This is a genomic window from Luteibacter pinisoli, assembly GCF_006385595.1.
GTDB classification, from domain to species: domain Bacteria; phylum Pseudomonadota; class Gammaproteobacteria; order Xanthomonadales; family Rhodanobacteraceae; genus Luteibacter; species Luteibacter pinisoli.
The window spans coordinates 3,757,737-3,815,127 of sequence record NZ_CP041046.1 but is presented as its reverse complement, the minus strand read 5'-3'; the positions used below and the strand labels follow the sequence as shown (position 1 = coordinate 3,815,127).

Genomic DNA, 57,391 nt, shown 5'->3' with positions numbered 1-57,391 from the left:
AGCAGGGCGACCTGTTCGTCGCGCTGCCGGGCGAGCATGTCGATGGGCATGACTACGTCGCCGCCGCCGCGGAAAAGGGCGCTGTCGCCGCGCTGGTCACCCACCCGGTGGCCGTGGATATCCCGCAGGTGATCGTCAATGACACGCAGCTGGCGCTGGGCGACCTCGCCAGTTCCGTGCGGGCACAGAACAACAAGGTGCGGGTGATCGGCATCACCGGCTCGAACGGCAAGACCACGGTGAAAACGCTCACCACGTCCATCCTGTCGCGCCACGGCCGCACGCACGTCAACGCCGGTAACTACAACAACGAGATCGGCATGCCGCTCACGCTGCTGGCCATGCCGGAAGACACCGAGTACGCCGTGCTCGAGATGGGCGCGGGCAAGCCGGGCGACATCGATTACCTGGCCGCCATCGCACGGCCCGATATTGGCCTCGTCAATTCCATCGCCGCCGCGCATCTTGAGCGCATGGGCACGATCGAAGGCGTCGCTGAAACCAAGGGCGCGCTGTACACCTCGCTGCCCGCGGACGGCGTGGCCATCATCAACGTGGACGACCAGCGTTTTGCCATGTTCTTCGCCGGGCTGGCCGGTACCCGCCGCGTGCTGAGCTACGGCCTGGAGCATCGCGCGGACATCGGCGCGGACATCATCGAAGAGCGCATCGACGGCACGCACTTCGTGCTGAGCACGCCGCACGGCGACGGCGACGTGCAGTTGCCGCTGGCCGGCCGCCACAACGTGGCCAACGCCCTGGCGGCCGCCGCGATCGCGGTGGCGCTGGACGTGCCGGTGGAAACCATCGTCGATGGCCTGTCGAACGTGCCGCACGTGCCGGGCCGCCTGAACCTGGAGCCGATGCCGGGCGGCTGGACCCTGATCGACGACAGCTACAACGCCAACCCGGGTTCCGCGGCCGCCGCCATCGACACGCTGGCCCTGGCCCGCGGCGAGCGCTGGCTGGTGATGGGTGACATGGCCGAACTGGGCGCGGACACGCTGGCACTGCACGCCAGCATCGGTGCGCTTGCGCACAAGCGCGGCATCGAGCGCCTGCTCGCCGTCGGCGTGAAGAGCGCCGCCGCCGTCGACGCCTATGGCGCCGGCGCGCAACATTTCGCCACGCAGGAAGCCCTCATCGAGGCCGCGTGTGCGCAGATCCACGAGGGCGTCACGGTCCTGGTGAAAGGGTCGCGATCGTCTGGCATGGAGCGGGTGGTCGCGGCGATGAAGTCGTACGCTGAAGGAGCATCCCATGCTGCTTGAACTGGCGGAATGGATGGCTCGGCACTTCACGTCGCTGCATCTTTTCCAATACATCACCTTCCGCGCGATCATGGCGGCGCTCACCGCGCTGTCCGTGTCGCTGCTGCTGGGCCCGGCCATGATCCGCAAGCTGGCGGCGCTGAAGGCCGGCCAGGTGGTGCGCAGCGATGGCCCGCAGACTCACCTTTCCAAGGCCGGCACGCCGACCATGGGCGGCACGCTGATCCTGTTCGCCATCGGCATTTCCACCCTGCTGTGGGCCGACCTCGGCAACCGCTACGTGTGGGTGGTGCTGGTGGTGACGCTGGCCTTCGGCGCGATCGGCTTCTACGACGATTACCGCAAGCTGGTGCTGAAGGACAGCCGTGGCCTCGCCAGCCGCTGGAAGTACTTCTGGCAGTCCGTGTTCGGCCTGGGCGCTGCGCTGTTCCTGTACTACACGCACCAGCTGCCGGCCGAGACCGCGCTGTACGTGCCGCTGTTCAAGCAGGTGGCGCTGCCGCTGGGCCTGATGTTCGTGGTGATCGGCTACTTCATCATCGTCGGCTTCTCCAACGCAGTGAACCTCACCGACGGCCTGGACGGCCTGGCGATCATGCCGAGCGTGCTGGTGTCCGGCGCGCTGGGCATCTTTGCCTACCTGGCCGGCAACAAGCTGTTCTCCGAATACCTCGGCATCCCGTCGATCCCCGGTGCGGGCGAGCTGGCGATCTTCTGCAGCGCGCTGGCCGGTGCCGGCCTCGGCTTCCTCTGGTTCAACACGTACCCGGCCCAGGTGTTCATGGGTGATGTGGGCGCGCTGGCCATCGGCGCCGCGCTCGGCTGCGTGGCCCTCATCGTGCGCCAGGAAATCGTGCTGCTGGTGATGGGCGGCGTGTTCGTGATGGAAACCGCCTCGGTGATGTTGCAGGTGGGCAGCTTCAAGCTGCGCGGCAAGCGGATTTTCCGCATGGCCCCCATCCACCACCACTTCGAACTGAAAGGCTGGCCCGAACCGCGGGTCATCGTGCGTTTCTGGATCATCAGCGTCGTGCTGGTGCTTATTGGCCTCGCTACCCTGAAGGTGCGCTAAGACATCATGTTTGGCTTCGGCAACAAGCAGGCACAGCGCCGCCAGGGCCCGCGGGGGAGTTTCGACCTCCCGCTGCTCGTGGCCGCGCTCGCGCTCGCCGCGATCGGCGTGGTGATGGTCACCTCCAGCTCGATCGCCGTGGCCGATGGCTCGCACGTGGGCGCCTTCTATTACCTGAAGCGCCACATCGGCTTCCTCTTCGGCGGCTGCATCCTCGCCGGCGTGGCCATGCGCACCGAACTGAAGCTGATCGAAAAGCACAGCACGCTGCTGCTCCTGCTCGGCGTGGTCGGCCTGCTGCTGGTGTTCGTGCCGGGCTTCGGCATGCGCATCAACGGTGCGCGCCGCTGGATCAACCTGTTCGTCACCAGCTTCCAGCCCGTCGAGGCGATGAAGCTGATCCTCGTCGCTTACCTGTCCAGCTACCTGGTTCGCCACCGCGAAGGCGTGGAATACGAACTGTTCGGCGTGGTGAAGCCGATCGCCGTGGCCGGTTTCATCGTGCTGTTGCTGCTGGCCCAGCCCGACTTCGGTTCGGCCGCCCTCGTGGTGGCCACCACCGTTGGCATGGTCTGGCTGGCCGGCGCGCGCATGCGCAACCTGCTCCTGCTGGCGCTGCCGCTGGTGCCGCTGCTGATCTACGCGGCGACGGCCGAGGATTACCGCATCAAGCGCCTCACCTCGTTCCTGGATCCGTGGAAGGATCCGTTCAACGACGGTTTCCAGCTGACCCAGGCGCTGATCGCCGTGGGCCGCGGTGAGTGGCTGGGCGTGGGCCTGGGCTCCAGCGTGCAGAAGCTGTTCTACCTGCCCGAGGCGCACACCGACTTCATCCTGGCCGTGCTGGCCGAAGAACTCGGCCTGGCCGGCATCGCCACCGTCATCGGCCTGTACATCGTGCTGGTCGGCCGTGGCCTGTACATCGGCCTGAAGGGCGTGGAGCTCGGCCATCGTTTCTCCGGCTACGTCGCCTACGGCATCTCGCTGATGCTCGGCTTCCAGGCCATGGTCTCGATTGGCGTGAACCTCGGCGTGCTGCCGACCAAGGGCCTGACCTTGCCGCTGATCAGCTCGGGCGGTTCCTCCGTGCTCATGACCTGCTGCATGGTCGGCGTGCTGCTGCGCGCCACCTTCGAAATCAACCGCGCCGAAGACGCCCGCCAGACGGCGGTGCGCAACCCGGCCACCGCCGTGCCGGTCACCGCCGGAGGCCTCGCATGAGCGGCCCGGTGCTGATCATGGCCGGTGGTACCGGCGGCCACATCTTCCCCGGCCTGGCCGTGGCCGACGAACTGCGTGCGCAGGGCGTGCCGGTGGCGTGGCTCGGTGCCGAGGGCGGCATGGAAACCCGCGTGGTGCCGGCGCACGACATCGCGCTGCACACGGTGAAAGTCGGTGGCCTGCGCGGCAAGGGCATGAAGACCCGCCTGCTCGCCCCGCTGATGCTGGTGCGCGCGCTGTTCGATTCGCTGGCCGTGCTGCGCAAGCTGCGTCCGCGCTGCGTGCTCTCCATGGGTGGCTACGTGGCTGGTCCGGCCGGTGTCGCCGCGCGCCTGGCGGGCATCCCGCTGGTGGTGCATGAGCAGAACGCCGTGGCCGGCTACACCAACCGCAAGCTCGCCGCGTTCGCGAAGCGCGTGCTCACCGGCTTCCCCAACGTGCTGCCCGGCGCGGAGTGGGTGGGTAACCCGGTGCGCGCGGCCATCGCCTCGCTGCCGGCCCCGGCCGTGCGCTTCCACCATCGCGAAGGCGTGCCGCGCCTGCTCGTGCTCGGTGGCAGCCTCGGCGCGCGCACCTTGAATACCAGCGTGCCGAAGGCGCTGGGCCTGCTCGCCGCGCACGGCGTGCTGCCGGACATCGTCCACCAGACCGGTGAGCGCGGCCTGCCCGAAGCCGTGGATGCGTACACCCAGGCCGAAGTGGCCGCCAACGTCGTGCCGTTCATCGACGACATGGCCGGCGCCTACGAGTGGGCCGACGTGGTGGTGTGCCGCGCCGGTGCGCTCACCGTGGCCGAACTGTGCGCCGCCGGCCTCGAAGCCTTGCTGGTGCCGTTCCCGCACGCGGTGGACGACCACCAGACGGCGAACGCCCGCGCCATGGTCGACGTGGGCGGTGCGCGCCTCGTGGCCGATGCCACGCTCAACCAGAACGATTCCCCGGAACTGCTCGCCAAGATGCTCAACGACCTGTTGGCCGACCGCGGGCAGATCCTTTCTGCCGCCAATGCGTCCCGCACGCTGGCCAAACCTGACGCTGCATCCACGATTGCCCGTCACTGCATGGAGGTTTCCGCATGACGACCGGTCGTTTGCGCGCCCACGATGATTTCATGACCTCGTTCCGCCGCGTCCATTTCATTGGCGTGGGTGGCGTGGGCATGAGCGGTATCGCCGAAGTGCTGGCGAACCTTGGTTACAGCGTGTCCGGTTCCGACCGCGCGCCGTCGCCGACCACCGAGCGCCTGGCCAAGCTGGGCGTGGACGTGCGCATGGGCCACGAAGCCGCCAACATCGATGGCGCCGACGTGGTGGTGATCTCCAGCGCGATCCGCAAGGACAATCCCGAGCTGGTCGCTGCGCACGCCTCGCGCATCCCGGTGGTGCCGCGCGCGGAAATGCTCGGCGAGCTGATGCGTTTCCGCCGTGGCATCGCCATTGCCGGCACGCACGGCAAGACGACTACCACCAGCCTCGTCGCCAGCGTGCTCGCCGAAGCCGACTACGATCCGACCTTCGTCATCGGTGGCCAGCTCACCGCCGCCGGCGCGAACGCGCGCCTGGGCACGGGCCAGTACCTGGTGGCCGAGGCCGACGAGTCCGATGGTTCGTTCCTGATGCTCTCGCCGGTGATGGCCGTCGTGACCAACATCGACGCGGACCATCTGGAGAATTACAACGGCGACTTCGCGTTCGTGAAGAAGGCCTTTGCCGACTTCCTGCACCGCCTGCCGTTCTACGGCATGGCCGTGCTGTGCATCGACGACGAAGAGACCGCGAAGCTGGCGCAGGACACCTCGCGCCGCCTGCTTACCTACGGCATCGACAACGCCGCGGCCGACGTCACCGCGACGAACGTGCGCCAGGCCGGCTTCCAGATGCAGTTCGACCTGCACCTGCCGGGCCTCGCCGACGCCGTGGCCGTCACGCTGAACCTGCCGGGCCGGCACAACGTGCAGAACGCGCTCGCCGCGGCCGCCGTGGGCTGGCAGCTCGGCGTGGAGCCGGAAGCCATCGCGCATGCGCTCGCGTCGTTCGAAGGCGTCGGCCGTCGCTTCCATCGCCGCGGCGAGATCGCCCTCGACCAGGGTGCCGCGCTGCTGGTGGACGATTACGGCCACCATCCGCGCGAACTCGCCGCCGTGTTTGCCGCGGCGCGTGGCGGCTGGCCGGATCGTCGCCTGGTCGTGGCCTTCCAGCCGCACCGTTACAGCCGTACCCGCGACCTGCTCGACGACTTCGCCAACGTGCTCGCCGAAACCGACGTGCTGGTGCTCACCGAGGTGTACCCGGCCGGCGAATCGCCGATCGCTGGCGCCGACGGCAAGGCCCTGGCCCGCGCGATCCGCGCGCGCGGCAAGACCGACCCGGTGCTGGTGGACCACCCGCGCGACCTGCGCGCCACGCTCTCCGCGCTGGCCCGCGACAACGATTTGATCCTGCTGCTGGGCGCCGGCGATATCGGCGCCGCGGCGGTTGAGCTTGGCAACAGCGGCAACCTGAGGACGACCAAGGCATGAGCACCACCCGTTTCCCGCGCCGTGTCACCGATGCCGCCGATTTCGGCCGCGTCGCCGTGGTCATGGGCGGTAACTCGGCCGAGCGCGAGGTCTCGCTGAACTCCGGCAAGGGCGTGCTTGAGGCGCTGCGTAGCGCGGGCGTCGATGCCCACGCCATCGACGGTATCCCGGCGCTGCTCGACGCCGTGCGCGCGGGGCACTTCGCCCGTGTGTTCAACATCCTGCACGGTGCGGGCGGCGAGAACGGCGAGCTGCAGGGTGCGCTGCAGTCGCTCGGCGTGCCGTACACCGGTTCCGGCGTGCTGGGTTCCGCGCTGTCGCTGGACAAGGTGCGCGCCAAGCAGGTGTGGATCGCCCTCGGCCTGCCGACCCCGAAGTTCAAGGCGCTGCCGCGCGGTGCCGACGTGCACGCCGCGGCGCGCGAGATCGGTTTCCCGCTGATCGTGAAGCCGGCCTGGGAAGGTTCCAGCGTCGGCATCACGCGCGTGTTCAAGGAAAGTGACCTCGACGCCGCTGTCGACCTCGCCCGCCGTTACCCCGGCGACCTGCTGATGGAAACGCTGATCGAAGGCGACGCGCAGGAAGGTGGTGAGTTCACCGTCGGCATCGTCGGCCGCGAAGTGCTGCCCACCATCAAGATCGTGCCGGCCGGCGAGTACTACGACTACAACGCCAAGTACATCTCGGACGAGACGCAGTATCTCTGCCCCGGCCTGTCCGGCGCGGCGGAAGACGAGATGCGCGCGCTCGCCCTGAAGGCCTTCGACGCCGTGGACTGCTTCGGCTGGGGCCGCGTCGACGTGATGCGCGACCGCCACGGCAAGAACTGGCTGCTCGAGGTGAACACCGCCCCGGGCATGACCTCGCACTCGCTGGTGCCGAAGGCCGCCGCCGCGGCGGGCCTGGATTACCCGGGCCTGTGCTGGCGCGTGCTGGAAACCTCCATGGAACGGGAGGCTGCGAAGTAATGAAAGGAGCCGCCGCCACGCGGATCGTCGCATGGGGAATCGCCATCACCTTGGTGGCGCTCCCTATCGTGGGCGTGATGCAGGGCTGGTTTGCCGCCGGCCGCTGGCCGGTGACCCAGCTGAAGGTGGAGGCGGAGTTCACCCACGTGAGCGCCGAACAGATCCGCAGCGCCGTGATCCCGCGCCTGGGCAAGGGCTTCTTTGCCACGGACCTGGAAGACGTGCGCCGTTCGATCGGCGTGCTGCCGTGGGTGGAGTCGGTGGAAGTGCGCAAGCGCTGGCCGGATACGCTGCTGGTGCGCATCTACGAGCGCGAACCGTTCGCCCGCTGGAACGAAGCACGCCTGATCAGCCGCCAGGGCCAGGTGTTCGACGCGCCGGGTGCCGACCAGATGGGCGACCTGCCGCGGCTGTCGGGCCCGGATTCGCGGCTGGCCGAAGTGGTGAGCTTTTATGCGCAGGTGCGCAAGGCGTTCGAGGGCAGGGCAGGCATGTCGGTCACCGGCGTGTCGCTCACCAATCGCGGCAGCTGGAGCGTGATCACGGACAGCGGCGCGGAGATCGTCATTGGCGATCGCGAACAGGCCGACCGTCGCCTTGCACGGTTTTTGGATGTGTACCCGCAACTCATTGCCGGTCATCGTGGCGGTTTCGCCTACGCCGACCTGCGTTACACCAACGGATTCGCCATCCGGTGGCCGCCATCGGACAACACGGCCACCCCCAAGGTCGGAACCTGAGTTAGAACATGAGAAACAAGAACGACAAACAGCTCGTCGTCGGCCTCGACATCGGCACCTCCAAGGTGGTCGCCATCGTGGGCGAGTACGAGCCGGGTGAACCGATCGAAGTGATCGGCATCGGCACCCACGTGTCGCGCGGCATGAAGCGCGGCTCGGTGGTGGACATCGAATCGACGGTGCACTCCATCCAGCGCGCCGTGGAAGAGGCCGAGCTGATGGCCGGCTGCGATATCCGCTCGGTGTACGCCTCGATCAGCGGCAGCCACCTGGAAACCCGCAACTCGCACGGCACCGCGGCCATCCGCGACCGCGAGGTGATGGTGGGCGACCTGGAGCAGGTACTGGAAGCCGCGAGCGCCGTGGCCATCCCGGCCGACCGCAAGGTGCTTTACAAGGAATCGCAGGAATACCGCATCGATGGCCAGGACGGCATCCGCCATCCGGTGGGCATGAGCGGCGTGCGCCTCGAAGCCAGCGTGCACCTGGTGACCGGTGCGGCGAGCGCCGTGCAGAACATCTCCAAGTGCATCCAGCGCTGCGGCCTCTCGGTCGACGAGCTGGTGCCGGCGGCGGTGGCCAGCGCGAAGTCCGTGCTGACCGAAGACGAACTGGAACTCGGTGTGTGCCTGGTCGACATCGGCGCCGGCACCACCGACATCGCCATCTACACGCAGGGTTCGATTCGCTACACGAAGTCGCTGCCGGTGGGCGGTGACCAGGTGACGAACGACATCGCGTATGGCGTGCACACACCAACTGCTCACGCGGAAGAGATCAAAATCAAATACGCGTGTGCGCTGGCCCAGCTTGCCCATGCGGAAGAAACCATCCAGGTGCCGAGCGTGGGCGACCGCCCGCCGCGCCGCCTGGCCCGCCAGGCGCTCGCGCAGTCGGTACAGGCACGCTATGAAGAAATCTTCGAGATGGTGCAGGACGAACTGCGCCGCTCGGGTTACGAAAGCCTCGTGGCTGCGGGCATCGTGCTGACCGGCGGTGCGTCGCGGATGGAAGGGGCGCTGGAGCTGGCGGAAGAAATCTTCCACAAGATGGTTCGCGTCGGCGTGCCCCAGCACGTCTCCGGCCTGGGCGACGTGGTGTCCACTGAATTGCATTCCACCGGCGTGGGCCTTCTGCTGCACGGCGCGCGCGCCACGGGCAGCACGCGCCACAGCAATTCGCCGGTCGGCAATGTCGGCAGCGTCGTCGAGAAGTTCCGTAGCTGGTTTACCAAGAACTTCTAAAACACAAACTCATTCATCGGTGCCCGAAGGAAGGGGGCGCCGGGGCAAACGGAAGGCCCACTACCCATGGTCGACAGGAGTCGCCCACGGGATACAAACCAAAATAACTACAAGTTCTGCGGAGGACGGGAAATGTTTGAACTGATCGAAAAACTGGCACCGAATGCGGTCATCAAGGTCATCGGCGTGGGTGGTGGCGGCGGTAACGCCGTGGCCCACATGGTGAACTCCAATATCGAAGGCGTGGAATTCGTCGTCGCCAACACGGACGCCCAGGCCATGAAGACCTGCGGTGGCCGTACGCACCTGCAGCTCGGTGGCAACGTCACCAAGGGCCTGGGCGCGGGCGCCAATCCGGAAGTGGGCCGCCAGGCCGCCCTGGAAGATCGCGAGCGCATCGAAGAAATGCTGGAAGGCGCCGACATGGTGTTCATCACCTGCGGCATGGGCGGTGGCACCGGTACCGGCGCTGCGCCGGTGGTGGCACAGCTGGCGAAGGAAAAGGGCATCCTGACCGTCGCCGTCGTGACCAAGCCCTTCCCGTTTGAAGGCCGTCGCCGCATGCAGGTGGCCCTGAAGGGCATCGAAGACCTGCAGCAGCACGTGGATTCGCTGATCACCGTGCCGAACGAGAAGCTGCTCTCGGTGCTGGGCCGCGAAGTGACCCTGCTGAACGCCTTCAAGGCGGCCAACGACGTGCTCCTCGGCGCCGTGCAGGGCATCGCCGACCTGATCACGGCCCCGGGCCTGATCAACGTCGACTTTGCCGACGTCCGTACCGTAATGAGCGAGATGGGCATGGCGATGATGGGTTCGGGTACCGCCCGCGGCGACGACCGCGCGCAGGCTGCCGCCGAGTCCGCCATCAACAACCCGCTGCTGGAAGACGTGAACCTGGCCGGTGCCTGCGGCATCCTGGTCAACGTCACGGCCGGCCCGAACCTGACCATGCGCGAGTTCGACGAGATCGGCCGCGTGATCCACGACTTCGCTTCCGAAGACGCGACCGTGGTGATCGGCACCTCGCTCGACCCGGACATGCAGGACGACGTCCGCGTCACCGTCGTGGCCACCGGCCTGAACCGCGGTACCGCCGCGGCCAAGCAGCCGGTCCGCCAGCCGGTGCAGCAGCAGGTGGAAATGCGCCAGCGTCCGCGTCCGGTCGTGCTGCGCACGGGTACGGGCAACGAAGTGGTCGATTACGCCCACGCCGATCCGGTCCCGTCGGTCCGCAGCGAGCCGGCCCCGGCCGCCAAGACCGCCGAGCCGGCGATCGATTACCTGGATATCCCGGCCTTCCTGCGTCGTCAGGCTGACTAAGCGGCACTCACGCCATACACCAGGCACGTTAAGGAAGACGTGGGGTCGAGCCCGGCAAGACGCCGGGCCGCCCGGGTGCCCCGCCGCTGTTCCCGTCCGGGCGGCGGGGCACCTTCGTGCCCCCGACGGGAAGACATGAACCAAAGCGGCATGCTTCAGGTCAACCTGAGGCCCCCGCAGGCGTTAGTGTCTCCGTACAAATGAGAACCGATCTCACCAAAAACTGAAGGCCCGGTGAAAGCTGGGCAGAACTGTACTGGCCGGTTTGTTTATTCCGAGGTTAAGACTGTGTTAGCATCTTCGCCACACCTGGCTGCTGCCACCAAGGTTTGACCCATCATGATCAAGCAGCGCACTCTTAAGAACGTCATTCGCGCCACCGGCGTCGGCCTTCATACGGGCGACAAGGTATACATGACGCTCCGCCCCGCGGCCCCTAATACGGGCATCGTGTTCCGCCGCACCGACCTCAACCCGCCGGTTGAGCTGAAGTCGCGCCCGGAAAACGTGGGTGACACCCGTCTTTCCACCACGCTTATGAATGGCGAGGTCCGCGTATCCACGGTCGAGCATCTGCTCTCGGCGATGGCGGGCCTGGGCATTGATAACGCGTACGTCGACCTGTCGGCACCTGAAGTGCCGATCATGGACGGCAGCGCCGGCCCCTTCGTGTTCCTGATCCAGTCCGCTGGCATCGAGGAGCAGGAAGCCCCGAAGCGTTTTATCCGTATCAAGAAGCCGGTCGTGGTTCGCGACGGCGACAAGTGGGCGAAGCTCGAGCCGTTCGACGGCTTCAAGGTGGGCTTCTCGGTCGAATTCGACCACCCGCTGTTCAACAAGCGCAATTCGCAGGCCGAGATGGATTTCTCGACCACGTCGTTCGTCAAGGAAGTCAGCCGCGCCCGCACCTTCGGTTTCATGCGTGATATCGAAGCGCTGCGCGAGCGCAACCTGACCCTGGGCGGTTCGATGGACAACGCGGTGGTGCTGGATGACTACCGCGTGCTGAACGAGGATGGCCTGCGTTACGACAACGAGTTCGTGAAGCACAAGATCCTCGATGCGATCGGCGACATTTACATGCTGGGTCACAGCCTCATCGGTGCTTACTCGGCGCATAAGTCGGGCCACGAGTTGAATAACAAGCTGCTCCGCCAGTTGATGGCTGATGTGGCGGCGTGGGAAGAGGTGAGTTTCAAGGACCCGGCCAAGGCGCCGATTTCCTACGCCCACCCGGCGCAGGCTGTCTAAGCCTCCTGGTTTCCAGCTGTTTGGAAAGGCCGCGAGCAATCGCGGCCTTTTTTTTTTGCGTCTGCGTGAAGGCTCGCCTTCGGCATCGCGTCGGCGCTCGGAGGTGATCGCCATGGAGCCCTGGGCGCCCACCCTCGCTGCTCAGACAACGCTCTGCGTTCGAAAAGGAGAGCCGCTACGCGGCTGGTTTTCCTATTGGCCTACGGCCGCGAACCGGTGGCTGGGCGGGGGTTTTCGACACGACATTCCCTGTCGTGGCGAAAACGGTGGGCCCTCCATGGCCCACCCCCTGCGGGCCTGATCCTTCCAGCCCCCTCGCGACACTAAACTCGCCTCGAGGGTGGGCGCCCAGGACTCCCTCCAGCACCGAGGTTTCGTCCCGGAAAGCAACCGCCCGCACGTTGGCAGCCACGGCCACCATGATTTGCGGCGCTGTTCCCCAAGGAAATCCAACCCTGCGTTCCTTCGCGACGGCCAGAACGTCGCCGGCGTTGGCCTTCCGTCACGTATCGACACGGATGAAGAGAGTCCTCGGTGCCCACCCTCGAGGCGAGTTCGCGGAGGCGAGGGGGCTGGAAGGATCAGGCCCGTAGGGGCGCGGCCATGGAGGGCCGCGCGTTTTCGTCACGGCAGGACGCCGTGTCGAAAACCCCCGCCCAGTCACCGGTTCGCGGCCGTAGGCCAAATTAGGAAAACGGCCGCGTAGCGGCCCTCCCTGTCGAACGCTGGAGTCGATGTCTGAGCAGCGAGGGTGGGCACCGAGGGCTCTACTGCGACCACGTCCGGGCGCCAACGCGATGCCGAAGGCGAGCTTGCCGTCCGCTAAGTAGCCCTACGTAACGTCTTAACGGGCACTGCGCGAAATCGGCGGTACACCCGTCACGATCGTGAACTTTACGTGCACTTTAGGTGTTCCTTGCCATCATGCGTGCTATAAAGTCCGCCCACCGGCAGACATGCGGTGGTACTTACGCATCGGCAAGGGTCGACGTAAGTGACGGATTACTCGGGCTTATCGGCCACGTCGGCCAACCCAAGGAAGAGATCCCGCAACGTGGGATCGGAGAGTGACGCCGCGGCAGCCCTCAGGTGACGGGCCGCCCCGGCGGAAAGCGGTTTGAGCGGGTCGGGGGCGGGTTCCTCGACCGGCAGGGGGGCCACTTTCACGGCAACCGAGTAGGCCCTTGTGCCGATGGCACGAGCCGCTTCAAGGATCTGCGCCTGGTAAAGGCGCACCCGGGAAGCCCAGGCCGACGAGGGCGCAAGGAAGACGAGCCGGCCGTCGCGAATGTCCGCAAAGCGGACGTGGTCTCGCAACGGCGCAGGTAACGTCGCGCGCAGCTGGCGGTCCAGTGTGTCGAGCTCGCGGGCCTTATGGGCCAGCTTGGCGACAGGCCCGACGTCCGCGATGGACTTCAGTCCACGCGTAGGGCGGCGGGATGGCTGGGACGGCGGTGGCATTTAGACCGGCTGAACTTATTCGATGAAGTAACGATGCAGATCATACTCGTACCACGTGGCCATAAAGGCCCTAAAACGCTCGACCTGGCCTGCCGGCGCATGCGCTGCAAGGTCGCCGCGATGGCCGTGGCTGGTGCCGTTGGCCTGGCCGGCATGGGTGCCGCGCTGGCGCTGGCTATCGCTGGCCCGAGCCACACCGCCGCCGCGCCGCAGGGCAGTGCGGATGCCCGCGTCGCCAGGATCCAGGCCGATGCCCAGCGCGATATCGATGCCCTGGCCGTGAAGCTCGGCCAGCTCCAGGCCCAGTCGGTGCGCCTCAATGCCCTTGGCGAGCGCCTGACCCAGGTCGGCAAGCTCGACGACGGTGAGTTCAATTTCGACGAAGATCCCGGCCAGGGCGGCCCGGAACTGACCACGGGCAAGGATGAAGGCGCGATGGCGCCGGCGGCCCTGAACCAGGGGATCGACGACCTGGCGGGCCAGTTTGACGTCCAGCAGGCCCAGCTCCAGGCCCTGAACGACCTGCTGCTGGACCGCAAGATCGAGTCCAGCCTGCGCCCCACCGGCATGCCGGTGAACGGCTACATCTCCTCCTTCTTCGGTGGCCGCCCGGACCCGTTCAGCGGCCACAGCGCCCGCCACACGGGCATCGATATCGCCGCGCCCACGGGGACGCCGGTCACCGCGGTGGCCGAGGGCATGGTGACCTTTGCCGGGCTGCGCAACGGCTACGGCGACGTGATCGAGATCGACCACGGTAACGGCTACATGACCCGCTACGCCCACAACAGCAAGCTGGTGGCCACCGTGGGCCAGCGCGTCCACGTGGGCGACGTGATCGCCCGGGCTGGCTCCACCGGCCGCTCGACCGGCTCCCACGTCCATTTCGAGGTCTGGTACCACGATCGCGTGGTAAACCCGCTGGCCTTCGTTCGCAGCCACCGCTGAGACGGCCTTGAATGGCGGCGCCGCGCCGCCATTAGAAGGAAAGATGAGGGACGCCCGTAGTATGATCGTCCCTTCGTGCCGGTCGGGTTCGCGCCCTACCGCCATTCCCTTTTGTTTCAGATCCGGATGATCGATGTTCAATCGTGCCCTGACGAGTATTTTCGGCAGCCGTAACGACCGCGTGCTGCGCGACCTTTCCAAGACGGTCAAGCGCATCAACGCCTTCGAGCCGGAGTTCGAAAAGCTTTCCGACGACGCCCTGCGTGGCAAGACCGACGAGTTCCGCCAGCGCCTTGCCGCCGGTGAAACGCTGGACAAGCTGCTGCCTGAAGCCTTCGCGGTCACCCGCGAAGCGGCCAAGCGCGTGCTTGGCATGCGCCACTACGACGTACAGATGATCGGCGGCATGGTCCTGCACATGGGCCGCATCGCCGAAATGCGCACGGGCGAGGGCAAGACCCTGGTCGGTACGCTGCCGGTGTACCTCAACGCGCTTGAGGGCAAGGGCCTGCACGTCGTGACCGTCAACGACTACCTGGCTCGCCGCGACTCGGCGCAGATGGGCAAGCTGTACAACTTCCTCGGCCTCTCGGTCGGCGTGGTGTACCCGGGCATGGACCACGCGGACAAGCGTGGCGCCTACGCGGCGGACATCACCTACGGCACCAACAACGAGTTCGGCTTCGACTACCTGCGCGACAACATGGCGCTCAGCCGGGACCAGCGCTACCAGCGCGGCCTGCACTACGCCATCGTCGACGAAGTCGATTCGATCCTGATTGACGAAGCCCGCACCCCGCTGATCATTTCCGGCCCCGCCGAGGATTCCCCGCAGCTGTACATCGCGGTGAACAAGGTGGTGCCGCACCTCACCCGCCAGGAAACGGAAGACGGTGCCGGCGATTACTTCGTCGACGAGAAGCAGAAGCAGGTGCACATGTCCGAAGAGGGCATGGAGCACGCCGAGCAGGTGCTGCGCCAGGCGGGTGTCATCGAGCCGGACAGCGGCCTGTACGATTCGAAGAACCTGGCCGTCGTCCACCACATGAACGCGGCGCTGCGTGCCAACGCCATCTACCAGCGCGATGTGGATTACATCGTGCGCGACGGCGAAGTCATCATCGTCGACGAGTTCACCGGCCGCACGCTGGCGGGCCGTCGCTGGTCCGATGGCCTGCACCAGGCGGTGGAAGCGAAGGAAGGCGTGCCCATCCAGCGCGAGAACCAGACGCTCGCCACGGTGACGTTCCAGAACCTGTTCCGCATGTACAAGAAGCTGGCCGGCATGACCGGTACGGCGGATACCGAAGCGTACGAGTTCCAGTCGGTGTACGGCCTGGAAGTGGTGGTGATCCCCACGCACAAGCCGATGGTCCGCAAGGACAACCCGGACATGGTGTTCCTCGGCCCGGACGCGAAGTTCAAGGCCGTGATCGCGGATATCAAGGAATGCTTCGAGAAGGGCCAGCCGGTGCTCGTCGGTACGGCGTCCATCGACGTCTCCGAACTGGTGTCCGGCCTGCTGAAGAAAGAGCGCATTCCGCACGAAGTGCTGAACGCGAAGCAGCATGAGCGCGAAGCGCACATCGTGGCCCAGGCCGGTGCGCCGGGCTCGGTGACCATCGCCACGAACATGGCCGGTCGCGGTACGGATATCGTGCTGGGCGGCAGCCTTGAAGCGGTGCTGGCCGCGCTGCCGGCGGAAGCGACCGATGCCGAGCGCGCGACGATCCGTGCCGAGTGGACCAAGCGCCACGAGCAGGTGCTCGCCGCGGGTGGCCTGCACATCATCGGTACCGAGCGTCACGAATCGCGACGCATCGATAACCAGCTGCGTGGCCGTTCGGGTCGCCAGGGCGATCCGGGTTCGTCGCGCTTCTACCTGTCGCTCCAGGACAGCCTGATGCGCATCTTCGGCGGCGAGCGTATCGGCCGCTGGATGCAGATGTTCGGCATGAAGGATGACGAGGCGCTGGAAGATCGCCTGATCACCCGCCAGATCGAAAAGGTGCAGCGCAAGGTCGAGCAGCACAACTTCGACATCCGCAAGAACCTCCTCGACTTCGATGACGTCGCCAACGACCAGCGCAAGGTGATATACGCGCAGCGTGACGAACTGCTCGAAGCCGAAGATATCTCGGACATGGTCCGCGATATCCGCCAGGACGTGATCGAAGGCCTGGTGCGCCGCTTCGTGCCGGCCGACAGCATTGACGACCAGTGGGATATCCCTGGCCTCGATCGCGAGCTGGCCAGCGAGCTCAACGTGCGCCTCGATGTCGCCCATTGGCTGGAAGGCCGCAAGGAAGCCGACGCCGAAGCGATCATGGACCACGTGCGTGAAGCCGTGGACCAGGCGTTCGCCGAGAAGGAAGCGCAGGTGGGTGCCGAGACGATGCGTTCGCTCGAGAAGCACGTGATGCTTTCCGTGGTGGACAACGCCTGGAAGGAGCACCTGTCGAGCATGGATTACCTGCGCCAGGGCATCTACCTGCGCGGTTACGCCCAGAAGCAGCCGAAGCAGGAGTTCAAGCGCGAGTCGTTTGAGCTGTTCTCGGAAATGCTCGATCGCATCAAGGCCGAAGTGGTGCAGATGCTCGCCCGCATCCGTATCCGCAGCGAAGAAGAAGTCGCCGCGATGGAAGCCGAGCAGCAGCGCTCGGCCGATGCCCAGCGCCTGCAGTTCCAGCACGCGGACGCACAGGCGGTCGGCGCGGCCAGCGGCGCCCTGGCGGACTCGGTCCCGACCACGGTGGCCGAAGGCCCCAAGGTCGGCCGTAACGATCCATGCCCCTGCGGCTCTGGCAAGAAGTACAAGCACTGCCACGGCCAGTTGAGCTGACCAAAGAAAAACCCGCCTCACGGCGGGTTTTTTTTCGCTACGTCACTGTAAAAAAAAGTACGGCCGGAGCCCGTTTTGTAAAGAAAAGACAGCCGCTGTACAAAAAAAGCGTCTAATCGGGAGCGATGTAGGGTTTTCTGAGTGCGTCAGTCCCCGCCGCCCTTGGGCTTTTGCCGGTGTGGCTCGGCCTGCACGGTGATGTATTGCGGCTCTTCGCTGTCCAGGCGCATGGCGGTCAGCTGGCCGCCCCACACGCAGCCGGTGTCGATGGCGTACACGCCGAGGCCGGCGAAGCGACCCAGGGCGGACCAGTGCCCGCAGACGATCTTCGTTTCGCGCTTGCGCATGCCCGGCACTTCGAACCACGGGTACATCCCCGGCTTCTGCGTGCCCGGCACGCCCTTGCCTTCGAAATCGATGCGGCCGTTGACGTCGCAGTAGCGCATGCGCGTCAGGGTGTTGATGGTGGCGCGGTGGCGTTCCACGCCCTGCAGGCGGTTGGTCCATGCCGGCGGGCGGTTGCCGAAGAGGTTCTTCAGCAGGCGCTGGTGGCGGGCGCTGCCGAGCTCGCGTTCCACTTCCATGGCGGCGCGCTGTGCCTGGCGCAGCGTCCACAGCGGTGCGAGGCCGGCGTGGATCATCGTCCAGCCGAGCGCTTCGTCGTGGTGCAGCAGCTTCTGCATGCGCAGCCACTCGAGCAACACCGGTGCGTCCTCGGCGAACAGCACTTCGCGCAGCTCGGGGTTCACCCGTTGCTGGGCGTCCTCGCGGCGCTGGCCGATGGCCAGCAGCGAGAGATCGTGGTTGCCGAGCGTGATGATGCTGCGCTCGCGCAGCGAGTGGATCAGCCGCAGCGTGGCGAGCGATTCGCCACCGCGGTTGACTAGGTCGCCGCAGAACCAGAGCTGGTCGGCGGCCGGGTCGAAACGGATCTTCTCCAGCAGGCGCTGGAGTTCGGGGTAGCAACCCTGGACGTCGCCAATGGCATAGACGGCCATCAGGTTGCTCGCTTCATGTCGCCCTGCCAGGCGTTTGCGCTATCCATGCGTAGTCCTAGTGCAGCGTGCGGGGAATGGAGAGGACGAACGCCGGGATGGGCGTGTCGAAGTGCGTGCCGTCGTCAGCCACCATCCGGTAGCTGCCTGCCATCGTACCCACCGCGGTTTCGAGCACCGCGCCGGACGTGTATTCGTAGGTGTCGCCGGGGCGCATCCAGGGCTGTTCGCCCACGACGCCGTCGCCACGCACTTCTTCCACCTTGCCGTTGGCGTCCGTGATCACCCAGTGCCGCGCGACCAGCTGCGCACCCGTGTCGCCCGCGTTGCGCAGCGTGATCGTATACGCGAACACGTAGCGGTTATCGCCGGGGTGGGACTGGTCGGGTACGAAGCGGGTTTCGACCTCCACGTCGATCGTGTAGGGGGTTTTCGAGTTCATGCGGGGATTGTGTGGGACACGGAGGGGGTGGGCAAGTATGCCCGTATCCTGTTCAGGTCGCGTTTGCGAGCTTGACGAAATCCCCGGGCGCGAGCGTCTCAGCGCGGGCCCGCGGGTCGATGCCGAGTTCACGGATGGTGGCTTCGTCGACAAGGCCCTTCAGCGTATTCGCCAATGTCTTACGCCGCATGGCGAACGCGGCCTTCACGACGGCGTGGATTTTCGCCGGATCGGCCTTCGGCAGCTGCTCGGCCGGAAGCGGCACCATGCGCACCACGGCGGAATCCACCTTCGGCGGCGGGCGGAATGCCCCCGGCGGCACCGTGAACAGCGGGGTCACCTTGCACACCAGCTGGAGCATGACGCTGAGCCGGCCGTACACCTTGCTGCCCGGCTCGGCCGCCATGCGGTCCACCACTTCCTTCTGCAGCATGAAGTGCATGTCCTGGATGGCCGGGGCGTGCTCCACGCAGTGGAAAAGGATGGGGCTGGAAATGTAGTAGGGCAGGTTGCCGGCGATGCGCAGGCGCTCCGCGCCCAGTTCCCTGGCCAGGGCCGTGAAATCCACCTTCAGCACGTCCGAATGCACGATGCGCAGTTCGCCGATGGGCGCCGCGCGTTCCTGCAGGCCGGGGATGAGGTCGGTATCCAGCTCGATGGCGGTGAGCTTCTTCGCCACCGCGAGCAGGGGCAAGGTCATCGCGCCTTCGCCCGGGCCGATCTCGACGACGGTGTCGCCATCCTTCGGGGCGATGGACGAGACGATGCGCTCGATGTACCGCTTCTCGTGGAGGAAGTGCTGGCCGAAGCTTTTCTTGGGGCGTGCGTTCATACGGTGGCCCGCTGGCGGGCAAGCTCAATGGCAAGGCGCGTCGCGGCGAACAGGCTGGCCGGGTTGGCCTGGCCGGTACCGGCGAGGTCCAGGGCGGTGCCGTGGTCGACGGACGTGCGGATGAAGGGGAGGCCCAGGGTGACGTTGACCGTGCGGTCGAACGCCTCGCTCTTGAGCACGGGCAGCGCCTGGTCGTGGTACATCGCCAGCACCGCGTCATAGCGCGGGCGCATGGCGGGCACGAAGGCGGTGTCGGCGGGCAGCGGGCCGCTGAGGTCCATGCCGCCGGCGCGCAGGCGCTCCAGCAGCGGAATGATGGTGTCGATCTCTTCGCGGCCCATGTGGCCGTCTTCCCCCGCATGCGGGTTCAGGCCGAGCACGGCGATGCGCGGGGAGGCCAGGCCGAAGTGCTGGCGCAGGGCGTCGTGGACGATGCGCAGGGTGCGTTCGAGCAGGGCCGGCGTGATCGCGGCCGGCACGGCCGACAGCGGCAGGTGCGTGGTGGCCAGGGTCACCCGCAGCTCCGGGCTGGCCAGCATCATCACCACCTCGGCACCCGCGCGTTCGGCGAAAAACTCGGTGTGGCCGCTGAAGGAGATGCCGGCATCGTTGATGCTCGCCTTCTGCACCGGGCCGGTGACGACCGCATCGAATCTGCCGTCGAGGCAGCCGTCCGCGGCGATGCCGAGCATGTCGAGCACGTGGCGGGCATTGGCGGGGTCGGGACGGCCGAAGCGCACCGGCGCGCCCAGCGGCACGTGGCGCACCCGGAGGTGTCCGGCGGGGCGGTGCGTGCGGCGGCTGCCGTCGTCATCGGCGAGGTGCAGCGCGAGGCCACAGCGGGCGGCGGCCTCGGCCAGCAGGTCGCGATCGGTGATGGCGACGAGGTCGGCGGCCAGGTCACTGGCCGCCAGGCGGGCGAGGAGTTCGGGACCGACCCCGGCAGGCTCACCGGCGGTGACGGCGAGCCGTGGCAGGGTGGTCTCGTTCATGCCGTTACTTCGCGGCCGAAGCCTGCTTGTCGTCCGGATCCTTGAGTTCCGGCACGCGGATGTCGACGAAGGCCTGCGAACGCTGCTCGCGTAGGAAGTTCTCGTAGGCTTCGTCCGCCTTGCGGTTACCGATGGCCTGGCGGGCCTGGTTACGCTGCGATTCGTCGGTGACGTCGCTCTGGCGGGTACCGATCAGCTGCAGGACGATCCAGCCGGCGTCGGTCTGGAACGGCTTGGACACCTCGTTTTCCTTCAGGCCGTCGAGCTGGCCGGCAATGGCCTGGCCCCACGCGTCCTTCTGGAACCAGCCCATGTCACCGCCGGCGTTGGCCGTGGTGGTGTCCTTCGAGTCGTCCTTCGCGATCTTGGCGAAGTCTTCGTGCTTGTCGGCCACGCGGGTGTAGATGTCCTGCGCCTTCTTCTCGGCCTGCTCCGGGGTCACGATTTCGGAGGGCTTAATCAGGATCTGGCGGGCGTGGTACTCGGTGACGACCTGGCGGCCCGGCTGGCGGGTTTCCACCAGCTTGAGGATGTGGAAACCGGTGGGGCCACGCAGGGCCGCCGTGGTTTCGCCGGCCTTGAGCGACGACACCGCGTCGGCGAACGCCGGCGGCACTTCGTCGAGACGGCGCCAGCCCAGGTCACCGCCCTCGAGCGCGTCGGGTGCGTCGGAGTAGCGGATGGCCGCGGCGTTGAAGTCCATGCCGCCCTTGATGGCCTTGATCGCTTCGTCCGCCTTGGCCTGCGCCTGGGCGATATCGCCGGCGCCGCCTTCGGCAGGCGTGCTGACCTGGATATGGGCCAGGTGCACTTCGCCGGCCTTGTAGGTCGGGCTGGCGAGCAGGTTGTTCACTTCGGCGTCGGTGACCGTCACCTGGTCGCGCACGACGCTCTCATGCAGCTTCTGGGTCAGGAGCTGGTCGGAGAGCTGCTGGCGGAAGGAGGCGAACGGCATGCCGTCCTGCTCGACCGCGGCGCGCAGCTGTTCCGGCGACATCTTGTTCTGCTGGGCCACGTTGGCCACCGCGGCATCCACGTCCTGGTCGGTCACGTGGATGTTCTGGTCGTTGGCCTTCGCCACCTGGATTTTCATCAGGATGAGGCGATCCAGCACCTGGCGGGCCAGGACGTCCTGCGGGGGCAGCTGGCCCGGGTTGTTGGCGTACTGCTTGACGATGGCGTTGATCGCCTCGTTCAGCTCGCTCTGCAGGATGATGTCGTCATCCACGACCGCCACGATGCGGTCGAGCGAGCCATTGCCCACGGCGGCGCCACCGGCCTGGGCCGGCTGGGCCTGGGGCATGAGCTGGGCGTGGGCGGTAGGCACGGCCGCCACGAGGGCAGCGGCGAGCACGGAATAAGCGAGGATCTGCTTCATCGAATAGGGAGCCCGGGGCGCCTGCCCCACTTATTGATAGCCAAGGATAGCACGCCGCAGGTACTCGCCCGACTGAGGGTTCAGTGAGCCTAGTCCCTTGAATTCAAGCTCAAACATGATCGCGTTGTTCGTCCGGCGGGTGTAATCCTGGACGTAGTGGCGGCCAAGGATGCGGAAAGCCACGCAGCAGCTGTCGTATTCGACACCCGCGGTCGCTTCCAGGGTCCGGTGCGAGAACGCAAACGTGGTGAACCTGAGACCGTCGGCGGTCACCGGCACGATGTCACGGCGGGCAAAGACCCACCGCGCCAGGGCGCGCCAGCGTTCCGACACGGGGTAGACCACGGAGGTGTCGAATTGTTCCATCACGTTCCGGCGGTACCGGTACGAGAAGTTGAAGACGCCGTCGCCCTTGATGCGGCGCTGGAACTGGACGGTGGCCAGGTCGGTATCGTGGCCCTGCAGGCCGCCCAGGCCCGTATCCGGATTGGGATAGACGCGCTGCTTGTCGTTGGGATTCCACTGGTACGAGCTGTTCACGCGCCACTTGTCGTTAAGCTGGATGGCGAACTGGGCCACGTAGTCGGAACCGTTGTAGTCCGTCGGCAGCGTGCCCGGGGTGATCTGCACCTTCTGGTCGCTGAGATAGCGGATCTGGCCCACGCTGGCCGAGACGCGCTCCACGCCGTTGTCGTCGAGGAAGCGCGTGGTGAGGGCCGCCGTGACGTTGTTGGCATCCATCTGGCGGTCGGCGCCGGCAAAGCGGTTCGTCGTGAACAGCTGCCAGAAGTCGAACGACATCTCGTTGGTGTCGAACAGCGGCAGCTTGTCCTGGTTACGGTACGGCACGTACAGGTAGTAGATGCGCGGCTCGAGGGTCTGCGTGTAGTCCGAGCCGAACAGGTGGGTCGAGCGGTCGAAAATCAGGCCCGTGTCAAAGCTGGCGATGGGTACCGAGCGCGTCGGGGTGCGGTCGGGAAACGTCGATTTGTAGTCGCCGTTCTGGAGCTGGTAGCCCGTGTAGCGATATTCCAGCCGGGGGCGGGCGAACCAGAATGGGCCGCCAAAGTCGCCCGCCACGTAAGGAGCGAGATCAAGGCGGTTGCCGTCGAGCTGGGTTCCGTTGGGTACCCGGTCGGTTTTGCGGAAGGCCACGGCTTCCGAATCGACGCCGACGTCCAGCCACGAGTTGACAGGTATTTCGGAGGTGAACGTACCGCGCGGCCAGCGCTTGTACGGCTCGACGTAGTTGGGCAGGCCCGGATCCACGTTCTGGTAGTCGTCGACGCCGAGCGCCGCATTCCAGTACTTGCCGCCTTTCGCGATGTAGACGCTTGAGGACAGGATGCCGACGGCCGAGGTGTAGAGGTCGTTGCCGAAGTCGCGGAAATACTCGTTATCCGAGGCGCGATTGATGCTCGCACCCAACATGAAACCATCACCCAGCGCCGTCGAGTTGGTGATCTTGACGAGATAGCGCTGGTCGGAATTGCCACGGTCGCCGTAGGCGAAGTCCGTATCGGTCCCCTTGTCCTTCGCCATGTAGTTGACGTCGAACACGCCGTTCGACCGCGGCGTGAGGTAGCGGAACTCGACGCCGAGCATGGCGCCGCGCTCGGTGTAATAGCTGGGCGTGATCGTCGCATCGTAATTCGGTGCGAGGTTCAGGTAGTACGGAAGCGTCAGGTACGTACCCGAATGGCTGGACGAGCCGAAGGTCGGATACAGGAAGCCGCTCTTGCGCCGGTCATCCAGCGGGAACGTGAAGTAGGGCAGGTACATGAAGGGCACGCCCTTGAAGCGCATCGTGCCGCTCCGGGCCACGCCCACGCCCGTGTCCTTGTTCAGGTCCACCGTCTTGGCGCGGAATTCCCACTGGTGCTTGCCCACGTCGCACGTGGAATACGTGGCCATGCGCATGCGGCCATGCATCGGGTCGGTGACCTTCGCGTGGTCGGCCACGCCGTTGCCGCGCGACTGCAGCAGCTGGTACGTGACGTTGTCCGCGTCGCCCTGGTTGGGCGTGGTCGTGCCGGTCATGCGGTCCGCACGCAACAGCATGCCCGCTTCCTGGTAACGCACGTTGCCCTTCGCGTCATACGCGGTGGAGTCGGCGTTATAGGTGACGTCTTCGGCCTGGAGCACCTGGTCCGCGCGCTGCAGGCGCACGCCGCCGGTCATGTGATACAGGTTGGGCTCGGGCGTCTCGACCTTCACGCCCTCGGTGCCGTTGATGTTCGACACGGTGTCGGTGGTGGCCGTATTGCGCAGCGTGGTGTCCTTCGTGACCGTCGGGTCGTAGAAGTCCAGGTTGGCATTGGGGCTGCACTGCAGGTAGCTCACCGGGCGCGGGGCGCACATGAACGAGCCGAGCTTGCAGGTTTCCACCGGGGCCGCGGGCGTCGCACCTGCGTTAGGCGTGGACTGGGCCTGGGCTTGCATGGCGGCGCCGGTGACCACGAGGGCGACGGCGGTGGCCAGCAGGCGGCGTTTAGGCAGGATGCTGATGCGTGGCGTCACAGGCGGGGTCTTGTCCGTTCGAAAGGCGGCCAACTTAGCAGAATCGCCGCCCGCATCGCACGATGGCACTCCACGCATGAGCTCGAACCCCTGGCGAGGGCGCGGCGGTGATCGCCGGGCCGGTGCCCTTGAGCTTACACCGCCGGCTTAGCCGCGCGGGCGCCGCTCGTGCTGCCAGAGCACCTCGCCGTGGCCGCTGTGGCGGGCCAGCACGCGGGCGAGCACGAAGAGCAAGTCTGAAAGGCGGTTCAGGTAACGCTGTGCTTCCGGGCGCACCGCTTCCTCCCGGCCCAGCGCCACGACCTCGCGTTCGGCGCGGCGGCAGACGGTGCGGGCGAGGTGGCAGGTGGATGCCGCCATGCCACCGCCGGGCAGGATGAAATCCTTCAGGGCGGGGAGGTCGGCGTTGAAGGCGTCGAGCACGGTTTCCAGATGGTCGATGTCCTTGCCCTGGACCATGGCCATGCCGGGGATGCAGAGCTCACCGCCCAGGTCGAACAGCTCGTGCTGCACCTGGACGAGCACCTCGCGGATGGCATCGCTCACGCCGTCGCAGGCGATGACCATGCCCAGCGTGCTGTTGAGCTCGTCCACGGTGCCGTAGGCCGCCACCCGCAAGGAGTCCTTGCCGGTGCGGCTGCCATCGCCGAGGCCGGTACTGCCGTCGTCACCGGTGCGCGTGTAAATCTTCGAGAGTCGGTTACCCATGGGCCGATTCTAGCGTGCGGCGGCCCGCCGCACCCACGGCGCGTGCACCTTGCGGCGTTATCATTCGCGGATGAGCCCTGCATCCCCCATCCTCATCGTCGGCGGCGGCCTGGTCGGCGCCAGCCTCGCCATCGCGCTGGACACCGCCGGCATTCCGGCCACCCTCGTGGAGGCCGCCGCGCCGCGCGTGGGCGACCAGCCCAGCTACGACGAACGCAACCTGGCCCTGGCACGGGCCACCGTGAACGGGCTGGATGCGATCGGCGTGTGGGACCTGGCCCGCCAGCGCGCCACGCCCATCACGCACATTCATACGAGCCGTGCCGGCGACTTCGGCAGCGTGCGCATGGATGCCGCCGCCGAAGGCGTGGATGCGCTGGGCTGGACCCTGCCCGCCCGCGAACTGGGCGAAGCCCTGCTGCGCCGCCTCGACGCCTGCCGCCACCTCACCCGCCTGGCGCCGGCGCGCGTGGAGGGGATCGAAGCGACGGAAACCGGCTGGCTGGCCACGATCACCGGACCGGAGGGTACGCAGCAGGTGGCCACCCCGTTGCTGGTCGGCGCCGATGGCACCCTCTCCGGCATTCGCTCGCAGCTGGGCATCGGCACGCGCGAACACGATTACGCCCAGGCACTGTTCGTCAGCACGATGACGCCGGAACGCGACCCTGCCGGGCGCGCGTTCGAGCGCTTCACCGACGACGGCCCGGTCGCGGTGCTGCCGCTGGCCGAACGCCGGGTCGGTGTCGTGCTGACCGTGGCGGCCGAACGGGCCGACGAGGTGGCGGCCATGGACGATGACGCGTTTGCCGCGTTCGCCCAGGAACGGTTTGGCTGGCGCCTCGGCCGGCTGTCGCGGCCGGGCAAGCGCGTGCCGTACCCCATTCGGCGCGTGGCCGCCGAGGTCCTGGCCGGCCCCCGCGCCGTGCTGGTCGGCAATGCCGCGCAGACGGTGCATCCCATCGGTGCGCAAGGCTTCAACCTGGGCCTGCGCGACGCGCTGACGCTGGCCGAGCTGGTGGCCGCCGGTGGCGACCCGGGCGCGCCGGCCCTGCTGGCGGAGTACGTCCGCCGGCGGACGCCGGATCGCGATGGCACCATGGCGATGAGCCATGGCCTCGTCCGCCTGGCCTGCCTCGATCAACCCTTCCTCGGCCCGCTGCGTTCGCTGGCCATGCTGGCGCTGGATCGCGTGCCGCCGCTGCGCCATGCGTTGTCCCGGCGCGGCATGGGTTTCCGCGCCAATGCGCCGTTCGCCGTGCGGGAGAAGACGCCGTGAGCGATGCCTGGAACACGGAATCGCCGCGTCGCCGTGGTGCCTTGCTGGATGTAGCCGTCGTCGGCGGCGGCATGGTCGGCGCGGCCGCCGCGCTGGCGCTGGCGCGGGCGGGCTTCAGCGTGGCCCTGGTGGATGCGCGCGAACCGGCGGCGTGGGCCGTCGCGCATGAAGTGGATCTGCGCGTCGTGGGCCTGGCGCCGTCCTCCATCCAGTTGCTCGACCAGCTCGGTGCCTGGGGCCGCATTCGCGACGCGCGCGCCTCTGCGTACGAACGCATGGTGGTGTGGGATGCCGAAAACGGCGCCACGCTGCATTTTGATGCGGCGGATGAAGGCCGTGACGTGCTCGGCTACATCGTCGAGAACAACCTCGTGCAGTCCGTGCTCTGGCATGCGCTGGATGACGCCGGCGTGCGACGCGTGGTGCCCGCGGAAGTCACCGGCTACAGCATGCGCGAAGACCGCGCGCAGCTCGAACTGGGCAACGGGGACGTGCTCTCCGCCAGGCTCGTGGTGGCCGCTGATGGCGCTGAATCGCCGCTGCGGGCGATGGTCGGCATCGGCACGCACGGGCGCGACTATGCGCAGCGCGGCATTGTCGCCCACGTCGGCACGGCGCGCCCGCACGAGCGTACGGCGTGGCAGCGCTTCCTGCCCGGCGGCCCGCTGGCGTTCCTGCCGCTGGCTGACGGCCGCAGCTCCATCGTCTGGTCCCTGCCCGATGAAGAGGCGAAGCGGGTGCTGGCGCTGGATGACGAGGGTTTCCGCGAGGCACTGGGTATTGCCAGCGATTTCCGTCTCGGCCCGATCGAAAGCGTGACTTCGCGCGCGGCGTTCCCTTTGCGACTGAAGCTGGCCGATCGCTACGAAGTGGGGCGCCTTGTCCTGCTGGGTGACGCGGCCCACGCCGTGCATCCACTGGCGGGGCAGGGCGTGAACCTCGGCCTGCGTGACGTGGCCGAACTGCGCGATACGCTGGTCGATGCCCGTGCGGAGGGACGCGACTTCGCCGCGACCCATGTGCTGCGCCGCTATGCCCGGCGCCGGCGCAGTGCGGACGAACTCGACGCGCGTTCGTTCGACGCGCTGTCGCGCATCTACAACTGGCAGGCCGCGCCCCTGGTGGCCGCCCGCGGCCTCGGCGTGCGCATCCTCGATCAATGGAGCCCCCTCAAGCGCAAGCTCGCCCGCCACGCCGCCGGTCTGTAGGAGCGCGCTCCTACAGCGGCTATCCTCTGGCCACTAACCCAGGGAGAACGCCGATGCGCCGCAGCTTGCTTGCCTTGTCACTCCTCATCATGGGCGCGGGCAGCGCCCACGCCGCCATGGTCGCCAAGCCGGTCCAGTGGACGGAAAACGGCGTCACCTACAAGAGCTTCCTCGTCTACGACGATGCGGTGAAGGCAAAGCGTCCGGGCCTGGTCATGGTCCCGAACTGGTTCGGCATCAATGACATGGCCGTTGCCAAGGCCAAGGACATTGCCGGCAAGGATTACGTGATCCTGCTGACCGACATGTACGGCGGCGATATCCGCCCGAAGAACGCCGACGAGGCGGGCGTGGCCGTGAAGCCGCTGTACGGCGATCGCAAGATGATGCGCACGCGCGTCAGCCGTGCCTTCGACGAACTGAAGGCCCAGGAGAAGAACGCGCCGATCGACCCGGCCCGCCTCGCCGCCATCGGCTTCTGCTTCGGTGGCTCGGCCGTGCTCGACCTGGCCCGCACCGGTGCGGACGTGGCGGCGGTGGTCACCTTCCACGGCCTGCTCTCCGACGACTCGAAGCTCGGCTCGAACCTGCATGCGCACGTGCTGGCGCTCAACGGCGCGGACGATGCCAACGTGCCGCCGGAGCAGCGCGCGGCGTTTGAAGCTGAAATGCGTGCGGCGAAGGTGGACTGGGCCTCGGTGGACTACGGCAATGCCGTGCATTGCTTCACCGAAAAGGAAGCCACGGACGCCACCGGCAATTGCCGCTATGACGCCAAAGTGGCTACCCGTGCCTACGCGGCGATGAAGGCCTGGCTCGCCGAGGCCTTCAAGAAGTAAGCGCGTCGTCGGCGCCGGTGGTCAGAACCGGCGCTCGACGGAGTAGTCAGCCAGCGTCGCGAGGGCATCGCGATGGGCCGACGGCGGCAGCGAGGCCAGCGCCTCGCGCGCCGCGACGGCGTGCGACACCGCCTTCTCGTGCACCCGTTCCAGCGCGCCGGAATCGCGGATCGCCGCGATGATCCGGTCCAGCGAATCCAGGCCGCCGTGCTCGATGGCGTGGCGCAGCGACTTCAGCTGGTCCGCATCGGCCGTCTGCATGGCGTAGATGAGCGGCAGGGTGGGCTTGCCTTCGGCGAGGTCGTCGCCGATGTTCTTGCCCAGGGTGTCGGCGTCCGAGACGTAATCGAGCAGGTCGTCCGCGATCTGGAACGCGTAACCCAGCTGCATGCCGTAGTGGCGCAGCGCGGCTACCTGGTCATCCGGCAGGCCGCCGAGCACGCCACCCAGTTCGGTGGCGGCGGCGAACAGCACCGCCGTCTTGCGTTCGATCACGGCCAGGTAGGCTGCCTCGTCCACGTCCGCATTGCCGATGTTCAGCAGCTGCAGCACTTCGCCTTCGGCGATGGTGTTGGTGGTGTTGGCCAGGATCCGCATGATCCGCATGTCGTCCAGTTCCACCATCAGCTGGAACGAACGGGAATACAGGAAGTCGCCGACCAGCACGCTGGCGGCGTTGCCCCACAGGGCGTTCGCCGTCTTGCGGCCACGCCGCATGTCGGATTCGTCGACGACGTCGTCGTGCAGCAGGGTCGAGGTGTGGATGAACTCGATGATGGCCGCCAGCTTGGCGTGTTCCACCCCCTGGTAGCCCGCGGCGCGGGCGGCCAGCACGTGCAGCATCGGGCGCAGGCGCTTGCCGCCGCCGGCGATGATGTGTTCCGCGATCTGGTTGATCAGGACGACGTCCGACGACAGCCGGTGCCGGATCAGCGCATCGACCTCACGCATGTCGTCGGTGGCCAGGGCGCGGACGCCGGCGAAATCAATGGGGGTCGTGCTTTCAGCAATGGATGGCATGGGCCCGTCAGATGGCGGCAAATCAGCACACATTATAGGGATGCGTTCATGCTTATGAATCGTCACGGTGGCGCGGTCCGTATAATCACGTCCGGCACCGGCCCCGGTGCCGCCTTCGGATCGAACCCCCGGTGAGCCAGCTCAGCCCCCTGGAACGACGCAGCGCCCTGACCCTGGCCCTGGTGATCAGCCTGCGCCTGTTCGGCTTGTTCCTGATTCTGCCGGTGTTTTCCGTCTATGCCCGGGCCATGCCCGACGCCACGCCGTTCCGGGTGGGCCTCGCCCTGGGGGTGTACGGCATCGGCCAGATGCTGCTGCAGGTGCCGCTGGGCATGCTCTCGGATCGCATCGGCCGCAAGCCCGCGATCACGCTGGGCCTTGTGGTTTTTGCGTTGGGCGGTGCCGTGGCGGCCACCTCGCACACGCTGATGGGCATCGTGGTGGGCCGTGCGCTGCAGGGCATGGGCGCCGTGGCGGGTGCCGGCACCGCACTGGCCGCCGACCTCACCGCCGATGCCAACCGCAGCAAGGTGATGGGCATCATCGGCGTGTCCATCGGCCTTTCCTTCCTGCTGGCGCTCATCCTGGGGCCGCCGCTGGAAGCCGTGGCCGGCCTCGGTGGCCTGTTTGGCCTGACCTCGCTTCTGGCGCTCGGTGCCATGGGGCTGCTGTGGTGGCTGGTGCCGACGCCGGCACGGGCGGAGCGCCCGGCCACCGGTTCGCTGCGCGACATCCTGGCCATGCTCGGCGACCGCAGCATGCTGGTGCTCAATGGCTCCGTGTTCTTCCTGCATGCCCTGCTCACCGCCATCTTCGTCGGCCTGCCCATCCTGCTTACCGACAGCTTTGAGGTGCCGGTGGCCCGGCACTGGACCCTGTACCTGCCGGTGATGGTGATCGCCGCCCTGGTGATGGGCGCCTTCATGCCCAGGATGCGCGATACCGCCCGCAGTGCCCGCCTGATCGTCGGCTGCGTGGTGGCCCTGGGCCTGGCCATGGGTGGCATGGCGCTGGCGACTACCCACGAGTGGCTGCTGGGCCTGGCGGCGGCGGTGTTTTTCTCCGCCTTCAACCTGCTGGAGGCCGCGCTGCCCAGCCAGGTCTCGCGGATCGCCCCGCCTCACCTGCGCGGGGCGGCCATGGGTGCCTATTCCACCAGCCAGTTCTTCGGCGCTTTCGTGGGCGGGGCCGTGGGTGGCCTGGCCCTTGGCGAACTGGGCCTGCATGGGGTGTTCGGCTGCGCCGCGACGCTCACGCTGGCCTGGCTGCCCCTGGTGCTGTGGAATGCCCGCCGCCCCTACGGGATCGCCCGGGCCTGAGACAGTCTCTGACATTGCGACGCGGTGCTGGCCTACTTGCCGGGCGTTGCCCAAGGCCGCACCATCACCCAAACTATCTGGTCCGCTCTTCCGGTAGCCACCCGGCTGCCAGGTGCGAAGGGCGCATAACGTAAACGAGGGAAATTCATGGCACGCGGTATCAACAAGGTCATCATCGTCGGCAACCTGGGCGCCGATCCGGAAACCCGGTACACCGGCAGCGGCACGGCGATCACCAGCCTGCGCCTGGCTACGTCCGAGGCCTGGACCGACAAGCAGAGCGGCGAGAAGCAGGAACGCACTGAGTGGCACCGCGTGAAGCTGTTCGGCAAGCTCGCCGAGATCGCCGGCGAATACCTGAAGAAGGGCCGCCAGGTCTACATCGAGGGTTCGCTGCGCACGGACAAGTACACCGACAAGGACGGCGTCGAGCGCTACTCCACGGACATCATCGCCAACGAGATGCAGATGCTCGGCGGCCAGGGTGGCGGTGAAGGCGGCGGTGGTGGCGGTGGCGGCTTCGGCGGCGGTGGTGGTGGCGGTCGTGCGCCCCAGGCCCGTGGTGGCCAGGGCGGCGGTGCCGGCGGCGGCAACTGGGGCGGCGGTGGTGGCGGTGGCCAGCAGCGCGGCGGCCAGGGTGGTGGTGGCTACGGCGGTGGCAACCGCGGCGGCGACGACTACGGCCAGCAGCGCGGCGGCGGCAACGCCCCGCAGCGCTCGGCTCCGCCCGTCAACGAAGGCTTTGACGACGACGATATTCCGTTCTGATCGATGATCGCCCGACGCTGATGTATCGCCAGAAAGCCCCGCCTATGCGGGGCTTTCACTATGGAGTTTGATGATGCTCAGAGCGATGGTCCCGCTGTTGATGCTCGTTGCCTGTCTCCTCTCCCAGTATTTTTTCCCGGGGAAGACAGGTACGCCTGACGGCAAACATGCTGAGTTCCGGATCGGCAGGGGTATCAGGGTCTTCGCATGGATCGCGGGCATCGCCATGATCGTCTGGCTTGCGCTGCTCACACCGTCGCATTCGTCGCATGCGATCAGGGACGCTTTGGAAAGCAGTGTCTTCGCGGGTGCGTTCGCCATGGGTGGTGTGTGGGCCGACAAGTATGCCCTCACGTTCTGGGACGATCACCTTACCTACGGTGCGTTCAACGCATCCCGCATCGACTACAAGGACATCCTCTCCGCAGCGGTGGAGGTGTTTGGTCGGCGCAGCCGCTATCTGGTTGTCCGGACAGCAACGAGACGTTTCAAGATCTCCGGATCCATCCACCCCTTGCAGGACGCAGTCTGGATGCTTGAGAGCAAGATGAAGGCAGCCAAGGGTGGCGGACCATGAAAACGAGGTTCTAGGTAACCCTTGGCGAGATCCTGGTTGCGGCCAACGGTCGAGACAGGCCAGCCCGCCGATATTTACAAATAACCGATTGATTGCGGTTTCGTGCGCCACCGCGTCAGCCTTACGGCCTAGTGTCACCCGTCCCCAGCGCGCCTAGACTCGTGGATCACTGCCGCCCACGCATGGACGCGCAGGGGCTACAAATCAGGGAAAGATTCCCCTAACCACGTTGCATCGCCGGTAGGGCAGCGCCGACGGATGAGGGTTTCCCTATGATGCGCGGAGCTATGTCCTCGTTGCGTTGGTCGCTGCTTTCCGCAGCCGCGCTGGCCGTCGCGTTTGTCGTTGCCCCGTCACTCTCTCGGGCCGCCGCGCCTGCCGCGGCCCCTGCGGCCAGCCCAGAGGGCTCCGGCATGTGGCTGGACATCACAGACGACGCAACCATCCGCCCGTTTCCCGGCCTGCACGTTTCCGACGACGACCTCGCCGACCTGATTCGCCGTGTCAAAGCGACGAAGTGGCCGGACAAGGAAGTGGTGGCTGACGACACGCAGGGCGTGCAGCTGGCGACGATGAAGAAGCTCGCCGAGTACTGGGGCTCGAGCTACGACTGGCGGAAGTTCGAGAAGCGGCTCGACGCGATTCCCATGTTCGTCACCACCATCGATGGCGTGGATATCCAGTTCATCCACGTGAAGTCGAAGAACAAGAACGCCCTGCCGCTCATCATTACCCACGGCTGGCCAGGCTCCATCGTCGAGCAGCTGAAGGTGATCGACCCGCTGGTGAATCCCACCGCGCACGGCGGCAAGGCATCGGATGCGTTCGACGTGGTGATTCCCTCGCTGCCGGGCTATGGCCTGTCGGGCAAGCCCACGGCGCTCGGCTGGGATCCGCAGCACATCGCGCGGGCCTGGACGATTCTGATGAAGCGCCTTGGTTACAAGCATTTCGTGGCGCAGGGCGGCGACTGGGGCAATGCCGTCTCCGAGCAGATGGCCGTGCAGGCGCCGCCGGAGTTGCTGGGCATCAGCACGAACATGGCCGCCACGGTGCCGGACGACATCGCCAAGCTGCTCTCCGCGGGCGCACCGCCGCCGGCGAGCCTCTCTGCAGACGAGAAGAAGGCCTACGAGCAGCTCGACGACTTCTACAAGCACGGCCTGGGCTATGCCCAGGAAATGACCGGCCGCCCGCAGACCCTGTACGCGCTGGCTGATTCACCGGTGGGCCTCGCCGCGTGGATGATCGACCACGACATCCGCAGCTATCGCCTCATCCGCCGCGTCTTCGATGGCGAGAGTGAAGGCCTGTCGAAGGACGACATCCTCGATAACGTCAGCTTCTACTGGTTCACCAACACGGCCGTGTCGTCAGCGCGCCTGTACTGGGAAAGCAAGCTGCCGTTCTTCGAGCCGAAGAAGATCCAGATCCCGGTCGCCGTCAGCGCCTTCCCCGATGAGATCTACCAGGCACCGGAGAGCTGGGCCAAGGCGGCCTATCCGAAACTGATCCACTACAACCGCCTCGCCAAGGGTGGCCACTTCGCCGCGTGGGAGCAGCCCGACGCGTTCGTCACCGAGCTGCGGGAATCGTTCCGGCCGTTGCGCAAGAAGTGAGCATCACGTCGCCGCGCGTTCGCGCACGAAACCCACGAACGCGCGTAGCGGCGATGGCAGGTGTTCCCGGCCCGGGTAGTAGAGAAATGGGCCACTGAACTCCTGCACCCAGTCATCCAGCACGGTCACCAGCGCGCCGCTGTCGAGATGCGGCCGCAGCCAGTCGTCGAACAGATGGATGATGCCGAGCCCGGCCACGGCGCCTTCGGCGGCCAGCTCAAACGCCGCGCCCTGGCGAACCAGCAGCGGGCCCTGCGGATCCACGCGCACGATCTCGCCCTGACGCTCGAATTCCCACAGCGGGATAAAGCCCGCGGCGAACTGGCCACGCATGCAGCGGTGGCTCAGCAGGTCGCGCGGATGCATCGGCGTGCCGTGCTCGCGCAGGTACGCCGGCGAGGCCGCCGTGATCAGTCGCTGCGTGCGTGGGCCGATCGGCAACGCGATCATGTCCTGCTCCAGCCGCTCGTCGTAACGGATGCCCGCGTCGCAGCCCGCGGCCAGCAGGTCGACGAAGCTGTCTTCCACGACCACTTCCAGGCGGATGTCCGGATAGCGTTCGAGGAAGGGAAAGATGATCGGCGCGAGGACGGTGCGGGCGACGTTGGCCGGTACGTTGATGCGCAGCGTGCCGGCGGGGCGGTCGCGGAAATGGTTCACCACGTCGAGGGCCGCTTCCACTTCACCGAAGGCCGGGGCGAGGCGCTCCGCGAGGCGGGCGCCGACTTCCGTAGGGGCAACGGAGCGGGTGGTGCGGTTGAGCAGGCGCACGCCCAGGGAGGTTTCAAGCCGGCGCACTGCCTCGCTCAGGCTGGAAGCGGACTGGTCACCGGTGCGGGCGGCCTCGCGGAAGCCGCCGGCGCGCACGACGGCAAGAAAGGCGGAGAGGTCCTGGAAGTCGGTCATTGTGCAGAATGCCGTACGGCCCGTGCCGGTTTGAACGGATTATCGCGCAAACGCCGACGCCCTATAGTGTCCCCATACCCCCATGGGAGCGACACCGATGACCACTATCTCGAAGGCAGGTACCTGGGTGCTGGGCGACCGCGAGGTCAACCGGCTGGGCTATGGCGCCATGCAGCTCGCCGGTCCCGGCGTGTTCGGGCCCCCGAAGGACCGGGCCACCGCGATCGCGGTGCTGCGCGAGGCCATCGAGTCCGGCGTCAACCACATCGACACCAGCGACTTCTACGGGCCTCACGTCACCAACCAGATCATCCGCGAGGCGCTCAGCCCCTACCCGGACTCGCTGACCATTGTGACCAAGGTGGGCGCGTTCCGTGATGACGAAGGCGGCTGGCTGCCGGCGCAGAAACCCGCTGAGTTGACCAGGGGGGTGCACGATAACCTGCGCAACCTCGGCGTCGACGTCATCGACGTGGTGAACCTGCGGCTGATGGGCGATATCCATGCGCCGAAGGAGGGCTCGATCGAAGCGCAGTTCACCGCGCTGGCCGAGCTCCAGCAGCAGGGCCTCATCCGCCATCTCGGCCTGAGCAACGCCACGCTGGCTCAGGTGCAGGAAGCGCAGCGCATCGCGCCGGTGGTGGGCGTGCAGAACCACTACAACCTGGTGCACCGCACCGACGATGCATTCATCGATGCGCTGAATGGCATGGGCATCGCCTACGTGCCGTTCTTCCCGCTGGGTGGCTTCACGCCGTTGCAGTCGGACCGGCTGGCGGCCGTGGCCAAGCATCTCGACGAAACGCCGATGCAGGTGGCACTGGCGTGGTTGCTGCACCGCTCGCCGAACATCCTGCTGATCCCCGGCACCTCGTCGCTGCAGCACCTGCGCCAGAACCTGTCGGTCGCCGACATCGAGCTGCCGCACGAAGTCCTCGACGAACTCGACCTCATCGGCAAGAAAGCCGCCTGACGCCACGCAACGACCCACCCGGTGGGTGGGTCGGCTACAGTGCGGCGCATGGAATCGCAGAAATCCCCCTGGCTGCCCGCGCTCGCCGTGCTCGGGTCGGTCACGTCGCTGTGCATCGGCACCTCGTTCGCCAAGAAACTCTTCCCGATCGTGGGTGCGGAAGGGACGTCGGCCCTGCGCGTCGGCTTCTCCGCCCTCGTGCTCCTGCTGTTCTGGCGCCCGTGGCGCTGGCCGCTCAGCCGCCGCGATGCCGGCTTCGTCATTCGCTACGGCCTCACCCTCGGGGTGATGAACCTGCTGTTCTACATGGCCTTGCGCACCATCCCGTTCGGGCTGGCGGTGGCCATCGAGTTCAGCGGCCCGCTGGCGGTGGCCATGCTCTCGTCGCGGCGGCCCATGGATTTCGTGTGGCTGGCGAGCGCCATCGCGGGCCTGGCCATGCTGCTGCCGCTGGGCCAGCAGAGCACCCTGGACCCGACCGGCGTGATGTTCGCCCTGGGCGCTGCCGTGTGCTGGGCGCTGTACATCCTGTTCGGCAAACAGGCCGGGCACCTGCACGCGGGGCATTCGGTGTCGTTGGGCCTGGTCGCGGCCAGCCTGGTCGTCGTGCCCTTCGGCGTGTACCACGCCGGTGCCCGCCTGCTTGATCCGATGATCCTGCTGGCCGGCGTCGGCATCGCGATTGTCTCCAGCGCCATCCCGATGTCGCTGGAGATGATGGCGCTCAAGCGCCTGCCCAGCCAGACGTTCGGCATCATGGTGAGCCTGGAGCCCGCCGTGGCCTCGCTGCTGGCCATGCTGCTCCTGGGCGAGCACCTGACGGGACACCAGTGGCTGGCGATCGGCTTCATCGTCCTGGCCTCGATCGGCAGCACGGTGACGGCACGCCGGGCGCGGCCGGAGGCGGTTGAGCTCGCTGGCTAGGCCCCAGGGCCTTCCACGGGCAAAAGTTTGTCAACCTGCACGTGTCATGTGATGTGACATGATTCATAGGAGTTCAGCCGCCGTTGCCGACGTTTCCTGCGGCGATCGCAGCTTTTCCTGCCTTATGCCGGGGGCTCGGGCGTGCAGTAAATGACTCGCTTTTAGGCATATAGGCGCAGGGTGCCGCCCATGCGGGGCCGTTTCGCATGGACACGAGGCGTATACGCTATGTCATAATGCCAACTTGACCATGACAAGTTTCTGGCGGGCCCCCGTGCGTGAAGGCCCGTTTATTCTGAAAATGCACGGGAACGCGTCTGCGCGGCATCGCCTGACAGACTCGCTTCACCATTGTCGTTGAACCCTGGACGCGGTTATCTTCGGATAGGTACGTCCAGGGTGTTAGATCGATAAGCCTGCAAATGCGGTGGTAGCCGTGGAGGGTTCCGCTGTTTCAGGGTGGGGTATCCCACTTCCGTATTTGCTTCATAAAAACATTTTGAGGAGCCACACCATGAAGTTTGCCCCGATCGCCGCTCTCGCCCTCATCGCCGTCGCCGCCCTCTCGGGCTGCAACAAGAGCGAAGACAACGCTGCTCCGGCCGACACGACCCCGGCTGCCGCTTCGACCGCTCCGGCCGCTGCTCCGGCTGCTGAGGCTCCGGCCGCTGCTTCGACCGCCGCTCCGGCGACCGACGCAACCCCGGCTGCTGCTTCGACGGCTGCTCCGGCTGCCGCTTCGACCGCTGCTGGCCAGTAATTGCCGCGGAGGCCGGGCGCCTTGCGCGCCTGGCCGATGAAAAACGCCGCCCCATGGGCGGCGTTTTTTTTTGGAGGCCATGGTGCACACTGGCCGGATCGGGCAGGCTAGGGCGGTTACGCCGTCCCACTGCCCAAGGAACCGCACCATGATGCGTCGCTCGCTGCCGTATTCGCTGCTTGCTCTTTCCCTCGCTGTTGCCGCTGGCCTCGCCGCCGCGCAGACGGCGCCGATGACCCCGGACATCCCCGCGACGTACGAAGCGCCCACCCAGGCGAACGACTTCATCAAGCGCGTGGTCGAGATCCCGATGCGCGACGGCGTCACGCTGCACACCGTCATCGTGATTCCCAAGGGTGCGAAGCACGCCCCGATCCTGCTCACCCGCACGCCCTACAACGCCGACGGCCGCGCGGCCCGCGCCGACGCGCACACCATGCGCGACCTCCTCCCGCAGGGCGACGAGGTGTTCGTGGACGCCGGCTACATCCGCGTGTTCCAGGACGTGCGCGGCAAGTACGGTTCCAAGGGCGACTACGTGATGACCCGCCCGCTGATCGGCCCGCTCAACGACACCAAGGTGGACCACTCCACCGATGCCTACGACACGATCGACTGGCTGGTGAAGAACACCCCGGAATCGAACGGCAAGGTCGGCATGCTCGGTTCGTCCTACGAGGGCTTCACCGTGGTGATGGCCCTGGTCAATCCGCATCCGGCCCTGAAGGTGGCCGCGCCGGAGAGCCCGATGGTGGACGGCTGGATGGGCGACGACTGGTTCCATTACGGCGCCTTCCGCCAGACCAACTTCGATTACTTCACCGGGCAGACCACCAAGGCCGGCAAGGGCAGTGAGATCACCCGTGGCGGGTACGACGATTACGACAACTTCCTGCGCGCCGGCTCCGCCGGTGATTACGCCCGGGCCAACGGCATCGAATCCCTGCCGTACTGGCGCAAGGTGAGCGAGCACCCGGCCTACGACGCGTACTGGTCCAACCAGGCGCTGGACAAGGTCATGGCCAAACAGCCGCTCAAGGTGCCCACCATGTGGCTGCAGGGCCTGTGGGACCAGGAAGACATGTGGGGCGCCATCCACAGCTACGAGGCGGTGGAGGCCAAGGACAAGGGCAACGACAAGAACTTCCTGGTGATGGGCCCGTGGCGGCATAGCCAGGTGAACTACGGCGCGGCCTCGCTGGGCGCGCTGAACTGGGATGGCGACACGGCACTGCAGTTCCGCCGCGACGTGCTGCTGCCGTTCTTCAACCAGTACCTGGTGGACGGCGCACCCAAGGCGAACACGCCGCCGGTATTCATCTACAACACGGGCGAAAACCACTGGGATCGCTTCAAGTCCTGGCCGCAGGCCAAGGGCACGAAGCCGCTGTACCTGGAAGCCAACGGCGGCCTCTCGTTCACCGCCCCGGCCGCGGACGCGGCGAAGTTCGACGAGTACGTGTCGGACCCGGCCAAGCCCGTGCCCTACGTGCCGCGCCCGGTGCATTTCGCCGACCGCCAGTCGTGGACGACGTGGCTGGTTCACGACCAGCGCTTCGTCGACGGCCGCCCGGACGTGCTCACCTACGTGACCGAGCCGCTGAAGGCCCCGCTGCGCGTGGCCGGCGCCCCGCAGGTGAACCTCTACGCCTCCACCAGCGGCACGGACAGCGACTGGGTGGTGAAGCTGATCGATGTCTACCCAGACACCAACGCCTCCGACCCAACCATGGGTGGCTATGAGCTGTCGGTATCGATGGATATCTTCCGCGGCCGCTACCGCGAGAGCTTCAGCGAGCCGAAGGCACTCACCCCGAACACCCCGCTTGAATACAAATTCGGGCTGCCGACGGTGAACCACACCTTCCTGCCGGGCCACCGGGTGATGGTACAGGTGCAGTCGTCCTGGTTCCCGCTGTACGACCGCAACCCGCAGACCTACGTGCCGAACATCTTCTTCGCCAAGCCGTCGGACTACGTGAAGGCCACCCAGCAGGTCTGGCATACGCCGGGCCAGGCCAGCGCCATCGAATTGCCGGTCCTGGATAAATAAACGGTTCCTACATTTCGTGCACATGCGCGGGGTGATCCTCAGCTTCCCTCTGGCTGAGGATCACCCCCATGGCCCGCCCGATCTGGACCGGTACGCTGACGTTCGGCCTGCTCAACGTGCCCATCCGCCTGATGACGGGCGAGCGGCGCACCGACATCCACTTCCGCATGCTCGACCAGCGCAACAACACGCCGGTGCGCTATGAGCGGGTGAATGCGGAAACCGGCGAGGAAGTGCCCTGGAAGGACATCGTCAAGGCCTTCGAGTACCAGAAGGGCAACTACGTCGTCCTCGAAGAGGAAGACATCCGCAGCGCCGCCAGCGAGGTGCACGAAACGGTGGAGATCGACAGCTTCGTCGATGCCGCCGAGATTGCTCCTGCCTATTTTGAGAAGCCCTACGTGCTGGCGCCCGCCAAGAAGGCCGAGAAGGGCTACGTGCTGCTGCGCGAAACCCTGAAGAAGACCGGCAAGGTAGGCATCGCCCGCGTGGTGATCCGCACGCGTGAATACCTCGCCGCGGTGATTCCATCCGGCGATGCGCTGCTGCTGAATATCCTGCGCTACCAGGCCGAGCTGGTGGATGCCGAGGAATACGGCCTGCCGGGCAAGGCCGTGGCGGATTACCGGATTACACCAAAGGAAATCGAGATGGCCACGGACCTGGTCAAGTCGATGGCGGGCGACTGGAAGCCCGAGGCCTACCGCGACGATTTCCGCGACAAGCTGCGCAAGGCGATCGAGAAGCGCCTGAAGACCAAGGGCGTGACCACCGCCGTGGATGACGACGATGAGCACGTGCCCGAGCACGCCACCACCAACGTGGTGGATTTCATGGAGCTGCTGAAGAAGAGCATCGGCGCGAAGAAGCGCACTCCCGCGGCAAAGGCCGCGCCGGCGAAGAAGGCGGCGGCGAAAAAAGCCACCACGAAAAAATCCCCCGCAAAGAAAACGGCGGCCAAGAAGGCCGCCGTCAAGAAAACCACCAGGAAGCGCGCTTAGCCCTGCATGCGGCGCAGCGAGGCCATCACTTCGTAGCACGCGCCCATGGTGTGGTAATCGGTCTTGCCCGCCGGGCTCTTTTCGTCGTCGTACTTCTTGTTGGCCCGCGTCAGGATGCGGTACCACGCACCGTACGTGTGGTCGACGAAGTGCTCCCAGCTGTACGCCCAGATCTTCTCGTACCACTGGTCGTACTTCGCGTCGCCGGTGGTTTCGAACAGCAGCTGCGCGGCAGCCAGCGATTCGGCCTGCACCCAGAAGTACTTGTCGTCATCGCAGACGTCGCCTTCCGGTGAGAAGCCATACGCAATGCCGCCGTACTCGTTGTCCCAGGCCTTTTCCAGCGCCACGTCGAACAGGTGCGCGCCGGTGGGGACGAGCCACGCCTTATGGCGCGCCGTGCCCTTGGTGTAGCGCTCCAGCATCATGAGCAGCTTGGCCCATTCGGTCTGGTGGCCGGGCTGGAAGCCCCACGGGCGGAACAGGTGCTTGGGATTGTCCAGGTTGTATTCCCAGTCAATCGACCAGTCCTGGTGGTAGTGCTCCCACACCAGCTTCTGCGGGGTCAGGCCCGCCTGGCGCTGGGTCATGTTCTCGGCCAGCAGCAGCGCGCGATCGAGGTAACGGTCGTCCTTCGTGGCTTCCCACGCGGCGATCATGGCCTCGGTCATGTGCATGTTGGCGTTCTGGCCGCGGTAACCGGTGAAGTTCCAGTCCTTGTCCGCCTCGTCGCGGTACAGGCCGGCCGACGGTTCCCAGTAGCGCTTCTCGAGCAGGTCCCAGATCTCGCCCTGCCAGGCGCGGGCTTCGTCGAAGCCCACCTTCACGCCGCACGAGTAGGCCAGCAGCATGAAGGCCAGGCCGTAGCAGTGGTTCATCTGGTCGTCGCGCTTGCCATCGGCGATGGTCCACGCGTAACCGCCCGTCTCCGGGTTCAGGTGCACCTCGCGCAGGTACTTCAGGCCGTGCATGGTGAGCGCCTTGTCTTCGGCCTTGCCGAATTCCAGGAACGCCATGGCGTGGTTGAAGACGAAGCGCGTGCTCGACACCAGGTGGCGGTGGCTGCGGTCGTAGACCGAGCCATCGTCCTTGTAGTACTGGAAGAAGCCGCCAGCGGTGTCCACTTCGTTGGGGGCGTAGAACTTCATCGTGGTGGCGACGTGGTCGCGCAGCACGTCCACGTTGTGGAAATCGGGGAGGGGGACGTTCGTCATGCGTGCTTCTCCATGAAGGCCTTGACTTCAGCCTGGTTGGGGATGGCGGTGAACGAGCCTTTGCGGGTGGCCGTAATGGCGCCGCACGCGGCCGCGAAACGGATCAGGCGGGTCAGGCGCGCGTCGTCGGCCACCAGGGCATCGAGGTCGGCGTGCGTGGTGCCTTCGGCGGCCAGGCGGGCGAGCATGCCGCCCACGAACGCGTCGCCGGCGGCGGTGGTGTCCACTGCATCCACGCTATAGCCCGGGATGACGCCGGAGGCGCCACGGGTAAACCAGCGCATCGGCGCCGGGCCGTCGGTGATCAGCAGCAGGCGGGCCTTGCCCTCCCACAGGCGGGCCATCACGGCCTCGTCCGAGCCGGCGCCCGCGTGGATCACGGCGAACTCTTCGGCGCTGAGCTTGATCACGTCGGCTTCGGACAGCGTCTGCCACAGGCGCGGCAGCTGGGCGTCCTGTTCCGCACCCTTGGGCCACAGGGCCGGGCGCAGGTTCATGTCGAAGCTGACCAGGGCACCGGCCGCGCGGGCGCGGCGCATGCCTTCCACCGTGGTGGCGGCGATATCGCCCTCGGTCAGGGAATTGGAACAGACGTGGAAGATCGCGACGTCGTCGAACGCTTCCTTACGGAAATGCTCAGGACGGAACAGCAGATCCGCCGCCGGGGGGCGGTAGAAGCTGAAGCTGCGATCGCCCTTGTCGTCGTGCGCCACGAACGCCAGCGCGGTGCGGGCGTCGTCGGTGCGGGCCACGTCCTCGGTGCCGACGCCAAGGTCGGTGAGGCTCTTGAGCAGGAAATCGCCAAACATGTCGCGGGCAAGCATGCCGGCGAAACGGGCGGGAGCTCCCAGCAGCGCCGCGGCAACCGCGACGTTAGCCGGCGCGCCGCCGGCAAAGGGTACGAAGGCGGGAGGCTGACCGGCGCCGCCCTGGGGCTGTGCGTGGAAATCGATCAGCGCCTCGCCGAAGCAGAGGATGGAAGACATGCTTACGGCCTGTCCTTGGTGCGGATGTGCGGTGAAAAACACGACGGCCGGCGAGGTGCCGGCCGTCGCCATGAAAGGTTCTTACCGGGCGGCGACAGGCGTGCCGCGAACCTTGGAACCAGAAATACCGTAGAACACGATGTACACGTAGCAGATCAGCGGGATGAAGAACGCGTGCTGCAGGCCAATCGCGTCAGCGACCACGCCCTGGATCCACGGCAGCAACGCACCACCCACGATGGCCATGATCAGCAGGGACGAGGCCTTGCCGGTCAGCGGACCCATGCGCTCGATGCCCAGCGAGAAGATCGTCGGGAACATGATCGAGTTGAACAGGCCGATGGCCACGATGCTGTACGTCGCGACGAAGCCGGTGGTGACCATGGTGGTGATCACCAGCAGCACGTTGATGGCGGCGAACACGGCCAGCAGCTTGCGCGGCGAGAACTTGGCGAGCAGGGCCGAGCCGATGAAGCGGCCGACCATCGCGCCACCCCAGTAGAACGCCACGTGGTTCGCAGCGACCGGGCCGGTCATGTTGCCGATCTCGGGCAGCTGCAGGTAGTTGATCATGAAGCTGCCGATGGACACTTCGCCGCCGACGTAGAAGAAGATGCCCAGCACGCCGAAGAACACGTGCGGGGTCTTCAGCGCGTCCATCAGCGAATGATGGTCGCTGTCGGCCTTCTCGGTGGTCTCTTCCAGCTTCGGCAGGTTGAACAGGTACACGCCGATGGCCAGCAGCACCAGCACCACGGCCAGGCCGATGTACGGGCCCTGCACGGAACCGGCTTCATGCGCGCGATAGGTCACCTGTTCGGCCGCCGAGAGCTTGGCGACGTCGGCGCTGGACTTCACTTCGTTGGAGAGGATCAGGATGCCGCCGAAGAACGGGGCCAGGAAGGTGCCAAACGAGTTCAGGGCCTGGGCCAGGGTGAGGCGGCTGGAGGCCGTCTTTTCCGGGCCGAGCAGGGCGACGTACGGGTTGGCAGCCACCTGCAGCACGGTGATGCCCGTGGCCAGGATGAACAGCGCGCCGAGGAAGAACTCATACACGCGCATGCTGGCGGCCGGCCAGAACAGCGCCGCGCCGATGCCGGTGATGATCAGGCCGGCGACGATGCCCTTCTTGTAACCGAGGGCCGCCACGAGCTTGCCGGCGGGCAGCGACATGATGAAGTACGCGCCGAAGAACGTGAACTGGATGAGCAGCGCCTGCGCGTAGTTCAGCTCGAACACGGCCTTCAGGTGGGGGATCAGGATGTCATTCAGGCAGGTGATGAACCCCCACATGAAGAAGATCGTGGACATCACGCCCAGGGCAAGGGGGAAGAAGGTGTAACGGGTGTCGCCCGAGGTCGCCGGGTTGGACGACGAATTGGGCAATGGCGTGGAACCGGTGGCCATGGGGCGCTCCATTGGTGGATTCAGGGGGATGACGGTGCGCAGCTGCTTTCGCGTACGACCAGCCGGACTGGCGCGATCGTATAGGCTGTGTCCGTCTCGGGATTGCGAAGTCGTTCAAGGATGAGTTCGGCACTGCGCCGGCCCAGGCCGCGCGGATCCACCGCGACGGTGGTGAGGGGCGGGACGCACACCGAGGCTTCGGCGACGTCATCGAAGCCGGTCAGGGCGAAATCCTCGCCCGGGCGGCGGCCTCGCTTGGTCAAACCAAGCATAAGCCCAAGTGCCACGGCGTCGTTGTAGCAAACCGCCGCCGTCGGCGCCGGGTCCCGCGCGAACAGCGCGCCGGTCTGGCGGGCGGCTTCGAGGCGCGTGGGCGCGCTCTCGATCAGCCAGGCGGGGTCCACCGGCAGGCCGGCTTCCTTCATGGCGCTGGCGTAGCCACGGCGGCGCTGTTCCACCGAGCTGGACTCGCGGTGGCCGCCGAAGAAGGCGATGCGCTGGTGGCCCAGCCCGATCAGGTGCTGGGTGGCGAGGCGGGCGCCGTGCTCGTTATCCATCTCCAGGGTGTCCCAGCGATGCGAGCCGTCGTCGTCCGGGAGTTCGCGGTTGAAGACGAGGAGCGGGGTGTGCATGCCCACGGCGGTGAGCACCCGCTCGCCATCGCTGCCTTCGGCAGGGGAGAGGATGATGCCAGCCGGGCCATGCTCGATCATGGAATTGAGCACCGCCTGCTGGCGTTCCGGCGATTCACCGGTGTTGCCCAGCAGGGTGACGTACCCGGCGCTGGCCAGGGTTTCGTCCGCCCCGGCGGCGAATTCGGCGAAGAAGGGGTTGCCCAGGTCATTGATGACCAGGCCGATGCTCGAGGACGTGCGCCGGCGCAGGTTGGCCGCTGCCCGGTTATAGACGTAGCCCTGGCGCTTCAGCTCGGCTTCCACCCGGGCTCGGGTACCCGAGTTGACCAGGGGGCTGCCGCGCAGCACCAGTGAGACGGTGGCCCGTGAGACATCGCAACCCTGGGCGATATCGGCCAACGTCACCTTGCGGCGCTGCGGGGTTGTCCTCGCCATCGTAACTCCTTCAAACGATCTAAACCGCGCGATCATCGCGCGGTAAGCCATGGGATGCATCACGCACTGCAACATGCGTAGGTGCGTTATCTTTGCTACGTTCAGCGCGTTTGTCACGATCCAAATGATCATGACGCATTTTCAGTCCAATGTTGGGGAGATTCTGATGTCGAGTTCCACGCGCCTGCGCCGCGGCCTGCTGGCCGCCGCCCTGTCCCTCGCCCTGCCGGCCCTGGCCGTCGCGGCTTCCGGCGGAAAAGGCACCAGCGCCTGGTCGGCGGTGGACCCGATGATCGGTACCGGTGGCGACGGCCACACCTTCCCGGGCGCCACGGTGCCCTTCGGCATGGTCCAGCTCTCGCCGGACACGGCCATGCCGGACTTCAAGCACGCCTATAAGTACGCCGCCGGCTACCAGTTCGCCGACTCCAGCATCATGGGTTTCTCGCATACGCATTTCTCCGGCAGCGGCCACTCCGATCTGGGCGACGTACTCGTCATGCCCATCGCCGGTGACGTCAAGCTGGACCCTGGCTCCCCCGACCAGCCCGGTAGCGGTTACCGGTCGCGCTTCTCGCATTCGACCGAAAAGGCCGAGGCAGGTTACTACGCGGTTACCCTCAGCGACTACGACGTTCGCGCCGAACTGACGGCAAATGCGCGCGTTGGCTTCCACCGCTACACCTTCCCCAAGGGCAAGCCGGCCCATGTCCTGCTGGACCTGCGCCCGAGCATCTATGACTACGACGGCAAGGTGCTGTGGTCGACCCTGCGCGTGCGCGCGGACGGCACCGTCACCGGCGGCCGCACCACCCGCGGCTGGGCCCCGGGCCGCCAGCTGTACTTCGCCATGCGCTTCAACCAGCCGATCACCTCGCGTGAGCTGAAGAACCGCGAAGAGAAGATCGTCTATCGCGGCTTTGGTGGCCCGGGCAACCGCAACGACGACGCGGACGGCATCAGCGGCCGCGCGCTCGAGGGCGTGTTCGACTTCGGCAACCTCGACAAGCCGCTGGTGGCCAAGGTGGCCATCTCGACGGTGAGCGAGGACAACGCCATCGCCAACCTCGACAAGGACGGCGAAGGCTTCGACTTCGACGCCCGCCGTGCCGACGCCCGCCAGCTGTGGGAAAAGACCCTCGCCGTGGTGGACCTGCAGGCCCCGGCCGAGACCCGCAAGACGTTCTATACGGCGCTTTATCACGCCATGCTCTCGCCCACGCTCTCCATGGACGTGAACGGCCAGTACCGCGGCCCGGATAACCAGGTGCACACGGCCAAGGGCTTCGACTTCTATTCCACGTGGTCGCTGTGGGACGTGTACCGCGCCCAGCAGCCGCTGATGACCCTGCTGGAGCCGAACAAGAGCAACGATTTCGTCAGCTCGCTGATCGCCGCGCGCGAAGCCAGCCCGTTCGGGATCCTGCCGGTGTGGTCGTACGGCGGCATGGAAACCTGGTGCATGATCGGCTACCACGCCGTGCCGGTCATCGCCGACGCCTACGTCAAGGGCATCCGCGGCTACGACGGCGGCAAGGCCCTCGAAGCCATGGTGGCCAGCGCCACCTACGGCCCGTACGGCGGCCTGGACGACTACATGAAGCTCGGCTACGTGCCGATCGACCACCAGCCGGAAGCCGCCTCGAAGACCGTCGAATACGCCTTCGACGACTGGTCGCTGGCCCAGGCCGCCAAGGCCATGGGCAAGGACGACGTCGCCGCCACCTTCATGAAGCGCGCCGGCAACTGGAAGAACAGCTTCGATACCAAGACCGGCTTCCTGCGCGCCCGCAAGGCCGACGGCAACTACCGCGAGCCGTTCGATCCCTCGTCGGCCGCCTACGGCAGCGACTACACCGAAGGCAACGCCTGGCAGTACTCGTGGTACGTGCCGCAGGACATCGCCGGCCTGATCCAGGCGCTTGGCGGCAGCGATGCGTTCGTGAAGAAGCTGGACTCGGTGTTCGACGCCAAGGTGGACCCGAAGTCGTTTGCCCACGTGGAAGACATCACCGGCCTGATCGGCTGGTACGCGCACGGCAACGAACCCAGCCACCACGTGGCCTACCTGTATGACTACGCCGGCCAGCCCTGGAAGACCCAGGAACGCCTGACCCAGATCATGAAGACCCAGTACACGCCGACCCCGACGGGCCTGGTGGGTAACGACGATCTCGGCCAGATGTCGGCCTGGTACATCTTCAGCGCCCTGGGCTTCTACCCCGTGGCCCCGGGCAGCAGCCAGTACGTGATCGGCCGCCCGTTCGTCGAGAAGGCCACGCTGAACCTGCAGAACGGCAAGCACTTCACCGTCTCCACCGACCACCTCGATGCGAAGCATCCGTACGTGGGCAAGGTGACGCTCAACGGCAAGGACCTGGCCCGCACGTGGGTCACGCATGAAGAGCTCACCGCCGGTGGCGAGCTGCACTTCAGCATGCAGGCCGAGCCGTCGAAGTGGGGTACGGCGGCCGATGCGGCGCCGTACTCGATGTCGTCGTCGGCTAACTGAGCCGCGCTTACGGCGTCTCCACGTTGTCGTCACGGGCCTTTCACGGGCCCGTGGCGCCAATAGCGCCCCGTACTTTCCATATGGCGCTGCGTTTACAATGCCTTTTCACCTTGAGGCAGGAGTCGTCGTGGGGATGACGAAGGCATGATTGAACGCATTGGACTGCGCTGGCGCCTCGTGGGCTTGCTGGCGGCCGTGCTGGTGATCGTGGCCTTGCCCTACGTCGTCACACGCTCCAGCTCGGAACAAGCCCTCACCTCGCGCGACTGGGTGACCCACACCGCCGACATCAAGGCGAGCGTGTACCGCGTGGACGCGATCCTGCGCAGCAGCGAGGCGGCCGTGTATACGCTGGCCGCGGGTGGCACCCTCGACGACGACCTGGAGCAGCGGGCGCTGTCCCCGGGCCAGAAACTGCCGGCCATCTTTTCTGACCTGCGCGGACGGGTGCACGACAACGCCGACCAGCTCGCCCGCCTGGGCGGCCTGGAGTCGATTGCCAACGGCCGCCTGCAGCTCACCGTGCAGGCGCTGGCGAAGATCAAGGCCGGCGACCGGGCAGGGGCCTTCGCCACCATGGAAGATGCCCGCCGGATGTTCCCGTTCCGCGACCGCGTCGTCGAGATCCTCGCCGAAGAATCCAGACTGCTCGACGCGCGCCGCGCCGACGCCAGCGGCACCGCCACGGATAACCGCTTCGTGCTGGGCGTGGCCGCGCTGGCCCAGCTGGCCCTGCTTGGCATCGTGGTGGTCGTCTCCGAGCGGCAGATCGCCATTCGCCTTGCCGCCGAATCACGCATCGACGGCGCGGTGAAGCGGTCGCAGCTGATCGTGCAGGCCGTGCGCGAGCCCATTGCCATGCTGGACGGCAACCTGCGTACCCTGCTGGTGAACGCCGCCTTTGCCGAGCTGTATGGCTACGACAGCGACGACGAAGAAGCCCACCTGCCGCTGAAATCCATCGGCAACGGCGCGTGGGACGATCCGGCCCTGCTGCAGCGCCTGGCCGACGTGGTCGCCCGCGATCGCGAGCTGTGGGATTACGAGCTGACCCAGCGCACGGTGGACGGCATCGACCGCTTCGTGGTGATCAATGCCCGCCGCGTGCAGCAGCCCGACACCGACCAGGCCGCCTTGCTGCTCACCGTCAGCGACATCACGGCCCGCGCCATGGTGGAGCAGAAGATCAACGAGCTGAACCGCCAGCTCGAGGGCAAGGTGGAGCAGGTCTCGGACGTCAACCGCGAACTCGAAGCCTTCAGTTATTCGGTATCGCACGACCTGCGCGCGCCGCTGCGGCATATCTCCGGGTTTGCCAGCAAGCTGGAAGCGCACCTGGGCGAGCAGTCGGATGATCGTGTCCGCCACTACATCGATGTGATCAGCAGTTCGTCGCGACGCATGGCCCAGCTGATCGACGACCTGCTGGTGTTCTCACGCCTCGGCCGTGGTGCGCTGCGCCTGCAGACGGTGGACATGCAGTCACTGGTGGACGAAGCAAGGGCGCTGGCGGAAAGCGAAGCGCGCGACCGCCGCATCGAATGGCAGGTGGCGCCGCTGCCCATCGCCATCGGCGACGAGAACATGCTGCGCACCGTGTGGCAAAACCTCCTCGGCAATGCCGTGAAGTACACGGGCAATCGCGAGATCGCGCACATCGAGGTAGGCGTGGACCGCACGCCGGCCGGCGACTACGAGTTCTTCGTGCGCGACAACGGCGCCGGCTTCGACATGCAATACGCCAGCAAGCTGTTCGGCGTTTTCCAGAGACTGCATCGCTCCTCTGAATTCCCTGGCAACGGCATCGGCCTTGCCAACGTGCGCCGGATCGTCGCGCGCCATGGCGGCCGTACCTGGGCCGAAGGCGAGACGGACCGCGGCGCCACGTTCCATTTCTCTTTACCGGCGTCCGACATGTCGGGCCCGCGAGCAGGTGATTCATGAGCAACCCCAACCTTCGCACCATCCTCCTCGTTGAAGACTCCCTGCCCGACGCCGAAATGGCGATGGATGCGCTGGGTGCCGCCAACCTCGCCAATCCCGTCGTGCACGTGGAAGACGGCGTGGAGTGCCTTGACTGGATGGAACGCCGCGGCCGCCATGCCGATCGTCCGGCCGGCGACCCGGCGGTGATCCTGCTCGACATCAAGATGCCGCGCATGGACGGCCTGGAAGTGCTCACCCACCTGCGTACCCAGGAAAAGTGGAAGCGCGTGCCGGTGGTGATCCTCTCCTCGTCGCGCGAAGAAAGCGACCTGGCGCGTAGCTGGGACCTGGGCGTGAATGCCTATGTGCTGAAGCCGGTGGACGTGGCTCAGTTCTTCACGGCGGTGCAGACGCTGGGCCACTTCTGGGCCGTGCTGAACCAGCGGCCGGAATCCGAGTAAGGGCAGGGGCGAGCGAACGCGCATGAGCGGGCAAAACCAGAAAGTCAGAATTCTGCAGGTCGAAGATAGTGAGCTCGATGCCGAGCTGGTGCAGTCCGAGCTGGACGCCGATGGCATCCTTTATGACGTGCGCCTGGTGGACGACGAGGCGGCCTATGTCGCGGCGCTGGACGAGTTCAAGCCGGATATCGTGCTCTCCGACCTGAGCATGCCGGGCTTCAGTGGTGAGCGCGCGCTGGAAATCCTGCGCGGGCGCAACAGCCCCATACCGTTTATTTTCATCTCGGCCACCCTCGGTGAAGAGGCGGCCATCGCCGCGCTTCGCAACGGCGCGACCGACTACATCCTCAAGCAGAACACCGCGCGCCTGGCTACCGCCGTGCGCCGCGCCCTGCGCGATGCCGACGATGCCAGGGCGCGTGTGCGCGCCGAGCAGGAACTGGTCCGCGCACAGCGCTTCGAGAGCCTGGCCCTGCTGGCCGGCGGCCTCTCGCACGATCTGCGCAACCTGCTCCAGCCGCTGCTGCTCGCCGGCGACACGCTGGAAGACTATGCCGACGACCCACGCCTGGCGCGCCTCGGCACGCTGGTGCGCGACTGCGGCCGCCGCGGCCTGGAAATGGTCTCGTCCATGCTCTCCTTCGCGCGCGGTGCCCGTCGTGCGGAACAGGTGAAGCTCGGCGCGCTCACCGACGCGCTGAAGCTGCTGATGGCCGGCAGCGTGCCGCGCTCGATCACCCTGGAGATCAACGTCTTCGACCCGGACGCGACCTTCGAGGGCAACCACACCGAGCTGCAGCAGTGCATGCTCAACCTCTCGTTGAACGCCATCCAGGCCATGCCCGACGGGGGCACGCTGCGCATCGACACCGCGCAGGTGACCCTGGCCGATGACTTCTTCAGCGAAGTGGAAAGCGGCGTCCCCGGTCGTTACCTGCACATCACGGTGAGCGACACCGGCGCCGGCATGCCGCCCGACGTCCTGCAGCGCCTGTTCGAACCGTTCTTCACCACCAAGGAAGGCGGCACCGGCCTAGGCCTGCTTTCGTGCAAGCGCATCGTCGCCAGCCACGGCGGCCTCATGCGCGTCGTCAGCAAGGTGGGCGAGGGTACCGCGTTCCACCTGTACCTGCCGCTGGGCATGGACGAAAGTGACGTCGGCGACGTACCGGTGCTGGATGCCGACCTGCAGGGCGAAGCCGAGCGCGTGCTCGTCGTGGTCGAAGAAGCCGTGCAGCTCTCGCTGCTCTCCGACACCCTCGACACCTACGGCTACCAGGCCGGTGCGAGCCAGAGCGGTACCGCAGCGTTGCAGTGGATCGAAGCGCACGGCGTGCCGGACCTGGTCGTGATGGACGCCGACATGAACCTGTTCACCGGCGTGCGTACCCTGGCCGCGTTGCTCGAACATGGCTACCGCGGCGCCGTGCTTCTGCTGGCGCGCCCCGACACCCCGCCCAACCTCGACGAGCTCCCCGAGCTGCAGCACCTCTACATCATCGACAAGCCCATCCAGTCACGGGCCTTGTTGAAGAAGGTGCACGAGGCGCTGGAGGCGAGCCAGGCGAGCGTGGCGTCGACACGGCCGTAAACATCGCGGGATTTTTCAGAATCCTTCCATATCTTTCCGCCGGCCCCCCTCACTACGCTTTTCGTCCCTGCATCCGCAGGATCAACGACGAGGGTGGGACGAGGGATGCGCTGGGATCCGCAAGCGATGCACCGGGCGATGGTGTGGAAGACACGCGCCGCCCTCTACGTGGGCGCGTGTATCGCGCACTTCATGGGGTCCATCGCGATCCTCTCGGTCCAGACCGCGTGCACGGAACTGCCATGCGCGGACTCGTGGACCTTTGACGGGGTGCGCGGGCTCTGGCTGTTCCCGGTGTTCCACACGCCGCTGGCGGACTTCCCCGCGCAGGACGTGGAGATGGTGCGCAGCTGGCGGCTGTTCGGGATGCTCTGGCTGAATGCGGCGTTGGCCTGCGCCTTCTACCCGCTCATGTGGCTGGCGGGAAAGCGTGGGCGCGCCGTGTGGCTGGCGCGCCGCGGACGCAAAAGGCCGGGATCAGTCGATGCCGAGCTTCTTTAGCTTGTAGCGAAGCGCACGGAAGGTGATGCCCAGCTTCTTGGCGGTGGCGGTCTTGTTGTAGCGGGACTCTTCCAGGGCCTTGATGATGGTGTCGCGCTCGATGTTGGTGATGTAGTCCTCGAGCGAGCCGTCCGATGCCGGGTTGCGTGGCGCGGGCGGGCCGGCAGGGGTTGCCGCGTTCGGCACCGGCATGCCGCCGGCAGTCGCCGGGCTGGCGTCGGTCGGCAGCGACGTGCGCTGCGGCAGCATCAGGTCGTCGGCTTCGATGGTGTCGCCTTCGCACATGGCCATCGCGCGTTCGAGGATGTTCTCCAGCTCGCGGACGTTGCCCGGGAACTGGTAGGCCTCGAGGGCGGCGAGGGCATCGGGCTTCAGCGTGCCCGGTGCGCCGCCGGATTCCACGGCGAGCTGGCGCAGGATGAAGTCCGCGAGGCGCGGCACGTCGCCACGGCGCTCGCGCAGCGGCGGCACGCGCAGTTCGATGACGTTGATGCGGTAGAACAGATCCTGGCGGAACTGGCCCTGCTCGACGAGCGCCGCGAGGTTCTTGTGCGTGGCCGAGAGGATGCGCACGTCCACCGGCACTTCATCGCGGCCGCCGATCGGGCGCACGGCCTTTTCCTGGATGGCGCGCAGCAGCTTCACCTGCATGTGCAGGGGCAGCTCGGCCACTTCATCGAGGAACAGGGTGCCGCCGTGGGCGGCCTGGAACAGGCCTTCCTTGTCGGCATGCGCACCGGTGAAGCTGCCCTTGCGGTGGCCGAAGAACTCGCTTTCCATCAGTTCGGACGGAATGGCGCCGCAGTTCACCGGCACGAAGGTACCCGAGGCGCGCGGCCCCAGTTCGTGGATGAGCCGGGCGACCAGTTCCTTGCCCACGCCGGATTCGCCGCCGATATAGACGGGTGCCTGGTTGCGGGCGAGCTTGGCAATCTTGCTGCGCACTTCGACCATCACCGGCGATTCGCCAATCAGGCGATCCGCGCCGGGGGCGGCCTTGTTGCCGGATTCGGCACGGCGCTCTTCGGAAAGGCGCAGCGCGGTCTTCACCAGGCGGCGCAGCAGGTGGATGTCCACCGGCTTGGAGACGAAGTCGAACGCGCCCGCTTTTAGGGCGTTCACGGCCGCGTCCACGTTGCCGTAGGCGGTAATCATGGCCACCGGCATGTCGGGGTAGGTGGCCGAGATCAGCTCAATGATCTCCTGGCCACTGCCGTCAGGCAGCCGCATGTCGGTGAAGCACAGGTCATAGCGGCGGTTGGCCAGGGCGTTCCGCGCCTCGCTGACGCTCCCCACGGCGTCGACGTCGAGTTCCATTCGACCGAGAGTGATGGTCAACAACTCGCGGATGTCCCGCTCGTCGTCGATGACCAGGACAGTCTGCTTGCTCATCGCGTCCGAAGGTTTCGGTGAAGGTTCCCAATGTAACCGCCCGGGACCTTGAGGCAAAGCGCAAAGATCACGCGCGGGCCGCCAGGGGCGCCGCCGCGGGGGTCCGGGCGGGTGGGGTGAGGCTGATCCGGAAGCAGCTGCCGCCGCCGGCCACGCGCACGTATTCCAGCGCGGCCTGGTTGGCTTCGGTCATCTGCCGGGCCAGGTAAAGGCCCAGGCCCGTGCCGTACTCGTGGGTGGTGAAGAAGGGTTCGAAGATCTGCGCGGCCACCTTCGGCGGGATGCCGGGGCCGCGGTCGATCACTTCGAGGATGGGGATGCCCGCTTCCGAATGGCGGGCCACCACCATCACCCGGGCCGGCTCGGCGGGCATGCGGCCGTAGCGCAGGGCGTTCTGCACCAGGTTCCACACCACCTGCTGGAGGTGCTGGGGATCGGTCACGGCCGCCACGGGTTCCGAGCCCGAGACCGCGCGCAGCACGTCGGCGCCGAGGTCGTTGCCCTGGCGGTATTCGGTGACGAAGTCATGCACCCAGCGGCTCAGGTCCAGTGTTTCCGGGCGCGAGCGCTCGCGGCGGGAGAGCTGCAGGATGTTTTCGATGATCTCGTTGAGCCGCGAGCAGTGGTTGTTGATGATCTCGACCATGCGCAGGTCGGTATCGTTCAGCTCAGTGGATTCGGCCAGCAACTGGGCGGAATAGTGGATCGCCGCCAGGGGGTTGCGGATCTCATGGGCGATGGACGCCGAGAGCCGGCCCAGCGAGCTCAGGGTCAGTTCTTCCGCGCGGCGCGACACCAGCGAGGTGTCGTCGAGGAAGATCAGTACGTGGGAATCGTCGTTCGGGGCCAGGCGCGAGAAGCGCGGGACCACTTCCGGGGTGCCGTCGGCCAGCATGGTGGCGCTCTCGTCCAGCTTGCCCGAGGTGCGCCAGTGGTACAGGCGGCGGGACAGCTCCGGGGCCAGCGAGCCCAGGTCGCGCTGCTCGGCCGAGGGGTTGCCCATCAGCATCCAGGCCGATTCGTTGAGCTGGTGGATCCGGTTGCCCTCGTCCACCAGCAGCACGCCGGTCTTCATGCGGCGGATGATCAGCTCGTTCACCTGGGAGAGGTTGGCCAGGTCGATGCCGCGCTGCTCGGCCAGGGCCTCGGAAGCCCGGATGTTGCGGCCCAGCACATAACAGAGGGAGGCGCAGGCGAAGTAGGCCGCGCCGAACAGGCCGTATTCCACCACTTCCCGGTCCGAGGCCCCGGGCTCGGCCACGTCGAACACGGTGTGCCCGAGCATGCCCAGGGTGGCCAGGGCGGCAAAGAACATGGAAAGCCGCAAGGGCAGCAGCAGGGCGCCGGTGGCGATGTTCACCGCCAGCATCATGGCCACGCCCATCCGGACGTCGTGCATGAGCAGAAGGGCCAGCACCGCGGCGGCGATGTCCAGGGTCAGGCCGATGGAGACCACCAGCACGGGGCGGTGCAGCATGTGCCGGGTACGGGCCACCATCACCAGGGCCGCGAACAGGTAGGCCAGGGACATCACCCGGGCCAGCAGGGGGTCCGGCAGGGTGGGCCACGCCATGTGTTCCGGGCGGAACGCCAGGGCCGTGTAGACGGCGGCCTGGCCCAGCCGGAAGTAATTGAAAAAGAAGAGTTCGTGGCGGGCTGTGGCCTGGTTGGCGCGGGCTGTGGCGGTCATCGTCTGCGCGGGCGTGGACACGTCTTTGGCTCTCCGCCGGGCGGCCATGGGGGCCTGGGATGAGGCCCAGTATAGGGCCCGCCCCTTTCCTTTGCCGCCGCCATCGTCGAAAATACTTGGCCGTATTGCGCGGTTTTTGCGTAGTTCGCGTGTTACACCCCCATCCCCGACCGGACCGCCAGCGGCCCGGCCGTGCTCACTCGCTTTTCTCCGTTCGCTCGAGGTATCGAATGAATTTCCACGAGTACCAGGCTAAAGAACTGTTCGCGAAGTACGGCATCGCCGTACCCCCGGGCAAGGTTGCCAACTCTCCCGACGCCGCTGTCGATGCCGCCAAGCACCTTGGTGGTACCCAGTGGATGGTCAAGGCCCAGATCCATGCCGGCGGTCGCGGCAAGGCCGGTGGCGTCAAGTTCTGCCGCAGCCTCGATGCCGTGCGCGATGCCGCCAAGGGCATGCTCGGCACGAACATGGAAACCTACCAGTCCGCCGGCCGTGCGCTGCCGGTGAACCTGGTCCTGGTCACCGACGCGACCGACATCGCGAAGGAACTGTACCTGTCGATCCTCACCGATCGTGACACCAAGTCGATCTCGTTCATCGCCTCCAAGCACGGCGGCGTGGACATCGAGCAGGTGGCCGCCGAAACCCCGGAAGACATCCACACCTTCCAGGTCGATTTCGTCGAAGGCCTGCAGCCGTACCAGTGCCGTGACCTCGGGTTCAAGATGGACCTGAATCCGAAGCAGGTCGGCCAGCTCGTCAAGATCATGCTTGGCCTGTACAAGCTGTTCAACGAGAAGGACCTGGCCCTGGTCGAGCTGAACCCGCTCGCCATCCTCGAAGACGGCAACCTCGCCGCCCTCGATGGCAAGGTCAACTCCGACGACAACGCCGAATTCCGTCACCCGGACCTGGCCGCCATGCGCGACCTGACCCAGGAAGACGCGGCCGAGGCGGCTGCCGTGCAGCACAACCTCAACTACGTCACGATGGACGGCACGATTGGCTGCATGGTCAACGGTGCGGGCCTGGCGATGGCCACGATGGACGTGATCAAGCTGGCAGGCGGCGAGCCGGCCAACTTCCTCGACGTCGGCGGCGGCGCCACCAAGGAGCGCGTCTCCGAGGCGTTCAAGCTGATCCTCTCGTCCGACAAGGTGAAGGCCATCCTGGTCAACATCTTCGGCGGTATCGTGCGCTGCGACCTGATCGCCGAGGGCATCATTGCCGCGGTGAAGGAAGTGGGCCTGCAGATCCCGGTGATCGTGCGCCTGCAGGGCACCAACGTCGAGAAGGGTCGCGAACTGCTGGCCAACTCGGGCCTGGCGATCACGCCGGCCGATGATCTCAACGATGCGGCCCGCAAGGCCGTGGCCGCAGCGGCCTGAGGAGCGAATTTAAATGAGCGTCCTGATCAACAAAAACACCAAGGTCCTCGTGCAGGGCTTTACCGGCCAGCAGGGCACGTTCCACGCCCAGCAGGCTCTTGATTACGGCACCCAGGTCGTCGGTGGCGTGACCCCGGGCAAGGGCGGTTCCGAGCACATCGGCCTGCCGGTGTTCAACACCGTGCGCGATGCCGTTGACCAGACCAAGGCGGATGCCTCGGTCATCTTCGTGCCGCCTCCGTTCGCTGCCGATTCGATCCTCGAAGCCATCGCTGGTGGCATCAAGGTCATCGTGGCCATCACCGAAGGCATCCCGGTGCTCGACATGATGCGCGTGAAGAACGTGCTGAAGTCGCACCCGGACGTCGTCCTGGTCGGTCCGAACTGCCCGGGTGTCATCACCCCGGGTGAGTGCAAGATCGGCATCATGCCGGGCCACATCCACAAGCCGGGCAAGGTCGGTATCGTTTCGCGTTCGGGCACCCTGACGTATGAAGCGGTGTTCCAGACCACGAACGAAGGCCTCGGCCAGTCCACCTGCATCGGTATCGGTGGCGATCCGATCAACGGCCTGAACTTCATCGACTGCCTGAAGCTGTTCCAGGACGATCCGCAGACCGAAGGTATCATCATGGTCGGCGAAATCGGCGGCAGCGCCGAGGAAGACGCGGCTGAGTTCATCAGCCAGTACGTCAAGAAGCCGGTCGTGTCGTTCATCGCTGGCGCGTCGGCTCCTCCGGGCAAGCGCATGGGCCACGCCGGTGCGATCATCTCGGGCGGCAAGGGCACGGCGGAAGCGAAGTTCGCGGCGCTCGAGAAGGCAGGCGTCACCACGGTGAAGTCGCCGGCTGACCTCGGCAAGACCCTCGCCGGTCTGATGAAGTAATACCCGCTTCGCTTCGGCGAAACGAAAAAACCCCGCTCAGCCGAGCGGGGTTTTTTTTCGCCTGCCGTCGCGATATCCACAGCCAGTGTGGATACTCGCTGCATAAGCATGTGCATAAGTCGGACACGGCCTTAAGCAACAACCACTTGGCTTGCGCTGCTTAAACTTTCGCCAGCCCACGACATTCATCCACAGCCTGTGTGGATAGTCCCTGCATAAGGTTGTGCATAACTTCAGTACGCCCTTCGTCGACAGCTACTTGCGTCACCCTGCACAAGCTTTGCTCAGTACGTGCGTCCGAGCGGCCTACTGTAGGAGCTCACCCTGTGCGCGACGCCTTTCGCGACATCGCACCAAATTCATCCACAGCAAATGTGGATACCCCCTGCATAACG

Annotated in this window: 47 protein-coding genes (1 of these 47 running past the window's edge); 31 read left to right on the top strand and 16 right to left on the bottom strand. The window is 66.4% G+C overall.

Features of this window, described 5'->3' with window-relative positions; translation table 11 throughout:
* The 10 genes from FIV34_RS17400 to lpxC form a co-directional block, all read left to right on the top strand.
* Positions 1-1,271, top strand: the 3' portion of a protein-coding gene (locus tag FIV34_RS17400) for a UDP-N-acetylmuramoyl-tripeptide--D-alanyl-D-alanine ligase (RefSeq protein ID WP_139984784.1). 97 nt of this gene lie to the left of the window's left edge; the window shows 1,271 of its 1,368 coding nt (coding positions 98-1,368); the start codon falls outside the window, past its left edge; the stop codon is at positions 1,269-1,271.
* Positions 1,261-2,343: a phospho-N-acetylmuramoyl-pentapeptide-transferase gene (gene mraY, locus FIV34_RS17395; protein ID WP_139984783.1), complete on the top strand. Its 1,083-nt coding sequence runs from the start codon at positions 1,261-1,263 to the stop codon at positions 2,341-2,343. The genes FIV34_RS17400 and mraY overlap by 11 nt, the downstream gene beginning before the upstream one ends.
* A gap of 6 nt (positions 2,344-2,349) precedes the next feature.
* Entirely contained in the window at positions 2,350-3,564 is a 1,215-nt protein-coding gene (ftsW, locus tag FIV34_RS17390; protein WP_139984782.1) for a putative lipid II flippase FtsW, read from the top strand.
* Positions 3,561-4,643 (top strand): undecaprenyldiphospho-muramoylpentapeptide beta-N-acetylglucosaminyltransferase, encoded by a 1,083-nt coding sequence (gene murG / locus FIV34_RS17385; RefSeq protein WP_139984781.1) that lies wholly within the window; start codon positions 3,561-3,563, stop codon positions 4,641-4,643. Before ftsW ends, murG begins: the two co-directional genes overlap by 4 nt.
* Positions 4,640-6,082, top strand: coding sequence for a UDP-N-acetylmuramate--L-alanine ligase (gene murC, locus FIV34_RS17380; RefSeq protein ID WP_139984780.1), 1,443 nt, complete (start codon positions 4,640-4,642; stop codon positions 6,080-6,082). The genes murG and murC overlap by 4 nt, the downstream gene beginning before the upstream one ends.
* Complete coding sequence (locus FIV34_RS17375) at positions 6,079-7,050, top strand: D-alanine--D-alanine ligase (RefSeq protein ID WP_139984779.1); 972 nt, start codon at positions 6,079-6,081, stop codon at positions 7,048-7,050. The genes murC and FIV34_RS17375 overlap by 4 nt, the downstream gene beginning before the upstream one ends.
* Positions 7,050-7,790: a cell division protein FtsQ/DivIB gene (locus FIV34_RS17370; RefSeq protein WP_139984778.1), complete on the top strand. Its 741-nt coding sequence runs from the start codon at positions 7,050-7,052 to the stop codon at positions 7,788-7,790. The genes FIV34_RS17375 and FIV34_RS17370 overlap by 1 nt, the downstream gene beginning before the upstream one ends.
* An 8-nt stretch (positions 7,791-7,798) precedes the next feature.
* Positions 7,799-9,034 carry a cell division protein FtsA gene (gene ftsA, locus FIV34_RS17365; RefSeq protein WP_139984777.1) on the top strand — a complete coding sequence of 412 codons (1,236 nt, stop codon included), beginning with the start codon at positions 7,799-7,801 and terminating at the stop codon, positions 9,032-9,034.
* 132 nt (positions 9,035-9,166) lie between these two features.
* Positions 9,167-10,354: a cell division protein FtsZ gene (gene ftsZ, locus FIV34_RS17360; RefSeq protein ID WP_139984776.1), complete on the top strand. Its 1,188-nt coding sequence runs from the start codon at positions 9,167-9,169 to the stop codon at positions 10,352-10,354.
* A 339-nt stretch (positions 10,355-10,693) separates the two neighbouring features.
* Positions 10,694-11,605: a UDP-3-O-acyl-N-acetylglucosamine deacetylase gene (gene lpxC, locus FIV34_RS17355; RefSeq protein WP_139984775.1), complete on the top strand. Its 912-nt coding sequence runs from the start codon at positions 10,694-10,696 to the stop codon at positions 11,603-11,605.
* 1,002 nt (positions 11,606-12,607) lie between these two features.
* On the opposite strand, the gene FIV34_RS17350 is transcribed toward lpxC, so the two are convergent.
* A complete protein-coding gene (locus FIV34_RS17350) occupies positions 12,608-13,066 on the bottom strand; it encodes a DciA family protein (RefSeq protein ID WP_139984774.1) in 459 nt (152 codons plus the stop codon).
* 33 nt (positions 13,067-13,099) lie between these two features.
* On the opposite strand from FIV34_RS17350, the gene FIV34_RS17345 reads away from it, so the two are divergent.
* Positions 13,100-14,014, top strand: a complete 915-nt coding sequence (locus FIV34_RS17345) for a M23 family metallopeptidase (protein ID WP_139984773.1) — start codon at positions 13,100-13,102, stop codon at positions 14,012-14,014.
* A 133-nt stretch (positions 14,015-14,147) separates the two neighbouring features.
* The gene (gene secA, locus FIV34_RS17340) at positions 14,148-16,856 is read left to right on the top strand and encodes a preprotein translocase subunit SecA (RefSeq protein ID WP_139984772.1); all 2,709 of its coding nucleotides are present in this window, start codon (positions 14,148-14,150) and stop codon (positions 16,854-16,856) included.
* 146 nt (positions 16,857-17,002) lie between these two features.
* On the opposite strand, the gene FIV34_RS17335 is transcribed toward secA, so the two are convergent.
* From FIV34_RS17335 to FIV34_RS17305, 7 genes are all read right to left on the bottom strand, one after another.
* Entirely contained in the window at positions 17,003-17,854 is an 852-nt protein-coding gene (locus tag FIV34_RS17335) for a symmetrical bis(5'-nucleosyl)-tetraphosphatase (protein WP_139984771.1), read from the bottom strand.
* Positions 17,855-17,909: 55 nt separating this feature from the next.
* Positions 17,910-18,293: a Co2+/Mg2+ efflux protein ApaG gene (apaG, locus tag FIV34_RS17330; RefSeq protein WP_139984770.1), complete on the bottom strand. Its 384-nt coding sequence runs from the start codon at positions 18,291-18,293 to the stop codon at positions 17,910-17,912.
* A 52-nt stretch (positions 18,294-18,345) separates the two neighbouring features.
* The gene (gene rsmA, locus FIV34_RS17325; RefSeq protein WP_139984769.1) at positions 18,346-19,125 is read right to left on the bottom strand and encodes a 16S rRNA (adenine(1518)-N(6)/adenine(1519)-N(6))-dimethyltransferase RsmA; all 780 of its coding nucleotides are present in this window, start codon (positions 19,123-19,125) and stop codon (positions 18,346-18,348) included.
* Positions 19,122-20,117: a 4-hydroxythreonine-4-phosphate dehydrogenase PdxA gene (pdxA, locus tag FIV34_RS17320; RefSeq protein WP_139984768.1), complete on the bottom strand. Its 996-nt coding sequence runs from the start codon at positions 20,115-20,117 to the stop codon at positions 19,122-19,124. The genes rsmA and pdxA overlap by 4 nt, the downstream gene beginning before the upstream one ends.
* 4 nt (positions 20,118-20,121) lie before the next feature.
* Complete coding sequence (locus FIV34_RS17315) at positions 20,122-21,495, bottom strand: peptidylprolyl isomerase (protein ID WP_139984767.1); 1,374 nt, start codon at positions 21,493-21,495, stop codon at positions 20,122-20,124.
* A gap of 30 nt (positions 21,496-21,525) precedes the next feature.
* Positions 21,526-24,015 (bottom strand): LPS-assembly protein LptD, encoded by a 2,490-nt coding sequence (locus FIV34_RS17310; protein ID WP_139984766.1) that lies wholly within the window; start codon positions 24,013-24,015, stop codon positions 21,526-21,528.
* A 147-nt stretch (positions 24,016-24,162) separates the two neighbouring features.
* Positions 24,163-24,723 carry a cob(I)yrinic acid a,c-diamide adenosyltransferase gene (locus tag FIV34_RS17305; RefSeq protein WP_139984765.1) on the bottom strand — a complete coding sequence of 187 codons (561 nt, stop codon included), beginning with the start codon at positions 24,721-24,723 and terminating at the stop codon, positions 24,163-24,165.
* Between the two features lie 70 nt (positions 24,724-24,793).
* Between FIV34_RS17305 and ubiH the strand changes: the two genes are divergently transcribed.
* From ubiH to FIV34_RS17290, 3 genes are all read left to right on the top strand, one after another.
* Positions 24,794-26,002 carry a 2-octaprenyl-6-methoxyphenyl hydroxylase gene (gene ubiH / locus FIV34_RS17300; RefSeq protein WP_139984764.1) on the top strand — a complete coding sequence of 403 codons (1,209 nt, stop codon included), beginning with the start codon at positions 24,794-24,796 and terminating at the stop codon, positions 26,000-26,002.
* 71 nt (positions 26,003-26,073) lie between these two features.
* On the top strand, positions 26,074-27,210 hold the full coding sequence (locus FIV34_RS17295) for a UbiH/UbiF/VisC/COQ6 family ubiquinone biosynthesis hydroxylase (RefSeq protein ID WP_139986057.1): 1,137 nt from the start codon (positions 26,074-26,076) through the stop codon (positions 27,208-27,210).
* A 53-nt stretch (positions 27,211-27,263) separates the two neighbouring features.
* On the top strand, positions 27,264-28,049 hold the full coding sequence (locus FIV34_RS17290) for a dienelactone hydrolase family protein (RefSeq protein ID WP_139984763.1): 786 nt from the start codon (positions 27,264-27,266) through the stop codon (positions 28,047-28,049).
* A 21-nt stretch (positions 28,050-28,070) separates the two neighbouring features.
* On the opposite strand, the gene FIV34_RS17285 is transcribed toward FIV34_RS17290, so the two are convergent.
* Entirely contained in the window at positions 28,071-29,069 is a 999-nt protein-coding gene (locus FIV34_RS17285) for a polyprenyl synthetase family protein (RefSeq protein ID WP_139984762.1), read from the bottom strand.
* Between the two features lie 131 nt (positions 29,070-29,200).
* Here FIV34_RS17285 and FIV34_RS17280 point away from each other — a divergent pair, with 131 nt between their 5' ends.
* From FIV34_RS17280 to FIV34_RS17265, 4 genes are all read left to right on the top strand, one after another.
* Positions 29,201-30,388 (top strand): MFS transporter, encoded by a 1,188-nt coding sequence (locus tag FIV34_RS17280; protein WP_139984761.1) that lies wholly within the window; start codon positions 29,201-29,203, stop codon positions 30,386-30,388.
* A gap of 147 nt (positions 30,389-30,535) precedes the next feature.
* The gene (gene ssb, locus FIV34_RS17275) at positions 30,536-31,156 is read left to right on the top strand and encodes a single-stranded DNA-binding protein (protein WP_139984760.1); all 621 of its coding nucleotides are present in this window, start codon (positions 30,536-30,538) and stop codon (positions 31,154-31,156) included.
* 70 nt (positions 31,157-31,226) lie between these two features.
* Positions 31,227-31,733 (top strand): hypothetical protein, encoded by a 507-nt coding sequence (locus FIV34_RS17270; RefSeq protein ID WP_139984759.1) that lies wholly within the window; start codon positions 31,227-31,229, stop codon positions 31,731-31,733.
* Between the two features lie 287 nt (positions 31,734-32,020).
* A complete protein-coding gene (locus FIV34_RS17265) occupies positions 32,021-33,352 on the top strand; it encodes an epoxide hydrolase family protein (RefSeq protein WP_211352653.1) in 1,332 nt (443 codons plus the stop codon).
* A gap of 3 nt (positions 33,353-33,355) precedes the next feature.
* On the opposite strand, the gene FIV34_RS17260 is transcribed toward FIV34_RS17265, so the two are convergent.
* The gene (locus FIV34_RS17260; RefSeq protein WP_139984758.1) at positions 33,356-34,258 is read right to left on the bottom strand and encodes a LysR substrate-binding domain-containing protein; all 903 of its coding nucleotides are present in this window, start codon (positions 34,256-34,258) and stop codon (positions 33,356-33,358) included.
* A gap of 97 nt (positions 34,259-34,355) precedes the next feature.
* Here FIV34_RS17260 and FIV34_RS17255 point away from each other — a divergent pair, with 97 nt between their 5' ends.
* From FIV34_RS17255 to ku, 5 genes are all read left to right on the top strand, one after another.
* On the top strand, positions 34,356-35,231 hold the full coding sequence (locus FIV34_RS17255) for an aldo/keto reductase family oxidoreductase (RefSeq protein WP_139984757.1): 876 nt from the start codon (positions 34,356-34,358) through the stop codon (positions 35,229-35,231).
* 48 nt (positions 35,232-35,279) lie between these two features.
* Entirely contained in the window at positions 35,280-36,155 is an 876-nt protein-coding gene (locus FIV34_RS17250; RefSeq protein WP_139984756.1) for an EamA family transporter, read from the top strand.
* 514 nt (positions 36,156-36,669) lie between these two features.
* Positions 36,670-36,915: a hypothetical protein gene (locus FIV34_RS17245; protein WP_139984755.1), complete on the top strand. Its 246-nt coding sequence runs from the start codon at positions 36,670-36,672 to the stop codon at positions 36,913-36,915.
* A 151-nt stretch (positions 36,916-37,066) separates the two neighbouring features.
* The gene (locus FIV34_RS17240) at positions 37,067-38,968 is read left to right on the top strand and encodes a CocE/NonD family hydrolase (RefSeq protein WP_139986052.1); all 1,902 of its coding nucleotides are present in this window, start codon (positions 37,067-37,069) and stop codon (positions 38,966-38,968) included.
* A gap of 68 nt (positions 38,969-39,036) precedes the next feature.
* On the top strand, positions 39,037-39,969 hold the full coding sequence (ku, locus tag FIV34_RS17235) for a non-homologous end joining protein Ku (RefSeq protein ID WP_139984754.1): 933 nt from the start codon (positions 39,037-39,039) through the stop codon (positions 39,967-39,969).
* Here the strand turns inward: ku and FIV34_RS17230 are convergent.
* The 4 genes from FIV34_RS17230 to FIV34_RS17215 all read right to left on the bottom strand — a co-directional run bounded on the left by FIV34_RS17230 (position 39,966) and on the right by FIV34_RS17215 (position 44,646).
* Entirely contained in the window at positions 39,966-41,183 is a 1,218-nt protein-coding gene (locus FIV34_RS17230; RefSeq protein WP_139984753.1) for an AGE family epimerase/isomerase, read from the bottom strand. The genes ku and FIV34_RS17230 overlap by 4 nt on opposite strands.
* Complete coding sequence (locus FIV34_RS17225; RefSeq protein ID WP_139984752.1) at positions 41,180-42,169, bottom strand: carbohydrate kinase family protein; 990 nt, start codon at positions 42,167-42,169, stop codon at positions 41,180-41,182. The genes FIV34_RS17230 and FIV34_RS17225 overlap by 4 nt, the downstream gene beginning before the upstream one ends.
* An 81-nt stretch (positions 42,170-42,250) precedes the next feature.
* The gene (fucP, locus tag FIV34_RS17220; RefSeq protein WP_425462926.1) at positions 42,251-43,555 is read right to left on the bottom strand and encodes an L-fucose:H+ symporter permease; all 1,305 of its coding nucleotides are present in this window, start codon (positions 43,553-43,555) and stop codon (positions 42,251-42,253) included.
* 41 nt (positions 43,556-43,596) lie between these two features.
* Positions 43,597-44,646 (bottom strand): LacI family DNA-binding transcriptional regulator, encoded by a 1,050-nt coding sequence (locus FIV34_RS17215; RefSeq protein ID WP_139984750.1) that lies wholly within the window; start codon positions 44,644-44,646, stop codon positions 43,597-43,599.
* Positions 44,647-44,812: 166 nt separating this feature from the next.
* On the opposite strand from FIV34_RS17215, the gene FIV34_RS17210 reads away from it, so the two are divergent.
* The 5 genes from FIV34_RS17210 to FIV34_RS17190 all read left to right on the top strand — a co-directional run bounded on the left by FIV34_RS17210 (position 44,813) and on the right by FIV34_RS17190 (position 51,637).
* Positions 44,813-47,158, top strand: coding sequence for a GH92 family glycosyl hydrolase (locus tag FIV34_RS17210; RefSeq protein WP_139984749.1), 2,346 nt, complete (start codon positions 44,813-44,815; stop codon positions 47,156-47,158).
* Between the two features lie 144 nt (positions 47,159-47,302).
* On the top strand, positions 47,303-49,102 hold the full coding sequence (locus FIV34_RS17205; RefSeq protein WP_139984748.1) for a sensor histidine kinase: 1,800 nt from the start codon (positions 47,303-47,305) through the stop codon (positions 49,100-49,102).
* Entirely contained in the window at positions 49,099-49,545 is a 447-nt protein-coding gene (locus tag FIV34_RS17200) for a response regulator (RefSeq protein WP_139984747.1), read from the top strand. Before FIV34_RS17205 ends, FIV34_RS17200 begins: the two co-directional genes overlap by 4 nt.
* A 22-nt stretch (positions 49,546-49,567) precedes the next feature.
* A complete protein-coding gene (locus FIV34_RS17195; RefSeq protein ID WP_139984746.1) occupies positions 49,568-51,136 on the top strand; it encodes a response regulator in 1,569 nt (522 codons plus the stop codon).
* A 105-nt stretch (positions 51,137-51,241) separates the two neighbouring features.
* A complete protein-coding gene (locus FIV34_RS17190) occupies positions 51,242-51,637 on the top strand; it encodes a hypothetical protein (RefSeq protein ID WP_139984745.1) in 396 nt (131 codons plus the stop codon).
* Here the strand turns inward: FIV34_RS17190 and FIV34_RS17185 are convergent.
* Entirely contained in the window at positions 51,614-53,029 is a 1,416-nt protein-coding gene (locus FIV34_RS17185) for a sigma-54-dependent transcriptional regulator (RefSeq protein WP_139984744.1), read from the bottom strand. The genes FIV34_RS17190 and FIV34_RS17185 overlap by 24 nt on opposite strands.
* A 67-nt stretch (positions 53,030-53,096) precedes the next feature.
* Positions 53,097-54,719: a sensor histidine kinase gene (locus tag FIV34_RS17180; protein WP_139986050.1), complete on the bottom strand. Its 1,623-nt coding sequence runs from the start codon at positions 54,717-54,719 to the stop codon at positions 53,097-53,099.
* A gap of 230 nt (positions 54,720-54,949) precedes the next feature.
* On the opposite strand from FIV34_RS17180, the gene sucC reads away from it, so the two are divergent.
* Both sucC and sucD read left to right on the top strand, forming a co-directional pair.
* Positions 54,950-56,110 carry an ADP-forming succinate--CoA ligase subunit beta gene (gene sucC / locus FIV34_RS17175; RefSeq protein ID WP_139984743.1) on the top strand — a complete coding sequence of 387 codons (1,161 nt, stop codon included), beginning with the start codon at positions 54,950-54,952 and terminating at the stop codon, positions 56,108-56,110.
* Positions 56,111-56,123: 13 nt separating this feature from the next.
* Positions 56,124-56,996 (top strand): succinate--CoA ligase subunit alpha, encoded by an 873-nt coding sequence (gene sucD / locus FIV34_RS17170; RefSeq protein ID WP_139984742.1) that lies wholly within the window; start codon positions 56,124-56,126, stop codon positions 56,994-56,996.
* Positions 56,997-57,391: the final 395 nt, after the last annotated feature.

Coding starts and splice junctions, on each gene's coding strand:
- mraY (WP_139984783.1), top strand. CDS start 1,261: ATGCTGCTTGAACTGGCGGAATGGATGGCTCGGCACTTCACGTCGCTG.
- ftsW (WP_139984782.1), top strand. CDS start 2,350: ATGTTTGGCTTCGGCAACAAGCAGGCACAGCGCCGCCAGGGCCCGCGG.
- murG (WP_139984781.1), top strand. CDS start 3,561: ATGAGCGGCCCGGTGCTGATCATGGCCGGTGGTACCGGCGGCCACATC.
- murC (WP_139984780.1), top strand. CDS start 4,640: ATGACGACCGGTCGTTTGCGCGCCCACGATGATTTCATGACCTCGTTC.
- FIV34_RS17375 (WP_139984779.1), top strand. CDS start 6,079: ATGAGCACCACCCGTTTCCCGCGCCGTGTCACCGATGCCGCCGATTTC.
- FIV34_RS17370 (WP_139984778.1), top strand. CDS start 7,050: ATGAAAGGAGCCGCCGCCACGCGGATCGTCGCATGGGGAATCGCCATC.
- ftsA (WP_139984777.1), top strand. CDS start 7,799: ATGAGAAACAAGAACGACAAACAGCTCGTCGTCGGCCTCGACATCGGC.
- ftsZ (WP_139984776.1), top strand. CDS start 9,167: ATGTTTGAACTGATCGAAAAACTGGCACCGAATGCGGTCATCAAGGTC.
- lpxC (WP_139984775.1), top strand. CDS start 10,694: ATGATCAAGCAGCGCACTCTTAAGAACGTCATTCGCGCCACCGGCGTC.
- FIV34_RS17350 (WP_139984774.1), bottom strand. CDS start 13,066: ATGCCACCGCCGTCCCAGCCATCCCGCCGCCCTACGCGTGGACTGAAG.
- FIV34_RS17345 (WP_139984773.1), top strand. CDS start 13,100: ATGCAGATCATACTCGTACCACGTGGCCATAAAGGCCCTAAAACGCTC.
- secA (WP_139984772.1), top strand. CDS start 14,148: ATGTTCAATCGTGCCCTGACGAGTATTTTCGGCAGCCGTAACGACCGC.
- FIV34_RS17335 (WP_139984771.1), bottom strand. CDS start 17,854: ATGGCCGTCTATGCCATTGGCGACGTCCAGGGTTGCTACCCCGAACTC.
- apaG (WP_139984770.1), bottom strand. CDS start 18,293: ATGAACTCGAAAACCCCCTACACGATCGACGTGGAGGTCGAAACCCGC.
- rsmA (WP_139984769.1), bottom strand. CDS start 19,125: ATGAACGCACGCCCCAAGAAAAGCTTCGGCCAGCACTTCCTCCACGAG.
- pdxA (WP_139984768.1), bottom strand. CDS start 20,117: ATGAACGAGACCACCCTGCCACGGCTCGCCGTCACCGCCGGTGAGCCT.
- FIV34_RS17315 (WP_139984767.1), bottom strand. CDS start 21,495: ATGAAGCAGATCCTCGCTTATTCCGTGCTCGCCGCTGCCCTCGTGGCG.
- FIV34_RS17305 (WP_139984765.1), bottom strand. CDS start 24,723: ATGGGTAACCGACTCTCGAAGATTTACACGCGCACCGGTGACGACGGC.
- ubiH (WP_139984764.1), top strand. CDS start 24,794: ATGAGCCCTGCATCCCCCATCCTCATCGTCGGCGGCGGCCTGGTCGGC.
- FIV34_RS17295 (WP_139986057.1), top strand. CDS start 26,074: ATGGTCGGCGCGGCCGCCGCGCTGGCGCTGGCGCGGGCGGGCTTCAGC.
- FIV34_RS17290 (WP_139984763.1), top strand. CDS start 27,264: ATGCGCCGCAGCTTGCTTGCCTTGTCACTCCTCATCATGGGCGCGGGC.
- FIV34_RS17285 (WP_139984762.1), bottom strand. CDS start 29,069: ATGCCATCCATTGCTGAAAGCACGACCCCCATTGATTTCGCCGGCGTC.
- ssb (WP_139984760.1), top strand. CDS start 30,536: ATGGCACGCGGTATCAACAAGGTCATCATCGTCGGCAACCTGGGCGCC.
- FIV34_RS17270 (WP_139984759.1), top strand. CDS start 31,227: ATGATGCTCAGAGCGATGGTCCCGCTGTTGATGCTCGTTGCCTGTCTC.
- FIV34_RS17265 (WP_211352653.1), top strand. CDS start 32,021: ATGTCCTCGTTGCGTTGGTCGCTGCTTTCCGCAGCCGCGCTGGCCGTC.
- FIV34_RS17260 (WP_139984758.1), bottom strand. CDS start 34,258: ATGACCGACTTCCAGGACCTCTCCGCCTTTCTTGCCGTCGTGCGCGCC.
- FIV34_RS17255 (WP_139984757.1), top strand. CDS start 34,356: ATGACCACTATCTCGAAGGCAGGTACCTGGGTGCTGGGCGACCGCGAG.
- FIV34_RS17250 (WP_139984756.1), top strand. CDS start 35,280: ATGGAATCGCAGAAATCCCCCTGGCTGCCCGCGCTCGCCGTGCTCGGG.
- FIV34_RS17245 (WP_139984755.1), top strand. CDS start 36,670: ATGAAGTTTGCCCCGATCGCCGCTCTCGCCCTCATCGCCGTCGCCGCC.
- FIV34_RS17240 (WP_139986052.1), top strand. CDS start 37,067: ATGCGTCGCTCGCTGCCGTATTCGCTGCTTGCTCTTTCCCTCGCTGTT.
- ku (WP_139984754.1), top strand. CDS start 39,037: ATGGCCCGCCCGATCTGGACCGGTACGCTGACGTTCGGCCTGCTCAAC.
- FIV34_RS17230 (WP_139984753.1), bottom strand. CDS start 41,183: ATGACGAACGTCCCCCTCCCCGATTTCCACAACGTGGACGTGCTGCGC.
- FIV34_RS17225 (WP_139984752.1), bottom strand. CDS start 42,169: ATGTCTTCCATCCTCTGCTTCGGCGAGGCGCTGATCGATTTCCACGCA.
- FIV34_RS17215 (WP_139984750.1), bottom strand. CDS start 44,646: ATGGCGAGGACAACCCCGCAGCGCCGCAAGGTGACGTTGGCCGATATC.
- FIV34_RS17210 (WP_139984749.1), top strand. CDS start 44,813: ATGTCGAGTTCCACGCGCCTGCGCCGCGGCCTGCTGGCCGCCGCCCTG.
- FIV34_RS17205 (WP_139984748.1), top strand. CDS start 47,303: ATGATTGAACGCATTGGACTGCGCTGGCGCCTCGTGGGCTTGCTGGCG.
- FIV34_RS17200 (WP_139984747.1), top strand. CDS start 49,099: ATGAGCAACCCCAACCTTCGCACCATCCTCCTCGTTGAAGACTCCCTG.
- FIV34_RS17195 (WP_139984746.1), top strand. CDS start 49,568: ATGAGCGGGCAAAACCAGAAAGTCAGAATTCTGCAGGTCGAAGATAGT.
- FIV34_RS17190 (WP_139984745.1), top strand. CDS start 51,242: ATGCGCTGGGATCCGCAAGCGATGCACCGGGCGATGGTGTGGAAGACA.
- FIV34_RS17185 (WP_139984744.1), bottom strand. CDS start 53,029: ATGAGCAAGCAGACTGTCCTGGTCATCGACGACGAGCGGGACATCCGC.
- FIV34_RS17180 (WP_139986050.1), bottom strand. CDS start 54,719: ATGACCGCCACAGCCCGCGCCAACCAGGCCACAGCCCGCCACGAACTC.
- sucC (WP_139984743.1), top strand. CDS start 54,950: ATGAATTTCCACGAGTACCAGGCTAAAGAACTGTTCGCGAAGTACGGC.
- sucD (WP_139984742.1), top strand. CDS start 56,124: ATGAGCGTCCTGATCAACAAAAACACCAAGGTCCTCGTGCAGGGCTTT.